The organism is Kingella sp. (in: b-proteobacteria) (assembly GCF_030527935.1).
GTDB lineage: Bacteria > Pseudomonadota > Gammaproteobacteria > Burkholderiales > Neisseriaceae > Kingella_B.
This window is the reverse complement of the sequence record NZ_JAUMZV010000006.1, coordinates 1-52,683: the sequence shown is the minus strand read 5'-3', so window position 1 is coordinate 52,683 and position 52,683 is coordinate 1. Positions and strand designations below refer to the sequence as shown.

The following is a 52,683-nucleotide window of genomic DNA, read 5'->3' as shown; positions in this document are numbered from 1 at the left end:
CGGCGTGCGCAGGCGGATATACACCGCGTTTTGCAGGTTTTTAACGGCGCGCCCTGTGTAATCGCCTGTTAAAGGGTTGAGTTCTTTATCCATGCTGGCATCATACGGCGCGGCAAACGGGGGCAGGCAGGCGCATGGCTTCGCCCCAAAAAAAGGCAGCCTGAAAACGAATAAACCGTTTCAGGCTGCCTCTGTTTGTTTCAGTCCATGCGCTATTGCGCCGCTCCCGTTGTGCCCCCACTGTCGCCCGGATGCGTGTGTTGTTGCGTGGAAATATTGCCCGCCACCACATCGCCCGTGGTTTTCAGGCTGCCGCTGATGCGTGCCGCTGTTCCGCCTTCGCCGCCCGAAATGGCTAAACCGTTTTGCCCTGTGATTTGCCCTTTTGCCAACACCTGCGCGCTCGCTTCCACCAGCGGGCTATCAATCCGCACCTTTTGGCTGGCGCGAATCACCAAATTATCGCAATCCATCTCAATCAGCCGCCCCTGCTTCAATACAATGCTGCTGCCCGATTGGTCATACACCGCCACCTCGCCGCCTTGCAGATTTTTCACCCGAAAGCTGCCATGCTCGCTGGCAATCACAATGCCATGCGTGGTATCGCCGCCCAAAGGCAACACAATCATCTCGCTGCCCGCGGGCGCATGACTGGTAAAGCCAAATTGCTGTAATTGCTCCACATCTTGCAGCGTTTCATCAGCCAAGCCCTGTACCTGCACCCGCTGAATCGGCTCGCCCGATTGAGTTGCCGCCACCTTGCCGCGAAATGCCTGCCGAATCCCATCTTGCACGCCCCGCGCCACCTGCGCGGTGCGCTTTGCCAATTTTGCCAAACTCATTTGCTTTTCAACTCCTCGCCCTTATTCTTGCCCCGCGCCGTTTTGCGTTTGCCCTTGCGTTTACGCGCCCGCTCCGCTTTTTGCGCATAGGCATCAGGTGTCCACACCCCATCTTCTTTTAGCCGCAGCTCCGTTTGCGTGCCACCCATGCGGCTGAGCATCAATCGCCGCCCCATCACAAAGAAAATCGCATCAATGCCTTCTTCCTCGTCAATCAAATGCACGCGCTGCCCAGCCGCCCACAGCACCCCCGCCGCCGTTTTGTGGTCGCCCACGGTAACCGTAATCGTCAAGCCTTCCAGCTTCCAATCGGAAAGCTGCTTCTTCGCCTGCCGTTTCAAGGCTTCCAAATTATCCGCGTCCGCCACCACCACCGTTTTGGGCTTGTGTAAAGGCATAGACGGGTCTTGCCACACCCACTTTAAATCATGCTTCGCCGCATTGCCGCTTCTGCCATGCGATTGCGCCAAAAAGGTTACTTCCGAAAAGCGGTTGTCCACATCGCGCTCAATATTGATGCGCTCCACATTGCGGCGGTTATCATTTCTGCTCCAACACAAGGTCGCCACAGGCTCAGACGAATAATCCGCCCCGCCCACCGCCAGCGTGCCATCCGCTTCCAGCCACACATGCAAGCCCACCGAGTTCGTCACATGGCTTAACGCCTGCCACGCGCTTTCGCTCGGTTCAATATCCACCTTATCCAGCGTGGGGTTGTTTTCCGCTTTTAATACCACGCGGGGCAGATATTGCCTCCACGGCGCAACCAGCTTTTGCACTGCCGCCAGCACCGTCATGCCTTTTACATTCACTTGCGGCGCAGAACAATCCACCAGCAAGCAAGCCAAATCGCGCCCTGTTAAGCGCAGGCTGCGGCTGCCCTTATCTTTCTCATCGCGCTGGTTGCCGATAATGCCTGTGAGCACCGTTTCGCCGTTAATCACCACTTCGCAGCGTTGCCCTGTTAAATCGGGGATTTGCCCCTGTGTTGCCGCCACGCCCAGCTCAAAGTCAAAACCATCGGCAGGGATTAAAAAATCGCTGTCAATATCGTAGCTTTGCCATGTGCGATGCTCCATGCCGCCAATGCGCAGCACAATTTGGTTGTCATACAAATTATTGGGCGTAGCCATTCATGATTTCTCCTGTTTGGATAAAGCAAGGATGGCGCAGCTGCGGATTAAGCCGTATCAATTCATCCGCGCGATTAATCTCGCCATACCAAGCAAACGCCAATTGATGCACCGTACCGCTTAACGGCGCAGGGCGCGCAATCAACGGCGGTTTTTGGTTCAGCACGGCAATCGCCAGCAGGTTTAAATGCGCCACCGCATCGCGCAGCGTTTCCACCACGGCATACACCGCATCATAAGCCTGCGCCTTGTCGGGCATCGCCGCCAGCGTGGCGCGCAAGCGGGCAATTTCCGCCGCCGTGCGATGCCGCACCGCGCGGTTGATGTGCCACACATCGGGCGCGCTCATGCGCTCGCCATCGTGTTCCAACAGCAACAAGGCAGCCTGAAATATCGTCTCCAGCGCCATCAAGCGCAACACTTGCCCCACTTGCGCCCGCTCTGCCCAATCGCTGCCACGGCGTGTGTTGCTGTTTGCAGCCACTGCCATGCGCTGCTCCACCGTCGCCACCGCATCCGCCGCGCGCAGCAGCGCATCAAAACGGCTTTTCGCGCTGCGCACATCCGCCGTGTACACCGCGCCATCTGCGCCAATCGCGGCAGCCTGAAACAATCTCGCCTGCACCATGCTGTGCATCTCGCGCCACAGCCTTTTACTGCCTGCGCCATCGCCCGCGCCGCCGCTCTCGTGCCCGCCTAATCCCAAGCTCCCTACATCAAACAAATCGCGCAACGCCGCCCACGCACCCCTTGCCGCGCTGGCAAAGCCAAACGCGCTGCCGATTAGCGCGCCGACGCTTTGTTTTGCCATGGTGAGCGCATCAATCCAGCCTTCCAATGCCGCGCGGTAAGCATCAATCCGCGCGATTAGGCGTTCAATCGCCATCAAAAAGGCGTTTTCAAACACAAAAATCTTTTGCGGCTCGCCGCTTTCGCGAAACGTGATGCTCAACGTGGCATAGTCCACATTGTCTGCGTCGTGGTGAAAGTGCCAGCTCGCTGCCATCATGTTTTGCAGCCGCCCCCAAACAGGATGCACCAACACCCCCGCACCGCGTTCCATCAACGCTTCCACCAGCGCATTCAAGCGGCTATGGTAGCCCTTGCCCCAAAACACCGCTTCCACTTGCACCTGCCGCCCCGTGCTGCCCATGTCTTCCAGCCACACGCCATCGGTAAATGGGCGCGCGTGTTCCACCAACGCCTTGCCGTCTTGCTCATCCAGCGCCACCACATCAAAGCGCACATCGCGAAACGACGCATCCTGCAACACCGTGTGCCACATACTCATTGCCCAGCTCCTCGGTTAAACATATTCACCTGATGGCGCGACACGTTTTCCGCAATCAAACGCCCATCCAGCTGCACATGCACATTGTTTTGAATGGTTTGGTTCAACCCGCCCAGTGTGCCGTTAATCGCATCCAGCTTGCCGCCCACCGCCGCCGTATCTGCTGCTAAGGCAGCCTGAAAGCTCGCGGTTTGCGCCTGCGTGGCGGTTTGATACGCCGCCGTTTGCTGTGTAATGATGGGGGCGAGCTTTTCCGCAGGGGCATTATGTGGAGCAGATGCGGCGGGGAGAGATGGTCCAAATGGGACAACATTCTGTCTTTGCGGGCGTCGCCACCACGCCTGCATTTTGTCTCGCTCGCGCCGATGTTCTGCCATCTTCGCCAACATTTCGCTCTCACCCTCATTCAGCTTGCCTGAATGCAACAATAAGCCCAGCCCACCCAGCGCACGTGGGTTGTTTACCATCACATTCACCACACCCCTGCCCGCATTGCCCAGCCAACTGCCTGCGCTCCGTACCGCGCCGCCGATTGCCTGTCCTGCCCTGCCTGCCGCCGATGCCGCCTGCGCCCCGCGTGTCGCAAACCAGCCACCTACACCCCGCGCCGCACCACCTATTGCCCGCCCCGCGCTGCCCACCGCGCTCGCCGCCTGCGCGCCCCGCGCCGCAAACCAACCGCCCACGCTTGCCGCCGCCCCGCGTAGCCAGCCGCCCATGCGTCCCATCGCCCCACCTGCACCGCCGCCCCCACCGCGCCCCAGCATCGCCATCGCCCCCTGCGCCAATGCTGCCGCGCTCGCTGCCGCTGCCAATGCCTTTAACGCCTCGGTGGCAACAGGAAACTGCGCCGTCAGCTGCGCCAGCTTGGTTTCGCCATCGGCAACTGTGGCAAAAAACTGCGAGCTTTGCAGGCTCAATTCTTTTTCCGCCTGCGCCTTTTCCTGCTTCGCTGCCTCGCCCAACGCCATAAATTGATTTTTGCCACCGATCACATCGGTTTTATTGCCCATCAAGCCATCAAAATATTGCCGCATCTGCTCGGCATCCAGCATGGCATTCAAGCCCGCACGCGCCTGCATATCAGGCATCAGTTTGCTCACCATAAACGCCTGCATGGTCGCCATTTGCTGCTGCGCCAGCTCGTCGCCCTTATCCGCCCGCGCTTTGACAGCCTGAAAGCCCTTGTCCTTGCTCAACAGTGTTTGGGCAAAATCCGCCAACACCTGCACCGCGTTTTTGCCCTGCTTTTGCCCTTCCAACACCATCTTTTGCCAATCCGCCTTGCTGCCCGATGTTTTCAGCAACTTGTCCATGCGTTTGGTGGTATCTGCCGATAGCGTTTTTTGCAACACGTTTTTCACGTTATTTGCCGCTTCGTCGGGCGTGCCCGCCTTATTGGATGCCGATTGCAACGCCGACAGCAAATAAGCCAGCCCCGCCTCGCCGCTAAACCCCGCCGCCTTAGCATCGGGCAGCAGCGATGGCAAATCGCGCACCATATTGGCAATCTCAAACGTACCCTGCATGCCCGATTGCGCCGCCATTTGCGAAGCGCGCGCCACATCCAGCCCGTTATCAGCAAAGGTTTTCGCCAGCTTTGCCGCTGCCGCGCCATCGTATTGCCCGTTTTCGCCTGCCGCGCGTGCCATGGCGTGCGTTGCCGCTGCGTTTTTTTGCACATCCGCCCAGTTCATGCCGTTAGCCAGCATCCCCGATAGCGTATCCAATGCCAAATCGCTGCTGCCGCCGTTTTGTTGCACCAACGCCAGCGCAAGGGCTTTGGTTTGCGCCATGCCCTGTGCTTGCAGCCAAGCCGTATCCGCGCCGCGCGTTTCGCCATGCGCTGCCCAAGTAACCTCGCGCAGGCGCATATCCAACGCCTTATAACGTTCCACCTCGGGGCGCACCGCCGCATAAGCCGCCACGCTGCCCGCCGCCGCCGATGCAGCGCCGCGCCCGATTGCCCCCATTCGGCTGCGCCAGCCGCCCGCTCCCTGCCGCAGCTCATCGTTTAACTCGCGGATGCGGTTGCGCGTAGCCGTTGCCGCGCGCGCCAAATCGTTGTGCGAAGCGCGCCCGCTGCGGGCAAGGCGGTTATAGGCGGCTTGGGTTTGGGCAATCTCGCGGCGAATCTCGCGTTCGGCGCGCACGCCCGCGATTTCATAAGGGCGATTGGCGCGGTTGCGGGCAGCTTGCGCCCTGTTAAGCCGCGCCAATTCCTCTTGCGTTTGTTGTAATAAGCGTCTTGCCCCTCCATCGCGCCCCGTCAGCGATAGCACCAAATTCATGTCGCCACTTGCCATAAAAAATAGCCTTTAAACTTAAATTAACTCATGGTTAATTATCGTTTAAAGGCTAGATAGGGATAGATGGTAAAGGCTTCGCCCCGTGTATCCAAGGGCTGGCTACGCGCTAGGTTTTGGCAGCCGCCGCGACACAATCACTTCGCCGCCTGTGGGGCTGTGAATGCCCATGCTGGCGAGCAAATCTTGCAGCCATGCGGTCAGCTCGGCGTGGCACATGGCGCGCACGTCCGCCGCACCCAGCCCCGCGCGTGCCAGCATAATCACCGCTTGGCGGTATTGCTGATGGGCGGTTTGGCTGCTGCGCGGGGTGTTCAGGCTGCCGCTGCGGGGGGCGCGGGGGCTTCCGTAGCGGCGGTGGATTTTGAGCGCAGGGTTTCCATTTCGTCCACCAATTGGCTGTAATCCGCGCCGCTCAAATGGTTGAGCAGATAATCGGCGGTGATGATGTCTTGCGGGATGCCGTCAATGGATAATTGCTGCGCCCAATAAATCAGCGTCTCTTGCACCGCGCGGCGCGATTGCTGCGCTTCGCTGGCGTGTTCAGGCAGCGCGGGTAGGGCATCAATTTCCTCCATAGCGTTCAATTCGCCGCCGATGGTCAGCGGCTTTAAGGCAGCCTGAAAATGGGTCTCGCCGTTGTATTCCAAGCCATATTGCAGGGTAAAACTGTGTTTCATGGATTATCCTTACTCTACAATTTTATGCAGCGCAATCAATTCAATATCAATGCGCGCTTCGTTGTCTGCTTCGTATTGCTCGCTGATTTCGGTGCTGAAACAATCCAAATACGACACGCGCTTGTCTTCCTTGTTGATGGGGTAAATGGTGATTTTGGCGCGGGTGATGTTGCCCCAATCAATCTCTGTGCCGTCAATCGGAATGGCGGCGGTCGCGCTCAATTTATGCTCGGTGATACCGTCGGCATAGCCCATCACGCGCCCTTGGCGGTTCATGGTTTTCACGGGCTTGCGCCCTGTGGTGGTTTGCGGTTTCAGGCTGATGATTTCCACATCGCGCCCGTTCACTTCCATAATAATCGCGCCGGCATAGATGGCATCGCTCATGGTGTTGTCCTTGTGTTGGGTGTTGATGATGGGGCGCGTTGGTCTTGCCGCGCCCTGTTTGGGTATATCAAGCGGTTTTCAGGCTGCCTTATAGGATTAAATCAATCCGCCCTGCGAATACATGCAAGCCGTTCACCACATCGGCAGGGATGGCAGCATTCACGCGGTTGGCATCTTGCAAGCTACGGCTCACCACCAGCTTGCCCTTGTTTGCTTCGGCGTTTTCAATAATCTCGGCTTGTTCCAGCTTTAACAGCACATCCAAAATCTCGCTTTTTACCTTGGGCAGCAAACGGTCGCTCAACTTGTCGCGCGGAAAGCGCAAGGCGATGCGCTCTTTAATCGCGCGGCGCGTGTAATCCAGCGTGCGGATGGTGGTGATGTCCAACAGCGCAGGGTCGTCCACATTTGCCGCCGATTTGGTGTAGGTAGATACCGCCCGCATAATCTGCACCTTGCCCGCCACCACCGTTAGCGGTGTTAAGCCGTTATACAGCGCGTTGTTGCATTCGTTAAACAGCGGCCATTGCGCATCGGGCGTAATGTCCAGTCCTTTGATTTCCAGCGTGTTCAACGGGCGGGCGGGGTCTTCCTCAAACGCCAGCACCGCCGCATAGCCCGCTGCAATAATGCCGCACGCTTCGGCTGCGCCCTTATACCAAGCGCAGGTAATGCGCCCATCATTAAGCTGGGCGGTTAAAGCTGTGCCTTGCGGCATGGTGCCGCGCTGGGCAATCACGCCAATGCAGCCGCGCTGCTCAATGGCGTTGGATACTTGGGTAATGTGTTGGCTCAACGCCTTGGCGTTCGCCGCATCGCTAAACGGCGACACGATAATGTGGTAATGCTTGCCCGCCACCTTATCCAGCGCGGCGGCAATATCGGCATTTTGTGCGCCATTTGTCATAGCCGTAATGCTGCCTGAAAAGCCGCTTGTGCCCATATCGCAGGCAAGGCTGATTTCGTTGCCGATTGCGCCCTTGCTGCGGGCGGTTAATTTCAGGCTGCCTTGCTCGGCAGTTGCCGATACAGGCAGGGCAGCAGCATTCACCGCCGCCGCCAGTTTTTCCACCGCCTCCGCCGCGCTTTGGTTGGCAGACACCGCCACCGCAACCGCCACGCCGCCGATGGTGATGCTGATGCTGGCGGCAGTTTGTGCCGTGCCGTCTATTTTCAGGCTGCCTGTTGCGGCTACGCCAGCGCTGTGGTCGGGCAAGCCGATCACGGTCAAATCCAAATACGCATTGTTTTTAAACGCTTGGCGCACCATCAACTGCGCCCACGAGCCGCGCCCAAACAAATCGCCCGCTTGCGCATCGCTAAACAATTGCACAGGGGTTAATGGCTCTTGGCTGCCGCTTGCCAACATCGGTGCCAGCAGCAGCACCGATTGCGGGTTTTGCGGCAAGCCTTGCACCGCATTGCGCGTGTTAAATTCAATATACTGCCCGGGCACGCGAATGCTGCCAGGGATGGTGTCAAAGCTAATGTGTTCTGCCATGGTTATTTGCCTTTCTTCGCGTTTTGGCTTTCGCCCAAACCTGCAAGCCCGTTTTCAGGCTGCTGATTGGACTGCTCGGCAGCGCTCGGCGCATCGTTGCTCAAAATCAGCAAATCGCCATCCACAATGGCGCGGCGGTAATACACATCGTCGCCATCCACTTCCACAGGCGTTTGCTCAATATATTCATGCGGGTTATGCGCCAGCGGCACACGCAAGCCCACTTCTGCTACTACCATGATTTTATTCATGCGTTTTCCTTCAAGGTAAACGGTTAATCTTGCCAAAATTGCGCCGTCAGCGGGATTTTGGCGTTTTCGGCTTGGGGGTCAAAAATCAAGCCATCCAAATATTCAAACGGCGGATAAGGCGCGCTCGTCTCGCCCTGATAGCGGGTAAACACATAATCAGGATGCGTGCTGTCGCTTTGCGGCTCGGGGAAACGGTCGTTTTCCAAAGCGCAGCGGTTCAAGCGCAGGGTATATTCCAGCGCATATACGCTCACCGCCGCCTGCTGCACCAGCGTGTGGTTGGCAATGGCGCGGATGGCTTTGGGGGTCAGCCCTCTGCTATCGGCAGCAGGCAGCCCCAGCCGTTGCCCATCCAGCAGGCGGCGCACCGCATCAATCAAATCATTGCTGCCAATCTCTTGCATCACCACGCCGCCTTGCCGCTGCGCCACTTCATTGCGCAAGCTGCGCGTGGCGCACATCACGGCAAAGGTCGCGGTGTCTTGATAACGGCTGCCGCCGCTGATGGTTTCCACCCTGCTGCCGCCATAAGTAACCCACACCGCAGGCAGGGTTTTGATTTGCGCAGCAAGGTCGTCCGCCTCGCCGTTGTAGCTTTTCACCGTGCGCACCATGCGCCCCAAGCCGCGTTGCAGCCGCAGGCAAATGGCTTGCTCAATCTGGGTGGTTATCATGTGGCATCTCGCGCAAAGATTCGGTTTTTGCTGTTGGCAAACACCACGCCGTTATCCGATGTCGCCACTTGCGCCCCGCCGCTATCCATCCCCAGCTGCACATCGCCGCGCGCCAAGGCTTTCAGCAAATCCAACACATCAATTTTGTAGCGATTGCGGATTTCGTCAGTAATCAACACGCCCGATGTGGCGGTTAAACGATAGCGGGCGATGTCGCACGCCAAGCGGCGCAAAATCGGCGGCGTTTCGGCAAACGGCTGTTTAAACCGCCCCAAATACGCGTCAATTTCCGCGCTGGCATCAGCAAGGGCAACCGCCACCACATCCGCATCAATCACGCCATCGGCATCTCGGTCGGCAATCTGCAACACTTCCAATTCCCCAAAGCGCGCCACCATGTCGCCCATATCGGCGTAAACAGCGTTATGCGCCATATTCATCCGCCGCTTTAATCCGCAAGCGCGGCTCGTTCACCATGCGCTGCCATGCTGCTTCGCCCACCGCGGCGCGCTCAATGCGCTGCCATTCGTGGTTAAACAACACGCCGCCGCGCCAGAATTCCACGCCGTCCGCGCTGCACGCCAAAATGGCTTGGCGTGGGTCGGCATCGGGGTTTTCGGGCTGCGTTGCGGTTGCTTGGGCGGCTGCTTGTTGCGCCGCCAATAGCGCAGCTTGCGCCGCATCGCGCTCGGCTGTTAAGGCAGCGTTTGCTTCGCGCAGCGCGGTGATTTCTGCCTGCAAGGCGGCATTTGCTGCGTCTTGCGGTTGCAGCGTCTCTTGCTGCGCCTGCTCGGGGCTGGTTGGGTTTTGTGCCAACGCTTCGGTCTCGTTTTCAGGCTGCGTTGGGGTTTGGGGTGTGTTTTTTGCCATAGCTTTTTCCTTATGGTTTAGGGGCGCGGCGGCTGCCGCTTCTCCGCTCGGTTTTCAGGCTGCCTGCGCCATCACGCCAAATGCACGCTCACATGCAGCTTTAAACGCCCTTTAAACGTGTTGGTGGTGCCGTTGATTTTGTCGGCTTCCAACAATTCGCGCGCAGCGTCTTCCAATTGCGGCGGCACAACCAGCAAGCTGGGTTTAATGTTCAGTGTGTAGCCGCCATCTGCCTTAATCGTCATCATCTGCGCGATGATTTTTGCCAAATTGGCGCGGTTAAGCGCGGTTTTTTCCGCCATGTGCGCCAGTTGCCACAAGCCAAAGCCCGCATTGCAACGGCGGCGGCTGCCGTATAAATACACATCCTCCATAAACACCTTGTCGGATTTGGATGGGTCAAACTTGGTTTCAAACTCGGGCGCGGTGCGCTCTTGGAAAATCAAAGGCTTCAAGGTTTTGGTGTCATCCACCACATACCAAGTCGGCGCATCGTTGTCTGTGCCCGTGGTGATGTTGCTGGTGGGGGTGTTTGCCCCCGTGCCATCGTTGTTGGCAAACACAGGGTGGTCGGAATCAAAAAAGTTCTGCCCGTCGTAGCACAGCGTGGTTTTGCCCTTGGGCAACAAGCCCCACACCAAATCATCCGCCAGCGTGGCAGCCGATTCGCCCATCGCCTGCATCATCGGGCGATACATGCCCACTTGGTCGTCTTCAATATCGGTGCGCTCCACGCCCACCGTGGCTTCAAATTTCTTGTTTTCCAAGCTCATCGCCTGTTTCGCCATCTTGCCGATTTGGCGGCTGCCCACCCATTCGCGCATTTTGGGAAACTTGCCCAGCCACGCATAAGTGTTGGTGGCAGTGCTGCTGGGGATGGTCATGGCAATCGCAGAAAAACTGGGCTCTACGCTTGCCAAGCCGTTTTGAAACTCTTTGCGAAACTGCGCGGTCAGCGCGGTCAAAATCGCGGCTTTATCCATGTGGATTTCCTTGTGTTAAAGGGTTAAAAATCTTGCGGCGGCATCGCGCCCGCTCCATGTTTTGTTTTTTCAGGCTGCCTTATCGCCGTTTAGCGTTTGAGCAAAATCGGCTTCGCTCATGCCCAGCATCTTGGCAGCGGCTTTTTGCTCCGCCGTTAAAGCGGCTACTTTATGCGCTTCGCCCGCGCCCGCTGCTTGCGTTTGCGTGTTGCCTGCCAGCGCGGCAATCGGCTGCGCCTGCTCAATAAAGCCAGTCAAAAACGCCAAGCCATTAGGCTGTTTCAAGCAACCCTCTGCCCATTCTTTTTGCGCGGGCAGCAATTTGCCCGCCGCGAGCGCAGCAGTAATCAGCTCCGCGCCCTTATCGGCATCGCGCTGGGCGGTCAGCGCAGCAATTTGCTGTTGCAATTCCTGCACCACGCTCACCGGCGCGTATTGGGTTAGGTCGGGCGTGTTGGCAGGCGTGTTTTGAGCCTGCGCCACTTGCGCCGATAAGGCGGCGATTTTTTCGTCCTTGTCAGCCAAGTCTTGAAACACCTGCGCGTTCAAGGCGGCGGTTTGGGGTTTGGCTGCCAAAAGCGCAGTTAAAGCGTCTTTCAATTGGTCTTCGTTTGCGTTTGGCAAGCCAAAAAGCTGTTGCAATAGCGTATTCATGGGGTTTTGCGTCTCCATTGGGGGTAAAAATTGCGCGCTGGCGGCGGCGAGCACCTCGTCCATGCCGTCCAAAGCGGGATAATTGGTTAAAGCCGCGTGCAAAAGTTTGCGCACATAGCCTTGCGTGTCGTAAGCAAACACCGCCGATATATAGCGGTATTCGCGGTTGGCAATCAGGCGTTGGGCGTTGTCGGTCCAATCCACCTCGGCAAACAAGCCGCGTGGGGTAAACTCCAGCCACGTCATCCAGCCCGCCGCTGGCGCAGGTTGCCCGTTGGCTTCCTTGTGCAAGGTTTGGTGTTCATAATCCACCACCAACTGCGTGCGCGCTTGATTGGCTAATGCCGCCACATCGTGCCCATTCTCCTCGGTTAAAAACCAAGCGGGCGCATCGGTCGGTCGTCCGTCAATCGCGCGAAACTCGCCATAAGGCAAAAGCTGGATGCGCTTGCCCATTTGCCCCAACACCTCAAAGCTGCAAGCGGCTAATGCCAAATGCTGATTTTTGCGTTTCATGGGTTGTCCTTTATGGGATGGCGGCATTATGAGCGCATCAAAACAAGACAAAGAGTGGCACGGTTGCGCCCCCGTTTTGCCTGATTGCGCCGCGCAAAAAAGGCAGCCTGAAAGATACTTTTCAGGCTGCCTTGGAATAACGGCGCAGCAATAGTGTTTAAAAGGCGTTTAAAACGCGCACAGATTGCGATAAAGGTGCAAGGATAGGGATAGATAGCCCAAGCGCAAAAAAACGCGCCAAACGCGCGTTTTTGGCATTATTGGGCATCATCGCACTAACTGCGCAAAATAATCCTGCACATCATCCATCAAATCCTGCTTGTCCTCATTGGTTAATTGCAAAAACGGACGCGCAGGGATATAGACTTTGCGATTACGCCCCGCCCAGCCACCAAATTGATGAATCGCCGCATAAACCATATTCGTGCCCACCAGCGCGGTATCGTTATCCGACAGCTCATCTATGCTTTGCCGCAGCGCGCCTGTGTCGTTTAGCGGAATGCCGCTGCGATATTTCAACGCCAGCCATTCAGGGCGACCGCCCTGTTTGAAATTTTGCGCCACCGCATAGCGCATCGCGCCCGCCAGCCGCCGCATCAGCAAATAGCGGTTATCGCCGCTGATGCCGCGCGATAAGCGTTCTATCTGATTTTGCACCACAAAAAGGTTGTCTATTTGGATTTCAATCATCTTGTTCCATGGGTTTAAATGGGGTTAAAATGCCAACAGCAAGGGGTAGTTTCCAAATGGTAACGGTTACGGCGCAACAGCTTGCGTTAGTATTATGTGGGTTCGAGTCCCAACGCCCCTTGTGGTGTAAGCAGGAGTTTCCTATGCTCAACCGTAAGGTCAGAGCGAGCCGCGCGTTGCGCGGTTGCGGCAAAAGGTTAGCGTTGCTACGGCAGGGCTATGATGTGGGTTCAAGTCCCACCACTGCTTACTTCAAAGCCCGATTAATTCGGGCTTTTTCATTTAAAATTTCTTACCGATAATATGGGTATAACTTCCCCATTGCATTCCCGACCTATCTACCTTTGTCCCTGTATCCAAAGCATTTAATATTAAATTTTCCCGCTGCCCATTGTTGGGATTTTTGCTGCGCTTAAATCCATTGTAATCCAATGTTAAAACTACTTTGTACAGCTTATTTTTATCATTTGGATCGGAGTAAAAATACAACAGCGCGCCTTTTTCATCATAGTAAACGGCTTCGGGCTCGCGCAAATGGTCGGCAATGTTTGCCCAAAAATCTTCGGGCAGCGTTTTACCTACGCCCACTTTCACATCCCGCAGCGCATGGCGCAATAAACTATCGGATGAAGCGATAAGCGCGTTTTCAGGCTGCCTTAAATTAGCCGCCGCCATCGCATCCAGTATGGTCAAAGGCAACGCGCCCACAAAAATAGGCTGATTGGTAGGGCGATTTTGGGTTCGCAACATTTGATAGGCTTGTGTCAAATAGTCTGACACCGCCTTTCTCAATCGCTCATCTTTTAACGCTTCCCCCACCGCCATGCTTGCCAGCCGCGGCGGCAAATCCACCGCCCGCTCCATCTGCAACTGCCCCAGCTGCGCCAAATGGCTTTTGCCCACATTGTGGTCAAAGCCCCTGTCGGGTGTGAAGCTCCTGCCATCATCCAGCGTGATGCGCGTGCGCGTGTGGCTTTGCCCCTTGCGGTTAGTGATGGTGATTTCGCTAAACTGCTCGGGCTGGCTGTGGGATACGGTTAGTCCCGAGCGCGCCACATCGCGCGGGGCTAACGCAATCACATGGCAGCGACAGCGAAAGCCATTGGGCGGGTAGAAATAATCCCAAAATGGGTCGTCAATCGGATACACCAAATCATCCAATGCCAAATGCGTTTTGCGCGTGCGCATGTCATTTATTGCGCTGTATTGCAAATAGGGGCGGGCATCTTTGTTCTCTTGCAGCTTTTGCCAAAGGCTCGCCATGCGGGCGTTGGTCATTTGGGTTTGAAAAATGGTTTGCAAACGGTGGCGCGTTAAGCCCGTGCCCACCACTTCGCCCGTGCTTTGTTGCACCATATCGCCTGCTTTATCCAAAGCCAGCCCACGCTCGCGCAGCATCGTCAGCATATTTTTGCGCCATGTGGCAAAGGGTGTGCCCTCCGCCGCGCTTTGGCGCAAGCTGTTCAATAAATCGCCCACAATCTCTTGTTGATAAATCCCCGCAATGCTGCGCGCCTTGGTCGCCGCTTGGGCAACGGCTTCGCTGGCGTTGGCGGGTAAGGGCAGGTTTAGGCTATCAAAATAGCGCAATGCGCCCTCGGGCGGCAGGTTTAGGGCTAGGGAAAGATTGGGTTGCATGGTTGTGTTTCATTCAAAAAAGGGTTTCAGGCTGCCTAGGAGTAAAAGATTACGGCTGCGCGCGCCCCCACAAATCCGCCACAAACAGCACCCGCGTTAAAGCCTCCTGCAAGCGGCGTGTGTCCAGCGTGGGATAGGCAGCGATTAAGCGAGTTTCCACTTCCTCATAATCCTCGCCCTCTGCCAGTGCGCGCCCCAAATCTTGCAACATCGGCTCAAGCTGGGCAGCAAACGCCGCATCGCGCAAATAATCTTCCACGCCGTTTTCAAACGCCACATCCCAAGCGGGGGCAATTTGCCCATGTGCATTCAGGGCAACATGGCGGTAGTTCAATGCAGCAGGCGGTTTGTTGTTTTCAGGCTGCTTTGGCGCGTCTTTCGCGCCTTTTTTGTCATCTGATGCCCGCCCCAGCAGCATCTCGCCATCCAGTGCATCAGGAATCGCCAGCTTGTCCCGCGCCCAGCGTTCAGGAATTTGCACGCCCACATCCACCAATTTCGGCAACGCCTCGGCAATCGCCGCCAAATCCGCCGCTTCGCGCGTGTCAAATTCAAACTGCGGCAGGCGGGTATCTTCGCCGATGGCAAAATTCACCCGCAAAAAGGGTTCTAAAATCTGCCGGTTAATCGTTTGCGCCAAACGCCGCGCATCGGCCACCAGCAAATCATGGCGCACTTCGTTGTGAATCTGCCCCAGCGCGTTGGTGCTGGCTTTGCCATCCGCCCCGCTGGTTAGGGTTTGCCCCAAAATCAGCCGCGTGGCGGATTTTTCGCACCATTCAATCATGGTCATAAACGGGTTATTGCCCGCCGTTGTGCCCGATGCCGCTTGGTGCAGCTCAATCATCATGCCCTCGGGCATAATGCCCGCCGCGTTGTGCCCGATTTCGGCAACGGCGCGCAGCAAGGTTTGTTTTTCCTTTTCGGTCGCGCCCGCGCCATATTTGCCGATGCGAATCGGCATGCCGTAAAGCTCCAAAAACTCGGCAAAATCGTGCGCCGAATAGTGCTTAAACATATACAACCAAGCTAGCGTGCGAAACAGCCCGCCCCGCGCCGCCTGCACGCTGCGGTTTTTATGCCGATGCACCACCCAGCCCATCGCCCACAACGGCTCGCCTGTTGGATGGTCGGGGGTTTTGAGCAGCAAGTTGTCGTGGTTGTCCCAGCGAAACCAGCTTTGCGGGGTGGGAGTAAACCGCGCGGGACAATTCAGGCTGCCTTGCAGCTGCCATGCAATTTCCAGCGCGGCAAAGCCATGCCCCACCGCGTCCATCAAATCCATCAGCAAATCGTCCATGTGCGCAAGGTTGTCAAAATAGCTTTGCGCCGCCTCGGCAAGCTGCTGCTCGGCAGGGTTCGCCCCGCGCGGCTCGGTAACACGCCAGTCCAGCCCCAGCACTGCCATCTTGCGCGTGGCAAGCGCGGCGGCAATCGCGCTGTCGCGCTCTTCCATGTCGGCAAACAATTCATGCTGCGCCTGAATGTCGTTGCCCTTGGCATCCTCAAACAGCGCACGCAGCTTGGCAGGCGTGATAAAGGTGGCGGGGTGCTCGCTAATCACGCGCCCATTGGCGGTAATCCGCGCTTCTTGCGTTTGCCGCTGCGCTTCTGGGGTGGGCTGTTGCGCGGGGGTTTTGGGGTTAAATTTCGCTTTTTTTGCCATGTTTTATGCCGTGTTTAAAAGGGGGTTAAACGCAAAGGGATAAGGCTGCCTTAACGCGCCCATTTGCTTTTCCATTCCCTGTCATCAAAATCATCATCCGCCGTGCTGTGCCATTCAATCGGCGCAGCGTTGCTGGTTGCGCCCGCCCAAAGCATTTGCAGCGCATCTGGTCCATCATCATGCGCCGCCTTGGGAAAATGGCGCAGCTGCTCAATCAGCGTGGCTTGCGTGTCGTGCAGCCAAATCAAGCCGTTTGCCATGTGCGGCTGCAAGGTTTCAATTCGCAGCAGCTTATCCGCAATCGGCTTCACCGCCCGCGCAGGCACAGGGTAGCCCCGCGCCGCGCTGCGTTTCACCAGCTCGTCTTTTAAAAACTCTTGAAACTGCACCGTCTCCACAAACCACAACGCGCAGCGGTATTGCTGATGCAGCCGTATCACATCTTCAATAATCAAATCGGGCAGCCGTTTTTTAATCTGCGCCGCCACCACAAACAGCTTGCCCGTGCTGCGCTGATAGCCGCCCACCAAAATCGCGCTCGGGTCGCGGCTTGCGCCCGCTTTGCCCAAGCTCGGGTCTAGCGCGCCGAAATACACCAAATCAGGCGGCAGCTCCGTCCAAAACTTCATCGCGTTGGCAAAAGGCGCGTTTTCGCTGGAAACGGGGTCGTTTTGCAATTCGCTATCAAACGCTTCATGCTCATCGCGGGCGCGGATTTTCATCAAATCCAACACCCCACGCGCCGCCCAGCTTGTTTGCGCCCCGCGCTCCATCTCTGCCTTATTGGCTTCGTAAAACGCCTGCGCCATTGCCGCGCCTGCATTGCCGTTGTTGCGCAAAATAGCTTCCCATTCGTCCCACAAATCCATGCGCTCGGGAAACGCCAACATCGCCTTAAATTTCGCGCTGTGCCACATCGGATTATGCAAAGTGCGGTTGAGCACGCTGTCGTAGTGCAAAATCGTGCCGATATACACCACATCAAACTTCTGCCCCACGCCGCCCAAATGCAGCACCGACGATTTCAGCCATATTTCCAGCTTGTCGCGCTGGGCAGGGTTGCGCACCTGCTCATCGTTCTCAATATCGTCCAGTACCACCAAATCTGGGCGAAAAGCGCCATGGCGCAAGCCGCGCAGCTTTTTGCCACTGCCAGCCACCTGCACCTTAATATCATTGGCGGTAACCACCGTTCCCGCCTGCCACACGCGCCCCTGCCCGCACACATCGGCAAAATCCATCGCCAAGCGCGGGTTAAATTCCAGCTCCGCCTTAATCGCTTCCAACATCGGATAGGCTTGGTCTATGCTGTCCATCACCAGCAAGATATAGTGTTTACGGTTGGTAACAATGCACCACAGCGTAAAAAGCTGCGTAACCAGCGTTGATTTCGCTTCGCCGCGCGGCGCAGCAATGCCGTCTTGCTCGTTTTTCGGGCTGTTTAACATTTCAGGCAGCCTGAAAAACAAATACTCATGCAGCTGCGATTTATGCGGGCTGCGCACATAGTGCGGGAAATAAGTGTTTACAAAAAATTCAAAGCCGCCCACGGTGTCAAACACACGCGCCCGCCGCTCGGCAATCGCCGCAGGGTCGTTGGCAAAGCCCATCACTTCGGCTTCAATCGTGCGCTGCAACTGCGCCGCCAGCTGTTTGAGCGACTGGGTAAATTCTTTCAACTTCATGCCAATTTATCCTGCATATACGCGCCAAAAGGCTCCAATAGCTCGCCAATGGCAGCAAGGTGGTTGGGGTATTTTTGCGCGGTAAACTCCGCCAACAGGTTGAGCACGCGCATCGCCGTTGCCAGCTCGCTGGTTTCGGGCAGGATTTTCTTATTCGCCGCCACCATCTTGTTATACGCATCCGCCAAGCTGCCCAAGGCTTGCACGCGGGCAATCGGGTCAATCTCCGCGCCACCGTTGAGCTGCTCAAACGTGGCTTGGTATTGCACCAAAAAACCCGCCATAATCAGGCGGTTCACATCTTCCAAGCCGCCGCCGGCGATAAAATGCGCGGCGCGCACCTTGTCCCAATCGTCGCCTATTTCCTTGGCGGCATATTTCCAACTGCGTGCCGTGGCAACCGGCACTTGGGCAAAAGCCGCCGCCATTTCCAGCGGGCAGTTTTCAAACACATAGCGGCGGCGCACCTCGTCGCGTTTTTCTTGCGGATGCGCCATATCACAGCCCAAATTTCGCTTTAATCAACAAAATGCCCGTGGACACCAAGCCGCCCGCCGCGCCGCCCGTAATCGCCGCCACGCGCCGCGTGTCTTGCCTAATCTCGTCCATCTCGCGCTCCATGCGGTTTTGCTGTTCCAATGCCAAATCTTGCTTGGCTTCAATCCGCGCCAGCGCGGCTAAAATCGGGTCTTTTTCCAGCGTCATGCTTTGTCTACCTTTTGGTCTAATTTGTCGTTCAATTTGTCTAGTTTGGCTTCCAAGCGCTCCAACGATTTCATCACATTGCCGCTGTTTGCCGTGGCTTCCGCCTTGGTAGCGTAATCCAGCTTCACCTTGTTCAATTCGCCCTGCACGCGCTCATGCTTGGCTTCAATCGCCTCAAATTTTTCATCCAACACGCGGATAAAATGCCACAGCAGCGCAATCAGAAAGCTGGTCAGGATGCCAAACGCCCATTCCATGGTTAAAAAATTCTGCGTGTTCATTTCAGGCTGCCTTGCTGCTGCCGATACCACGCCTGCCAGCCCGCCACCTGCGCTTCCAGCTTTTGGCAGTAGCCGCCATAGCGCACGGCGTGGTCTAGCAAATGTTGGGGTGAGCCGCTGGCGGGACGCTCTGGGCGTTCGTGTATTGCCAGCAGCTCGGTGGAAACGGGTGGGATTTCAGGCTGCCTAATCGGCGGCGTAGCCAAAGGCGCGGTTGTAGAGTTGCAGGCTGTGGTTGCCAATGCCGTTGTAAACAGTAGTGCCTTGATTGTCTTGATGCGTGGCATGGGGGATTTCCTTGTTCAGTTCGTGTTGCCGTTGTTCTAGCCGGGCGCGTGTGGCGGCAAGTTGCTCGCCTTGCTGCTGCGCCCATTGCACCGCCGCTTGCTGTTTTGCCAGCGCATCCGCCAGCGCGGCGGAATAGGTTTGCTGCGCTTGCAATTTCTCATCGGCATATTGGTTTTTCAAAACCAGCGTTGCCGCATGGCATGCGCTTTGCGCCACGGCATAGCCCGCCCACGCGGATAAGGCGCAGGCAATCACAAAACCCACGCAGGCAGCCTGAAACTTGTATTTATTCCAAATTTTCAGCATCGCTTTGCCCCTTTTTGATTTCTGCCACCTGTGGCACGGCGGCAATACCGCGCTTAATCAGCGCATAGCCGCCCACCATGCCGCCGTATGCCCACCACAGCCACTCGGGCGCATCAGGTGTTTGGATAAATTTGTAGGTCATGCAGGCAGCGGTAATGTTTGCCCACAGCTTGGTGTGGCTGATTTGCCCTGTGGCGGGGTTGGCAATTAAGCCTGATAGCCATTTCAACGCGCTCATTCGCTTGCTCCTGTTCTAAAACTGGATAGCCCATACACAATCGCAAAAAACACAAACCAGCCTGCGTGCAAGATATGCTCCCGCGCCGCCAAGTAAGCGATGTATGCCACCGCCACTTTGGATAACACCACCAGCGCAACGGCAATCAGTTCATTGGTTTGCATCATCGTTTCCCCTTGCGTTTAGCCCGCCGCACGGCGGCTACGCCGCTATGCCGATGTTTACGAATGGCAACGTTGCTGGGCAGGTGTAGGCGACGCAATTTTGTTGTAGCTATTTCAGGTTGCTGAACAATACTTAACGCCAACACAGCTCTTACCAAAGTTGCATACCGTTTCATTTCAGGCTGCCTCCTTAACGCTCATCGCGCGAAACTTGCCCATTGCTGTCCAACAGCGGCAGCGCAAAACGTTCAGGCTTGGGCGACGATTTGCGCCCATCCGCCCAATCCAGCCACACATAGCCCGCCACGCGGCTCATTGCAAACGGCTTAATGTTCACCGCATCGCCCTGATTGCCGCCCAGCACCATCAAATTCCCTTGCTTGTCCTTGCCGACTACAAAGCCCACATGCCCGCCGCCCGCGCGGTCAAACACCACCACACAGCCATAAGCAGGTTTATCCAAGCGCGTGCCTGTGTTCAGCCAGTCTTTGGCGCGATACCAATGCTGTGGCAGGGCGCGTTTCGCTTCGCGTGCACAATGGGCAACGAATGTGCCACACCACGGCGTTTCGTCATCTTGCCACCATGCGCCCAGCGCAATCAGCCAGTTGCGGATTTTGCTATTGTGTTCTTTGCCCGCGATTTCGCGCGTGCCGATTTCGCGGCGGGCGATGGCAAGCCATGCCAGTTCGGAAGGTTGTGTATTCATGCTTATTCCTTTTAGGGTTTAATGATGGTTTAATGATGGTTTCAGTAGGTTGCCATCATGCCCAAACCGCAGCCGCACCAGTCAGACGCAAGGCTTCGCCCCACGCAAAAAGGCAGCCTGAAACCCCAAGCAAGGTTTCAGGCTGCCTATTTATTTCACGCCTATTTTGTCATAGCAAAAAACCGCCCAACGCGCTGCCACGTTAAACGGTTTTTAAATACTCTTCAATCAAACAACGCCCCCTGCACCGCCACCACATCGCGCTCGGCTAAAATCTTATCCGCCGTGCGATGCGACAGCCCAAATTGCGGGCAAAGTTCTGTTAAAGCCATCGCCTTGCTGGTTTTGCCGCCATCGGTCAAAGCCATAAACGCCTCCCGAAACCGCCGATTGCGCACCTTGCGCAGCTGCACCGTGCAGCGCGGAATATACAGCTCATCCCCGCCAAACACCGCCGCCAGCTTCTCCGCATCTTCCTTGCCCAACGCCTTATGCAGCAGCTTCATCCGCGCCGTATTCTGCCGCCCCTTGCCAAACTTAAACCGCGCACCCCCAATCGCCTGCACCAATCTTTCCGCCCCATCCAACCCAATCACTTCCGCAATCCGCTGGATGCTCTCGGGCAAACAATCCCAATCATCTTTTTGCATCAAACGCTCCGTATTCTGTGTTAAAATTCAAACCGATACTGTTATTTGAATACGCCTGCGCCCAATGCGTGGGCTTTTTTTTGCCCGCCTTGTCTGTTTCAGGCTGCCTTGTGCGCCTCGCGCTTCGCCTGATAATTCAGCGCCGCCAACACCTTGCGCATCTGCTCGCCATCGCAGCGCTGCACCGTCTCCACGCCAAACATCTTGCGCGCGATGCCGTGCGCGTATGCCCAGCTTTTGCCCATTTGCGTGAGCAATGCTCCGATTTTGCGCATCATCGCCCCATGTTCGGCAAAATGCAGCGGCGTGCGCTGATAGGCTTTCGCGTCCACATCCGCGCAAAAGCCTTTTTGCTGCAACAGATTCAACACCGCCGCCAGCTCGCCATCATCCATATCCTTGCAACTGCGCTTGCCTGTCGCCTGCGCTAGCACATCGCGATAAACATCATCATCCAGTCCCAGCTGCTTTTTGCCGATATGGATTTTGCTTAACATTTTTTGGCGATAGGCAGCATGGCTCACGCGCTTTCTCCTTGAATTTCAAAGTAAAATAAGCTGAATTATACCAATAAAGCGGCGCAAGCTGAATGTGTAGCTTTACCATAAAAACAATAAGTTACCAAATAACCTATATCCATACGACAAGGCAAAAAAAACGCCCAAAAGCGGAGGGCTTTTGGGCGTATAGGATTTTTGGGTTCTTTTACTTGTATTCGGTTTCTTGGCAAAAAATACAACAAGTATTTATTGTTTAATTGGACGTATTTTGTTTTTGTAAAAACGCTTCGTACAAACATAATCCCTCACGAACAGCATTTTGATAAAGCGTATCCGCTGCCTTTGGCAATAAAGCCTGTTCAAATAAACCTTGAATTTTTATTTTAGCTTTTTCCTTGGCTGCACGAGTTTTATAATTTTCAATTTTGTTCATCAACGCTTGTATTTGCCCTAAATAAAAATGCGTTGCCAATAGCCTAAATTCATGTGCCCCTATTGGGCTATCATTGCCCATCCCTTGATGTTTTAGATAAATAAGGTGGATACGCGATTCCATGGTTTTCTCATTGTGGCTTTCCAAAACAATGCGTATAGATTCCCAAAGTATTTGTTCATCGCGGGATTGATAATTATCAAAGCATTTCTCAAATGCCATATCATAGAGAAACGCTCTTGCTTCGCTGTATCCTTGCAGCGTTTGGCATATTTTTGCCGCTTCGCGATTACGCCATGACTCACGCTCAGCCCGCTCTTGTTCTATTTTTACAGCTTTCGCACGCAATTGAGCATGAAATTTTTTGATTTCTCGCTCTTTTTGTTCATGCTCTAACAACTCTTTTGCTTCTTTATTTTTTACCCAACTGTTCTTTATTTCTTTACACACAAAAATAATCATACAGACTATGACAAATAGCCCAATTCCAATAAGCGAGCCTTCCATATAAAAACACCTCTAAAAAAGTACTGTAAAATATCACACAGTATTCATTATAGAGAATAAATCACAAACTAAAACGGGCTATCAAATTTGATAGCCCGCTTGGATTTGGGATTTAATGCTTGGTACTGATTTCACTTTCCGCAAACGCCGCCGCAAGCTCAAACTGCTGCGCCGTTTGCTTCACCCCAGCCAGCAACTCGGGCTTATCTTGGGCAGTTTCTTGCGCCGCTGCCAAAAACCGTCGCACACCGTTGCACATACGCGGCAAACTCCTACGCGGTGCGCCTTGATGGATAGCATCCACAAGGGCAGGCAAGCCCGCAATCGCCAGATTGCACACATTCAGCACATCCAGCAGGCTTAAACCATCCACCGCTATATCGTCCACCGAGCTATTGGTGTGCAGTTTGATTTCGTTGTTCATGATTGCTCCTGCTCATTCAAAATCTCCTGTATCCGTGCCCATTGGTCTGGACTGATGCGGTGGGTTTCTTCGGATTTATAACCACTATCTGCGGTCAATTTCAGATACAGGTCGGCATCTTTGCTATGCGAAAACGATGTATTGTTGCTCATCACGCCCGCCCCTCTGCGCCCAACAACGCCCATTCGCCCGTGCGCTCATCGCGCCGATAAAGGCGCACATATTCGCGCGTCGCCAGCGTGTGCAAGCTGTCGCCCAAGGCTTGCATGGCGCGTTGCCATTTCTCGTCCTCAATTTTCAGGCTGCGCAGGCTAAGCACTTTGGCAGTGCTGATGTGTCCATCCTTATCCACGTCAAACGCCTGCTGCACAATCACGCGCAATTCCGAGCGGCTGTCTTGCGTCCATTCGGTCAGGCATTCGTCTATCAACGCTTTGGCGGCGGCAAGGCGCTCGTCAAACATCATCACGTCTTTCATGGCAACGTTCACGCGCAATTTGCCGTCAAAGCTGGTGATCGTGATATTGCCCTTTTTGCTGGGCTTCACGCCGTATTTTTCTGCCGACAGCTCCACAAAGGCGCGCACATCGGCAATGGCGCGTTGCTTGGCGCTATCCAGCGCGTCCACCGCAGGCTGCACGGCGGCAAAGATTTCATGCACCAAATCATCGCGTGCCAAATCCAGCTCTTTAATGTTTGCGAGTGGGATTAAATTACCCTTGGCATCGGTTTTGTATTGGCTCAAATCAATAGTCATGGCTATTTCCTTTTGTTGGTTGGCGGCAAGAATGGCTTGCCGCAGGGTTAAAAATCAGTTTTGCTTTTCAGGCTGCCTATCGCCGTGCGCGGTGGCAGGCTTGTTGCATTTGTTGGCACAGCTTATGCGCTCGGGCTTTTTGCTCTGCGCTGGGCGGCGCGGCGGCGGGTGGCGGTTCGCTCTTGGGTACAAGACGCGTGCCTTCGGGGTAGCTGCCGGCGCTGTGGTTTGCACCTTGCGCAGCGCTTGCTGCATGCTCGCTGCCGTTGTTTTCAGGCTGCCCATCCCGCGCATGGCTTGCGGCGGCTAAATAATCTTCCAACGTCAAATGGTCGCTCAGCGGCATTTTCAGGCTGCCTGCAACCTTATCCGTCAACATCTGCCGCAAGGCTGCCTGCCATTGCGCTGCCGTGCTGTCGTTAAACATCGCTTGCACCGCGGTTAAATGCTGGTAAATCTCGCCAAAGCTCAATTTGCCGTTAGGTGGGGCAAACCAGCCGATATACTGCATCAGCAGCTTGGCACTCTCGCCGCCCATCTGCGCCACCGTCCAGATGGCGATGCGGGCGTAGCGCAGTTCGGTTTCCAGCTCTTCGGCGCTCATGGCTGCGCCCCTTTGCGCCGCAAGGCAACGGTGAGTAGGCGGATAACGATATCGCGGCGGATCACTTGCAAGCCGTTGGCGGCGGCAAACATGGCCAGCAGGCAGGCGAGAAACAAGGCGACATCGCGTTGGCTGTCAATCTTCATCCCGATAACAAGCCAGCCGTTAATTATTATCAGCAGCGCATAAAAAACCATCTGGGCGCGTTCCTCTGTGCGCGCCAGCCGCCATGTGCTTTTTAAACTTATGTTGAGCTTCATGCTGCACACTCTGCTTCTTTCAGGCAGCCTGAAAAATTGTTTTGCATTGCCAAGGCATGCAGCGCGGCATAGACGGCATCGTTTTCATGGCTGTATTCGGGGATAACGCCATACAGCAATTCGCCGTTGTAGGTGGTGATGTCGCAGCCGAATTTGTTATCCTGCCGTGTGATACGGATTTCCAAGCTGTACTCTTTAACAATGTTCATTCGCCGTCCTCCAAAAACGCGCCGGGATATTGGTTTCGCACGCTTTTCATCGCTGCCGCCACGCTGTAAAACGTTTTTTCTTTGCTACCATCCAGCCGCAACACAGCTTGGTTACTGGCGGGGCGGTGCTCAATCGTGCCAATTGGCAAAGGCTCGTGCGTATCACTAGGCAGGTAAAGGGTGTAACGTATCATGGCTGTTCCTCCCCACTCGCCGCCGCCCATCTATCCACCAACGCTTCCGCCTCATCGCATTGATAGCGCGCCTCCTGCTCTGCCGCGTTTAAATCCGCATACGGCGTGTTCCACAGCGCATCGCAGTTTTTCTCCACCGCCACGGCGGGCTGGAGCACAGGCGGTTGCGCGTGCGAAACCGCCGCCGTCATCATCGCGCCTGCGGTCATTCCCGCCGCCAGCATCGCCATATCGCGCCAAAATCCGCGCAGCAAATAATCGTTGTTCATTTTTGTATTTCCTTTTAAATCAAATAGTTACAAAATTCACAAGGCAAAAAAATTATTCGCCTTTGCTTTTAGGGGATTGCGTCTCACCGCACGCCCTCAATTTTTCAACAGCATCTTATCCAGCTGCTCCAACATATCGGCATTAATCGCATCGCCCGTCTCCTTGCTGGTGCGGTCGGCAATCGTCATCATTTTCCACAAGCGGCGCGGGCTGCCATTAGCGCGTTGCACCATCTTATTACTCAACACCTCACTCAATTCAGGCAGCGTGTGTTGGCAAATTTGCGCCAACTCCTTATCCGCCATGCTTTCAGGCAGCTCCAACACATAGCCCACGCGGCTAAACAACTGCGCCAATTCGCCATGCCGCCCCATCAGGTTTAAGCGCAAGCGCGGCATCCCCGCCAACACCAAGCCCACTTCCGCGTTGTCGTGCAGGCGGCGCAAAATTTCCAGCGATTTGGTGGAAAGGTTTTCCGCTTCGTCCACCACAATCATGCGCCCGCTGTCGCTCAATCGGCTTAAAATCGCTTCGTTCAAATCATTCAGGCTGCCTGAAACGGGCAAGCTCAACTTTTTCGCTATCGTTTTCAACACCACCGCAGGCGTATAAGTCGGCATCGCTTCAATCAACACCACATCAGGGTGCAGCTCGGCATAATGGCGCAGCGCGGTGGTTTTGCCCATGCCCGCCTGCCCGTAAAGCAATGCGTTTTCGCGGTCGCGGTGCGCGGCGGTCAGCAGCCCCAGCATGCGCTTGGCGGTGGCGGTTTCCACCCATTGTTTGGCTAATCTGCCAATCGCCAGCCGCCCTTGCTCGCGGTTTAAATAGGCGTTAATCGCTTGCTCCAAGGCTTCGTTATCGCCTGCATACTTGCCTTGCAGCCATTGGTTCACCGCCGCCGCGCTTTTCCCTATGCTTTTGGCGACTTGGTTTTGCGACACGCCGTGCGCCTGCATAAACTGTGTTAACCGTTGTTGTAATTGCATGATTTATCAACCTTTCTTTAAGCAAAATTAAAATACTGTTTTTTCGGCTCTGCGGTTTCGTCTTCATCGAATCCGCTTAATTTGTCCAACAAATCAAAATCGTATTCATTGGCGGCAGGTATCGGCTCGCTTGGCAAAATCTGCGCAAAATCAGGCGTGTTTTCAATCACATTGCCGCCGTTAATGTCCATTTGCAGCCGTTGGATTTGGTTGTTTTTGCGCGTAATCTGCTTGGCAACGCGTTTTTTGCGCTGCGTATCCGCCATGCTGTCCACGTTTTCAAACGCGGCGCGGGTGTTGCCGTTTAATTGCGCGGTGCACACAAACCGCCCATCGGGCTGATACACCTCAATATGGCTGGCATCGTCCCAATCGTAAGCAATCAGCAGCTTTTGCCCGTCATACGGCGCAAGCGCAGTGCTGAAATAGCCAGCGTGGTTAAACTGTATCCAACCGCGTTGCACCGTGCGCGCTTCCATGCTGCGCTCCAGTAGCCGCATTTCCTCTTCACTAATCTGTTCGGGGCGTTGCTCAATCGGCAGCTGCGCCATGCGCCAATCCCAATATTCGTTCGGGCTGTAATGCGTGCCGTCGGGTTTTTTCGGGTGTGCGCTGTGCGGTTTGGCGTTGTATTCGTCCAGCACCGCCAGCAAATCGGCAAAAAACTGCTGGAAACTGGGCATTTTGCTTTGGTATCGCCGTTGCTCATCGCTCAAAGCCTTGCCCTTCATCTCGGCATTCGCCCAGCTATTGGTTTTGCGATACATCAAATGCCCCGCGCTTTTGTCCATATCCTTGCCGTGATAGCTGGCATAGGTTTTGGCTTGCTTAATCAGCGTGATATCCCACAAGCCCTCAATAATCCCGCGCCCTTGCGCCCGCCCCGGCGTGCCCGTTTTATGCTCAATATCCAAGCGTGGACAAAAGCCCGTCAGTTCCCCCGTAATATCGCGCCCCGTTTCGCCCTTGCCGTTATCGCTGTATATCAACACCGGCAGCCCGCCATGCTTTAACGCCATACGCAAAGCATCGGCAACCGCTTTGCTACTTTCGCCTGTGGTGATGCTAAACCCCAAAATCTTGCGCGTGCAGCCGTCCACCACCAGCGTAATCTCCGGCACATACGGCTGCCCGTGATCGCGGTGCTTCACCCGCGCTTTAAAGCTGTGCCCGTCCACAATCCACACCTGATTCGGCTGCAACACATGCCAATCGCGCTTCACATAAGGCAGCAGCGTCAAATACGCCTGCCCTGTGCTGCGCCCCTGCTCGCGGAAGGTTTTAGGCAGCTTGTTCCACACCCGATGCACCTTGCGCAGGCTCGGCAGCTCGTTTTCAGGCAGCCCATCTGCCAGCCATTGCGCTTTAAAGCGTTCATAGCTATGCGCCAGCGCAGGCTTTTGCGGCACCTTATGCCATTGCACAAACCGCGGTAGCCAGTTTTCCGCAAAAGGCGAACGCTCCAGCTTGGTGGCGGCGGGCGATAAAGCCAGCAAACGGCGGTTGGCATCCTTATCCGCCTGCACATAAGCATCCACCCAGCTTGCCAGCGTGCGCGGGCTCACCATGCGCCGCGCATTGTTGCGGGCGTTGGCAATGCCCACCAAACGGCTTAACCGCTCAGGCAGCGTGCCCGCGTGCAGCTGCTCCAAAAAGTAGGCAACCGCGCGTTTGCGTGATAAACTAAGCGCATTACCAGTATGCAAAATGTCTTGGACAATGGCGCAACGTGCAGCAGCGCAGTTTTTTTGCTTTTGGGTAAGTGCATTCAGTGCAGAAGTGTTGTCTTCCAACAACAAGGGAAGCTGGGCTTCTTTTGGCGCGGGAAAAGTGCTTTCAGGCTGCCGGGCTTGGGAAAGAAGCTCGGCGGTTTGTTTTTGGAGAATGACTTGTTGGACTGCGGGGGGCAGGCTGGAAAATAAATATTTCTTTACTTTTCCGCCACGCCCTTTGCCTGCAACATATTCAAAAGCCCATTGCCCTGACTTAGCACGGTAATCAATTCCTTGCTTGGATTTGGGTAGCATAGACAGTTCCATTTCCAGCAATTCTTGTGAACTAAATAACGTATTCATTTGAATAACTTTCTTAAAATTCGTGTAAAGCTGCTAAATAGCAGGCTGTGCACGATGCAGTATGGGTTGAAAATTTCGTCTTGCTTCGCGTTCCGGCCAGATGTCTTGCGGTGTTAAGCCCAAAGCATCAGCAATAATTTTCTCGCCTTTGGGATAAGGGCGGATTAGCGCTGCGCTTAACGTGTCAGGATGCAGCCCATGTGCTCTTGATAAAGCACGAACCGACCACCCAACCTTTTTTAAAGCAGCGGTAACATCTGCGCGATGCCAATCTTTGGCGGTAGATGTTGCTGTATTTTTTTGCATAATGTGTTACCTTATTAAGTTACTTTATCGGGTTACTTGGTTTGGTATGGGCGCATATTACTAAACAAAAAAGGAGTTGTAAACTCTTTTGCTTAGTAAATTTCGCTCTTTCGTGGAGAAAATTCTCAAATATTTGTTTCTTTTGAGAATTTAACTAAACAAAAAAGTTCCATTTTTTGGTTAGTCTCTTGTTTAGTCGCTTTTTTACTTAACAAAAGAGTTTGCTATGGAAAATTTTAAAGAACGGCTGCTGTTTTTATGGGACGGAGCGAAGCCTGCACATATTGCAAAAGATTTGAATTTATCCATTAGTGGAATGATGCGGATTTTGGAAAAGAATACTATTCCAAAAGCTGAAACTTTGATTTTGATACAGAATTTAAAAAAATGTGATTGGCAATGGTTGATGACAGGAGAAGGCGAGCCTTTCCCCGCGCAACCCCAAGAAATGTCCCTAGCCGACAATATCGCCCGCACCGATAAGCTGGTTCAGCAGCTCGCTGCGCAAAAGCGCAAAAACAGGCAGCCTGAAAGCGCAGACGTGTGCGATACGCAAGGCAACCCCGTTGATGTAGATGAGTTTGTGTTTATCCCATACTACGATGTGCGCCTATCCGCTGGCATTGGCTTGTGGGTGGACAACGAGCAGCCCATCAACACGCTCGCCTTCCGCGCCGAATGGCTGCAAACCTTTGTTACATCGCAGTTTGACAAGCTTTCAGTCGTCAAAGTAAGCGGCGACAGCATGGACGACGTCCTAAAAAACAACGACACAATCTTGGTTGACCACGCCCAAAACGAAGTGCGCGACGGGTTGTACGCACTGCGAATCGGCAACGAAGTGTTTGTAAAGCGCATCCAGCGCCTGCCAAACAAACTGCTGGTCATCAGTGCCAATACCGCTTATCCGCCCTTTGAGCTGTCCGCCGATGACGATTTCGCCATTATCGGCAAAGTCGTCTGGCTGGGGCGCTTGCTGTAATGCCCAAAAATTAAACGCGGTTTAATCAGGTGTTAATTCCTGATTAAACCGCGTTCATTCTTGCGCGAAATCCACTAGCTTTTGCTAGGAATTTGATAGGTTTTTATCGTTTTTTTGAAAAAGGTAACGTCATCGTTGGCGTAGGCACAATCGGCTGCATCGTTGATGTAGCAAGGGTTTGCGCGAAGTTCAGCACGAATTGGAGCGGTGCAAAAACTATCAGTCCCCCACACTTGCTGCGCTTTTTGCCTTGTATTCGCGCTTTTATGTCATCAAATCTGCCTATGCAAATAATGAATACAGGTTCTTAATGATACAATCGCTCCCTTTCCATCAAACCACCCCCAGCAAAGGCAGCCTGAAACAAATGGCATCACTAGAAACATGGATTGGCTTGCGCTATCTCCGCGCCAAAAAACGCAGCGGCTTTATGTCGTTCATTTCTGCAATCTCCATCGTGGGCATCGCACTTGGCGTTATCGCCCTGATTACCGTGTTATCCGTAGTCAACGGCTTTCAAAAAGAAATTCGCGGGCAGCTGCTCAACATCGCCCCACACGCTATGGTTAGCTACTTGCCCAGCGAAGCCGAAGCCGCCAGCGCGCCCACATGGCAACAACTGCAAACCCAGCTTGCCAACAAAACCGAAATCATTGCCACCGCCCCCTTGTTATCAGGGCAAGCCCTGCTGGCAAACGCAGGCGAAGTGCGAGGCGTGCAACTAGACGGCATCCTGCCCGAGCAAGAACGCAAAGTGGTGGATTACGCCAACAACCTAGAAGCAGGCAGCCTGAACGACCTAAAACCCGACGAATTCAACATCATTCTCGGTTCCGCCCTTGCTAAAACGCTAGACGTAACCATCGGCAATAAAGTAACCGTCATCACCCCCGAAGGCAACGTAACCCCCGCAGGCGTAGCCCCACGGCTCAAACAGTTCAACGTAGTCGGCATTGTGAAAACAGGCGTAGAAGATGCCGACAACGTTAAAGCCTTGATTCACCTAGAAGATGCAAAAAAACTCTATCGCCAAGATGAAAGCAGCATCCCATTGCGCCTGCGCCTTGCCGACCCGCAAAACGCCCCCGCCGTGATGCAGCGGCTTATCCCCGAAAACCAGCGCAATACAATATGGGTGCAAGATTGGACGGACAACAACCGCAGCTATTTCTCCGCCGTAGAAATGGAAAAACGCATGCTCTCGTTGCTGCTCACCTGCATCATCATCGTTGCTGCGTTTAACCTTGTTTCTTCACTGGTGATGGCCGTAACCGAAAAACAATCCGACATCGCCATCCTGCGCACGCTCGGCTTATCCCCGCGCGGCGTGATGAAGATTTTTGTGGTGCAAGGCATGGTGGCAGGCATACTCGGCACGCTATTCGGGCTGGTTTTCGGCTTGCTGCTGGCGTGGAAAATCGGCAGCATCATCAAATGGATAGAAATGCAAACAGGCACGCACCTTATCTCCGCCAAAGTCTATTTTATTGACTACCTGCCCAGCGACATCCAAGCCCCCGATGTCATCACCGTTGTCCTGATTTCGCTGCTTTTATCCTTCCTTGCCACGCTCTACCCAAGCTGGCGCGCCGCCCGAACCCAACCCGCAGAAGCCCTACGCTATGAATAAGCCCATTATCGAAGCCCAACACATCGCCAAAACCTACCACGACGGCGCGCTCAACGTGGAAGTGCTGCGCGACCTTAATTTCAGCATCAACGAAAACGAAAGCGTCAGCATCATCGGCGCATCAGGCAGCGGCAAATCCACCCTGCTGCACATTCTCGGCGGGCTGGATAAACCCGATTCAGGCAGCCTGAAAATCATCGGGCAAGACCTGAAAACGCTCAGCCAAGCCAAACTCGGCGCGCTGCGCAATCAAAATCTCGGCTTTGTGTACCAATTCCACCATCTGCTCGCCGAGTTTACCGCGCTGGAAAACGTGATGATGCCTCTGCTGATTGGCAAACTGCCCCGCCGCGAAGCCGAAGCCCGCGCCAAAACCATGCTAGAAAAAGTGGGACTGGCGCAACGCATCCAACACCGGCCCGCCGAGCTATCAGGCGGCGAACGACAACGCGCCGCCATCGCCCGCGCCCTTGTCAACCACCCCAAATGCCTGCTCGCCGATGAGCCCACAGGCAACCTAGACCGCAAAAATGCCCGCCTTGTGCTGGATTTGATGCTGGATTTGCAAGCCGAGCTGGGCACCGCCCTGATTGTGGTTACCCACGACGACGAACTCGCCCAACGCTTCAACCGCGTGCTCACCGTGCAAGACGGCAGCGTAATCCCCTTTCAGGCAGCCTGAAAATAATTTATCAATAAAAAACAAACCCCTGTTTACAAAGCCTTAACCAACCCTTGCCAAATCCTAAAATAGCCGTATAATGCGCGTCTTTCCGTGCCGGTGTAGCTCAGTTGGTAGAGCACCTGACTTGTAATCAGGGGGTCGCGAGTTCGATTCCTGCCGCCGGCACCACAATTCACTCCTTTAACGCCGGTGTAGCTCAGTTGGTAGAGCACCTGACTTGTAATCAGGGGGTCGCGAGTTCGATTCCTGCCGCCGGCACCAAATAAAAAGCAGCTAAATTTAGCTGCTTTTTTTCATTTGTCGCATAAATAAAACGCTTTTCCCTAAAAAACTTTACATTTGCTAAGATAAAGCAACACTTAAAGCGAGATTTGGTATAATTGCCCGAGAAATTTTACAGTTTAATGCGCAAGGCAGTCCAAGATTTTCAGGCTGCCTAATCAAGCATAAAGAATAAACAGGAAGCAGTATGAGTATTGGTTTATTGCGTATTTTGGTACAGCAAAAACTTGTTCCACAAGAGAATATTGAAAAATATCAAGCAGCCGTAAAAGCAGAAAAACCCGTTATGCCCCTGCTTTTTGGCGACAAAGTTATTACGCCAGAATCGTTGGCAGAATTATGCGCCCGCTTATTTAATTACCCTGTTTTGGATTTGAATTACTATCCGCGCAGCCGCGTAATTAAAGACGTGATGACATCGGAACAAATGAAAGAATTTCGTTGCATCCCATTGTTGAAGCGCGGACGTTCTTTGTATGTGGGCGTTTCCGACCCCACGCAAATCCAAAATGTGCAAAAACTGGCGTTTGCATCAGGCTTGCAAGTTGAGCTGGTGGTGGTGCGCGATGACCAATTAACCAATGTGTTGGACTGGTTTGGTCAAAGCAACAACGAATTGTTAAAAGAAATGGACGTTGCCGCCACGCAACTGGAAAACGGTCAAGCTCCCGCCATGATTGTGGATGGTGTGGAAGAAGAAGATGGGCCTGTTGCGCGATTTATTCAAAAAATTCTGGCCGATGCGGTTCAATCAGGCGCATCCGATATTCACTTTGAATTTTACGAATTTATGGCGCGTGTTCGCTTCCGTGCGGATGGTCAGTTGCGCGAAGTGGTACAGCCCCCGCTTTCCGTGCGTAGCCAGTTAGCATCGCGTATTAAAGTGATGGCGAAAATGGATATTTCTGAAAAGCGCGTTCCGCAAGACGGACGGATTCAGTTGCAATTTTCCAAAAATGCCAAAGCCATTGACTTTCGTGTAAACACCATGCCCTGCCTGTTCGGCGAAAAAGTGGTAATGCGTATTTTGAATTCAGACGCAGCCAGCCTGAATATTGACCAACTGGGCTTTGAAGATTTTCAAAAAGAACTGATTTTGGAAGCCATCAATCGTCCATACGGCATGGTACTGGTAACAGGACCAACAGGTTCAGGTAAAACGGTGTCGCTCTATACTTGCTTAAATATTCTTAACACCGAAGACATCAATATCTCCACCGCAGAAGACCCTGCAGAGATTAACTTACCAGGGATTAACCAAGTAAACGTAAACGACAAGCAAGGCTTAACATTTGAAGCGGCACTAAAAGCGTTCTTGCGGCAAGACCCAGACGTAATTATGATTGGTGAGATTCGTGATTTAGGAACAGCGGATATTGCGATTAAAGCGGCGCAAACAGGGCATATGGTGTTTTCAACCTTGCATACCAATAATGCCCCCGCAACATTATCTCGTATGCTCAATATGGGCGTAGCACCATTTAATATTGCTAGTGCGGTAAACTTGATTATGGCGCAACGCTTAGCACGTCGCTTGTGCGTGGCTTGCAAACAACCAATGGAACGCCCTCCCAAAGAAGCATTATTGGATGTAGGCTTCACAGAAGAAGATTTGGCAAAAGAATGGACGATGTATCGCCCTGTTGGGTGTGATGCCTGTAAAGGCAAGGGCTATAAAGGGCGTGCTGGCTTGTATGAAGTGATGCCCATGACCGAAAAAATGAAAGCGGTCATCATGAAAGGTGGTACAGAAGTGGATATTGCCAATATTGCTTACGAAGAAGGATTGGTGGATTTGCGCCGTTCTGGGTTATTGAAAGTTATGCAAGGGATTACTTCGTTGGAGGAAGTAATTGCAACAACAAATGAATAATTAACTAAATTGAAGGAATCATTATGGCATCCTTAGCAAAACCTGCTAGAAAAGCAGCCCCAAAAAAAGTAGTGGCAAAAAAACCTGCTGCAAATGTTAAGAAAGTAGAAAAGGGCAATCGTTATCAATTTGAAGGCAAAAGTCTACAAAGCGATTCGATTGTGCGCGGTGAGGTTGTTGCAAAAACAGAAGATGAAGCACGCCAAAAGTTAGCACGTCGCCAAATCAAAATCATTCAACTGACGAAAATGAAAAAACAACGGCAGAAAAAGATTACTTCTGCAGATATCACGGTGTTTACACGTCAGTTGGCTACTATGATGAAAGCGGGTCTGCCGCTGATGCAAGCATTTGATATTGTGGCGAAAGGTCATTCTAATGCTGCGATGACTAACTTGTTGTTGGATGTAAAAAACAGCGTTGAACAAGGTAATTCTTTGGCTAGCTCGTTTTCACAACATCCCAAATATTTTGATAAATTTTATTGCAATTTGGTTGCTGCGGGTGAAACGGGTGGTGTGTTAGAAGGTTTGCTGGATAAATTGGCAACCTATATGGAAAAAACACAAGCCATTAAGAAAAAGGTAAAAAGTGCGCTGACTTATCCGATTGCGGTGATGGTAGTAGCTATTGTCTTAATCTTGGTCATGATGATGTTTGTATTGCCATCATTCAAGAAAATTTATGAAGGTTTGGGTGCAGAATTACCGGGGTTGACACAATGGATGATGAATTTATCTGATTTTTTTGTGGGTCAAGGATGGATAATTATTCCAATCTTTATCGGTATCATAGTTGGTTTGATTCAATTTCATAAGCGTTCACCTGCGTTCCAAAAACGAGTGGATGGATGGTTATTGAAAATGCCTATTTTTGGTGAGATTGTGCGTAAAGCAACAATTGCGCGCTGGTCTCGTACAACCGCTACACTGTTTACTGCGGGTGTACCTTTGGTTGAAGTGTTGGATTCTGTTGCAGGTGCATCAGGTAATATTATTTACGAAGAAGCGACTTATGAAATTCGCAGTAAGGTAAACCAAGGTATTTCACTTACCTCTGGTATGCAAGCAGCAGGTATCTTCCCCAATATGGTTGTGCAAATGACATCTATCGGTGAAGAATCAGGTGCGCTGGATGATATGTTGAATAAAGTAGCTGAATTCTATGAAGATGAGGTAGACACTGCTGTGGCAACGCTTTCATCCTTGATGGAGCCTATCATTATGGTTGTATTGGGTAGTATCGTTGGTGTTATTCTGGTTGCAATGTATTTGCCATTATTCAGCATGGGCGATGCAATCGGTTAAGGAATAAACCTTGGATATTATTGTTATCTTTGCCATTATTTTTGGTCTATTGATTGGCAGTTTTCTAAATGTGGTTATCTATCGCTTGCCCGTGTGGTTGAACAATTATTGGACACGGGCAGCGAGAGCACATTTGGGATTAGAAGCAATTGAGCAGCCTACTTTCAATCTCATCACGCCGCCATCGCGCTGTGGGAATTGTGGTGCGAGAGTTAAGCCTTGGCACAATATTCCTGTGATTAGCTGGTTGATGTTGCGCGGTAAATGTCATTCTTGTCATACGCCGATTAGCATCCGCTATCCGTTGGTGGAATTGTTAACAGGTGTGTTGTTCGGATTGATGGCGTGGCAATATGGTTATTCGCTAGAAACCATTGGCGCGTGTGTGTTTACGGCATACGTAGTAGCGATGACGTTTATTGATGCAGATACACAAATGCTGCCTGATGAGTTAACTTTGCCATTGATATGGTTCGGTTTATTGTTCAATTTGTACACAGGTTTTGTGCCATTGGAGCAGGCTGTTATTGGCGCGATGGTGGGCTATATGAGCCTGTGGACGCTGTTTCATGTGTTCAAATTGCTGACTGGCAAAGAAGGCATGGGTTATGGCGACTTCAAATTGCTGGCGGCGATTGGTGCGTGGTTGGGCGTTGCTGTTATACCGATTACCTTGCTTGTGGCTTCTCTTGTGGGCATCGCGGCGTTTTTAGTTAAACGTGTTGCACGAAATACGCCTATGGCATTTGGTCCATGCTTGGCAGTTGCGGGCTGGTTTGTGTTTTTATTTCATGGTTCGGTGGGCGATTTTATTCACTGGTGGCTGATAAAATCAGGCTTTTAAAATGACTGTTTGGATTGGACTAACAGGTGGAATCGGTAGTGGCAAGAGTCAAGTCGCTGCCGATTTTTCTGCTTTGGGCGTGCCGCGAATTGATGCGGATGCGATTTCGCGACAGCTTACGCAAACGGCGAGCAATGCAGCATTGCAGCAGATTCGTGAGCAATTTGGTGATGGTGCGTTGACCATTTCAGGCTGCCTAAACCGTGGTTATATGCGCGAACGGGTGTTTGCGGATAAGCGGGAAAAGGCGAAGTTGGAAGCGATTTTGCATCCGTTGATTTTTGCTGAAATTGAGCGGCAGCAAAAGGATTTTCAGGCTGCCTATGGCGTGGTGGAAATTCCTACTTTGGTAGAACATCCTATTTTTCAATCGATTGTGGCGCGGATTTTGGTGGTTACTTGCCCTGAAAGCGTCCGTGTGCAGCGTGTGATGGCGCGCAATGGTTTGACAGGAGCGGCTGTTCGCGCCATTATGGCTAGCCAAGCGAGCGATGAAGCGCGTTTGCGCGTTGCGGATGATGTGATTGCCAATACAGGCAGTTTGCAGGATTTGCAGCAAGCGGTTGAACGACAGCATCGCGCGTATTTAGCGTTGTTTCAGGCAGCTTGAAACGATGTTTTGCCAGTGAAAAATAAGGAAAATCATATAGATGTTAAGTTTTGACCACCCATTGACCGAGCGCGTTCGCAGCTTGATTCGTATTGAGCATTTGTTCAACCGCTTCAACCATGCCACCTCTGGCGATGATAAATGGTCGCACCATATTGCGTTGAGCACGCTGTTTGAGATTATGGAAAGCTCGTCGCGTGCGGAATTGAAGTTGGATATTTTGCAGGAGTTGGAACGCCAGCGGCAAAGTGAGAAATATCAAAATGATGCGCCGATGTTGGAGCGGTTGAACCAAACGGCGCAGAATTTGCAGGAAGTGCAGCAAAAATTTGGGCAGCATATTCGCGAGAATGAATGGCTGATGGCGGTGAAACAGCGGATGTTGGTGGCGGGGGGGACTACGCCTGTTGAGCTGCCGAGTTATTATTTTTGGCAAAAAGTGGATGCACAAAAGCGCAGGCAAGATTTGCAGCGTTGGAGTGAATTTATGATGCCCACGTATCACGCGGTGCATTTGCTGCTGGAAATTTTGCGGAGTAATCAAATAGTTGTGCAATGCCATGCCGAAGCGGGGCACTATGAACACAGCAAGATGGAGCAGAATATTCATTTGCTCACGATTGCCATTCCGCAAAGTTTGGGGGCGTTGCCCGAAGTGTCGGCGAATAAATATTTCACGCATATTCGCTTTGTGCAGGCGAGCCAAGAAGGGATGCGGGGCGAAGTTATCCCGCATGATATTGATTTTAAAATGATTGTGTGCAGTTTTGATGGCGATTCTGCCATACGGCAGGCAGCCTGAAAACGGCGTTGTGAACCGAGAACATCATGACACGACTTGAATACATCGCGGCTGAATTGATTGCGCGTAAACAAAAAATTACCTGTGCCGAATCGTGCACGGGCGGGCTGCTGGCGGCGGAATTAACCAGCATTGCAGGCAGCTCGGCGTTTTTTGAATGCGCATACATTACTTATTCCAACCAAGCCAAAGAGCAGTTGGTGAATGTGAACAGCGACACGTTGCGGCATTATGGCGCGGTGAGCGAAGAAGTGGTGCGTGAGATGGCGTTGAGCGCGTTGATTGCGGCAAAAAGCGATTATGCGTTGAGCATTTCGGGCATTGCTGGCCCCGATGGCGGCACAGCGGATAAACCTGTGGGCACGGTGTGGTTTGGCTTTGCCACCAAGCAGCGTATTTGGGCGAAGCAGTATCATTTTAAAGGCGAGCGCAAGGCGGTGCGAGAGCAGGCGGTGCAGTATGCGCTGGCGATTTTGGAGCATTATTTGAAAACCACGCCGAAATAATTTTCAGGCTGCAACCTTTGCAAAACCCCTAACAGCAGCCTGAAAAATTAAGAAATGCCGTAACAAACTATTGCGTAAATTTAACCAAAATTCCCGCCTATGCAGGAATGACGGCTGATTGACCATTTCTCATTTCATTTTAGGTTTTGCAAAAGTTTCAGGCTGCCTGATGCGATAGGCAGCCTGAAAACATTTTTTAAAGGAATAAACCATGTCTCAATTTTTTGCTATTCATCCCGAAAACCCGCAAGAGCGGTTGATTAAACAGGCGGTGGAGATTATTCGCAAGGGCGGGGTGATTGTGTATCCCACCGATTCGTGTTACGCGATTGGCTGCGCGCTGGGCGATAAAACGGCGATGGAGCGGATTTTGGCGATTCGCAAGATTAATTTGAAGCATCATTTAACGCTGATGTGCGCGGATTTGAGCGATTTGGGCACTTATGCCAAGGTGGACAACAGCCAGTTTCGCCAACTGAAAGCGGCGACTCCCGGTAGCTACACGTTTATTTTGCAGGCGACCAAGGAAGTACCCAATCGCACGCTGCATCCGAAGCGCAAAACGATTGGGCTGCGCGTGCCCGATAATGCGATTGCGCTGGCGTTGCTGAAAGAATTGGGCGAGCCGATGTTGAGCAGCACGCTGATGTTGCCCGAAGATGATGAGCCACTGACCGACCCGTATGAAATCCGCGACCGCTTGGAACACGCGGTGGATTTGGTGATTGATGGCGGCTGGTGTGGCACAGAGCCGACCACGGTGATTGATATGACCGATGGCGTGGAGTTGATGCGGCAGGGCAAGGGGGATGCAGGGTTGTTTGGGCTATGATGGGGGGGGTGGAATAAAGGCAGCCTGAAAGTGGATAAACCGCTTTCAGGCTGCCTTGTCATACGTGGATGCGCATTATGGCGCGGGGGTGAATTTTATTTGCACGCCGTTTTTGCCGTGCAAAATCAAGGTTTGCCCGTTTACTTCGTAGCGCGACACCCGCTTCATGGCGATGGTAAACGCATCTTCCAGTTGATTGTTTTCGCACAGCATGACGGTGGATGTCATTTCGCCCAGTTTCAGGCTGCCTGATTTGCTGGCTTGCGCGTGGAAATTCATGTGATTGCAGCCCATGTAGGCGTAGGCGGTGGGCAGCTTTGTCCAATCCATTTTGGCGTTGGCGGGGATTTCGCCTTTAAAGCCGCTCAATTCGGTTAAACGCCATGCTTGGCGGATAGGCGCAGGCGCAGCCGATTGCGGGGCGGGCGCGGATTGCGGTTGCGCGGGCTTGGGTTGCGCCACGCTGTTGCACGCGGCGAGCAGTATGGTTGCGCTGAATAGTGCGATGGATTTGTTGAACATTGTCTTTCTCCTTATTGATGCTTTCAGGCTACCTGAAAGCGGTGGTTGAAACAAACTGTTGCTTTTGTGTTGGATATTGTACGCCTGCGACTACGCTGCCAGCAAGGCGGTGGATGGTTTTTCAGGCTGCCTTGGGATTACAACCGCTCAAACGCTTCTTTAAACACCTGCGCGCGATGGGCATAGCCTTTGAACATATCGTAGCTGGCGCAGGCGGGGGAAAGCAGCACGATGTCGCCTGTGTGCGCGGCGGCGTGGGCGGCGGCAACGGCTTGCGGCAGGGTGTCGCAAAATTGGTGCGGCACGTTGTGCGCGGCAAGTTCGGCGGCGATTTTGGGCGCATCCACGCCGATTAGGAACACGGCGCGGGCTTTATTTTGCAACACGGCGGCGAGCGGGGCGAAGTCTTGCCCTTTGCCTTGCCCACCCGCAATCAGCACGATTTTTTGCGGCAGACCTGCGATGGCGGCAACGGTTGCGCCCACGTTGGTGCCTTTGCTGTCGTCAATGTAGGAAATGCCGTCTTTTTCGCCGATTTTTTCTACGCGGTGGGGCAAGCCGTGGAAGGTTTGGATGTGTTGCACCAGTTCGCTGCGCGGGATGCCGATGGCTTCGCATAGGGCGATGGCGGCGAGCGCGTTGGCGGTGTTGTGGCTGCCTTGTAATGGGATTTGGCTTTGCGCCATTAAATCGGTGTCGTGTTGTTTCAGGCAGCCTGAAACGCTGTCCAGCCAATAATCGGTGGCTTGTGTGAGCGAGAATTGGCGCGTTTGCTGCGCGGAGCGGTGCATGGCGCGGCAGAATGGGTCGTCAGCGTTGATGATTTGCACGCGGCAGCCGTTGAAGATTTGGTCTTTGCTGCGGGCGTAGTCCAGCAGGTCGTCGTAGCGGTCTAGGTGGTCTTCGGAGATGTTGAGACAGGCGGCGGCTGCGGCGGCAAGGCAGGGCGTGGTTTCCAGTTGAAAGCTGGATAATTCCAGCACCCACACATCCGTGCTTTTGCCTTGCCGTTGCAGCCATGCGTCTAGCACGGGCGTGCCGATGTTGCCCGCGATAACGGTATCCAAGCCGCTTTGTTGGCATAAATGCCCGACTAGGCTGGTGGTGGTGGTTTTGCCGTTGCTGCCGGTGATGGCGATGATTTGGTCGGGGTGATGGCGCAGCAGGTCGGCTAGGATGGCAACGTCGCCTGTTACTTTGCCGCCGCGTTGTTCAAATTCGCGGATTTCAGGCTGCCTACGGCTCACACCAGGGCTTAATATCAGCGTGGTTTTATCTGCCAACGCGGATTTCAGGCTGCCTGAAAGGATGGGGAATTGCGGGAACAGCGCGGCGAGTTCGGCTTGGCGTTCGGCGGTAAGCTGTTCATCGTAGGCGGCGACTTGGCTTGCGCCGATGTGGGCAAGATAGCGCAGGATGGAAAGCCCTGTGCTGCCCAGCCCTGCCACGAGAATGTTTTGCTGCTTCATTTATTTGGTGCCTTCTTTGTGTTCGTAGGAAATGATGCCTGTTTCGCCTGTGGGCATTTCTTCCATGCCCAGCTCTTCTTTGATGCTGCGCGGTTTTTTGCGCTTGGCGGGGGCGGGCGATTCAGTTTCTTGCGGGGTGAGTTCTTGTTCGTTGGCTTCGTTTTCAGGCTGCTGCGGGGGCGGCGCGGCGGGCGTGGGGTCTTTGGCTACGGGCGGCGGCTCGGGGCTGGCGACTTGGGTGAGCCATTTGCCTGCGCTGTTTTGCGAGTAGGCAATGTCGCTTTGGGCTTCATCGCTCACGCCTGTGATTTGGGCGAGAATTTTGCGCGTTTTGGCAGCTTGCACGGCTTCGCTGCGCCATGTTACGCCATCGGCGGGCACGCCCAGCACCACGGTGCCGCCCACTTCCAGCGGGGTGTTGAGCGTGATGGGAATGCTTTTGCTTTCGGCAACGGCTTGCTTGCTGTCGTTGATGTAGAGTGCGAGGCTGATGTAAACGGTGGAAACGGTGAAGTTGCCTTTGTTGGTGAGCGAAACGCGGATATTGGGTTCGCCTGCGGTGTAGGAAAAATCGCCCGCTTGGATGGCAACATCTTCGCCTGTGCTCACGGAGCTGGCTTCATCGCTGGCAGGCATGGGCGGCAGTGTGGCGGAGGCTTCTAGGTTGATTTCGGGCAGGGTGGCAACGGGCGAGGCGGTGTTTTGGATGCCTGCCGCGCTGTCGCTAACGGCTTGGATAAAGCGGTAGCCGCCGTAGCCCATCGCGCCAAAGAGCACGACGGCGATGCCGATAACGACTTGGGTGTAAACGGATTTTTTTGCCATGAGAAACTCGCTTTCAGGCTGCTGGGAAAAGGGGATTTTAGCAGATGCGGATAGGCTAAGGCAGCCTGAAAACCAATCTATCCAACAGAAACCGCTAGGCATCGTAATCAAACGTTTTCAGGCTGCCTAACCTCATCGCCCGCAATGTTAAAATATCCCCTTTCCACCGCAAGGCAGCCTGAAACCATGTCTGATTTATTCTCCCACCCCCCCGCCGCCCCGCTTGCCGAACGCCTGCGCCCGCAGTCGCTGGATGAAGTGCTGGGGCAGGAACATCTAACCGGCGCGGGCAAGCCGCTGGCCGTTGCGCTGGCGAGCGGCGAGCCGCATTCCATGATTTTGTGGGGCAGCGCGGGCATTGGCAAAACCACGCTGGCGCGGATTGTGGCGCAGGGTTTTGACGCGCAGTTTCTGCCCATTTCCGCCGTGTTTTCGGGCGTGAAAGACATCCGCGAAGCCATCACCCAAGCCGAAATGGCGTGGCAGCGCGGCAGGCGCACGATATTGTTTGTTGACGAAGTGCACCGTTTCAACAAAGCCCAGCAGGATGCCTTTTTGCCGCACGTTGAAAGCGGGCTGATAACCTTTATCGGCGCGACCACCGAAAACCCGTCGTTTGAAGTGAACGCCGCGCTGCTCTCCCGCGCCCAAGTCTATACGCTCAAACCGCTCAAGCCCGAAGCACTCGCCAAGCTGTGCGACAAAGTTTTCAGGCTGCCTGAAAACGAGCGCACCCGCATCACACCCGAAGCGCAGCAGCTCATCATCCAGCACGCCGACGGCGACGCGCGGCGGTTGCTCAACACGCTGGAACAAATCACCCGCGCCGCCCGCACGCAAAACATCGCCGAAATCGGCAGCGAGCTGGTGGCGCAAACGCTCGGCAGCCAGCTGCGGCGGTTTGATAAAGGCGGCGAAGCGTTTTACAACCAAATCTCCGCCCTGCACAAATCCGTGCGCGGTTCGCACCCCAACGCCGCGCTGTATTGGTTCACGCGCATGCTGGACGGCGGCGCAGACCCGCGCTATCTCGCCCGCCGCATCGTGCGCATGGCATGGGAAGACATCGGGCTTGCCGACCCCCGTGCCATGCAAATCGCCAACGACGCAGCAGCAACCTACGAGCGGCTGGGCAGCCCCGAAGGCGAGCTGGCGCTGGCGCAGGCGGTGCTGTATCTGGCGGCGGCGGCGAAGTCCAACGCAGGCTACACCGCGTTTAACCAAATGCGCCAGTTTGTGCGCGAACACGGCAGCGCAGCCGTTCCCGTACACCTGTGCAACGCGCCCACCAAGCTGATGAAAGAACTTGGCTACGGGCGCGACTACCGCTACGCCCACGACGAGCCGCACGCCTACGCCGCAGGCGAAAGCTATATGCCCGACGATATGGACGAACCCGATTTCTACCAGCCCACCGACAGGGGCTTGGAGATTAAGATTGGCGAAAAACTGGCTTGGCTGCGCGGATTGGACGAAGCGGCAGAGCAGGGCGGGGATGGAGATAAATGATTTTAGCTTCGCAGAAGCTCGTAAATTCGCTTTCAGGCTGCCTTTGGAGCGAATGAGCGAAGCAGCCTGAAATCCATCTTGCGCAAACAAATCGTTTAGAACCATGCAACACGGTTTTCAGGCTGCCTTTAACCATTCAGGCAGCCTGAAAGCGAATTTACGAGCTTCTGCGAAGCTAAAATCATTTCCTTAACCGCAGCGCATTGCCCACCACCAGCAGCGAACTCGCGCTCATGCCAATCGCGGCGAGCCACGGCGTTACCCAGCCTGCCACCGCCAGCGGCACCACAATCAGGTTATACACGCTTGCCCAGATTAGGTTTTGGCGGATGATGCGGCGCGTGCGCTGGGCTTGGTGCAGCAGGCGCGGGATAAGGGCAAGGTCGTCTTGCAGCAAAATCACGTCTGCGCCATCGCGGGCAGCGTCTGCGCTGCCAGCCACCGCCAGCGACACATTCGCCGCCGCCAGCACGGGCGCATCGTTGATGCCGTCGCCCAGCATCAATACGCGCTTGCCTTGCGCTTGCAAATCTTGCACATAAGCGAGCTTGTCTTCGGGCGTGGCTTGGGCGCGGCGGTGGGCGATGGCAAGCTGCTCGGCAAGCTGGTTCACCGCGCTGGCGTGGTCGCCGCTCAAAATATGGCAGGCGATGCCGCGCGTGCGCAGTTCGGCGAGCGTGGCGGCGGCGTTGGGCTTGGCTTCATCGCGCAGGATAAAGGCAGCCTGAAAACCGCGCTCGTTGCCCAACACAATCACGCTGCCTGCGGGCAGGTTGCTCGGCAGCTTTTCAGGCTGCCTTTGTTTGTTGATGCGGGCAACAAAATCGGCGCGTCCAATCGCCCATGTTTGCTGCAAGATGTGGGCAACAATGCCGTGCCCCACGCGGTTTTGCCGCTGCGTAACCAGCAGCTCGGTGGCAGTAGGCAGCCTGAAAAAGGCTTGCGCGATGGGGTGTTCGGATTGTTGTTCTAGGGCTTGGACGATGGCGATGAGTTCGCTGGGGCAGCCTGAAAACGTGGTTTCATCGTAAAGCTGCCGGTTGGCAAAGGCATAAATATGGCTGATGGACAGCTTGCCTTGGGTGAGCGTGCCTGTTTTGTCAAACACCGCATCGGTGATTTGCGCCAAGTTTTCAAGGGCTTGCCCGTGCGCAATCAACACGCCTTCGCTGGCGAGCTTGCCTGTGGAAGCCGCCAGCGCGGCGGGCGTGGCCAACGATAGGGCGCAGGGGCAAGTAATCACCAGCAGCGACACGGTTACCCACAAAGCGCGAGCGGCATCGGCATACCACCACCACGCCAAAAAAGTCGGCACCGCCATGATAATCAGCGACAGCGTGAAGCCCGAAGCATAGCGTTCCGCCAGCTCGGCAAGGCGCGGCTTTTGCGCTAGGGCTTTGTCCAACAGCTTCACAATATGCGCCAAGCGCGTTTGGTTGCCCACTTCGGTGGCGCGGATGATGATGGGGCTGGCAACGTTGAGTGTGCCTGCGGTTACAAGGCAGCCTGAAAACTTGGCAACGGGCAGATGTTCGCCCGTGAGCATCGCTTCGTTGATTTCGCTCTCGCCGCTTAACACCACGCCATCCACAGGCACGACTTCGCCCGCGCGCACCAGCAGCACATCGCCCACCGCCAGCGACACCACGGCGGCTTCTTCGCTGTGTTCATCGGGATAACGCGGCAAGCGGTGGCAAAACGCAGGCACCAGTTTCACCAAACGCTCCGCCGCATCGCCCGCCTTGCGCCGCGCACTGTGTTCCATAAACCGTCCCAGCAGCAAAAAGAACACAAACATGGCAATGCTTTCAAAATACAAGCCTTGCTGCGATTGCACCGCCAACGCGCCCACGCCCGCGATAAACGTGAGCGAAATTGCCAGCGCAACAGGTGTGTCCATGCCCGTGCGCCCGTTTTTCAAATCGCGCCACGCGCCTTGGTAAAACGGCAACGCCGCGTAAAACATCGCAGGCAGCACCATAAAAAACGCGCCCCAATGCAGCATGGCAAGGTAGGGCGGCTCAATGTCGCCAAACAAATAAGTGGGCAGCGCAAACATCATGGTTTGCATACTGGCAAACGCAGCAATGGCAAGGCGAATCAGCATGGTTTTGCGCTCGCGTTGGGTTTGCGCTTCCATTTTTTGCGCGTCATACGGCGCGGCGGTGTAGCCCGTTTTTTGAATCAACGACAAAATGGCAGAAAGCTGCACGCGCGTTTCATCCCAGCGCACGCGCGCGCGTTGCGTGCTGTAATTCAGCTCCACTTGGCTAATGCCCGCTTGGCGCATCAGCCGCTGCTCAATCAGCCACACGCAGGCGGCGCAAGTGATGCCACCCAGCATCAACGTGGCTTCGCGCTGGTTTTCAGGCAGCGTTTCCACAAACTCGGCTTGCACTTCGGGCAGGTCATACAATTGAAGCTGCGCCATGATTTCAGCAGGCGGCAGCTCGGCTTTTTCGGCTTGGGCGGTGCGGTTTTTGTAGTAGCTGCCCAGCCCCGCATCAATAATGCCTTGGGCAACGGCTTGGCAGCCCACGCAACAGGCGGGGTGCTCTTGGTTGTTGTAGATAATGGGCAGATGGGTGTGTTCGGGGACGGGCAGTCCGCAATGGAAGCAGGGTTGGGGCATTTTGGTGGTTGGGGGATAGGGATGGTTTAGCGATGCTGGATTTTGTTTCAGGCTGCCTTTGGTGTTGAGATGGCATCAAAGGCAGCCTGAAAGTGGGAAATAAGCAAAGGTAGCAAAGGTAGGGTGGGCAACTCGTTGCACACCGCATCTATACTCGCGTTCTGTTGTTCCTGATGCAGGCTATTGCGTTCGGTGTCGGCTGGTTTAGCTAAAAGGCAGCCTGGAAAAAGCTAAAACCCAATCCATCAATCAAAACAATGACACAACCGCCATAGCTACCTGCTCAAAAAAACAGCCGCCCACGCAGAGCGGCTGTTATCAGGATTACTGCCCAGCAGCAGGCACAATGCTGGCGCTTTGCATCAAATTGCCTACCGCTTCTTGCACGAGCTCGTTGCTCATGCTGGCGCGTAAGCCTTCTTTGATTTTGTCCAGCGGGCCAACGGTGATTTTGCGCTTGTCGTTGATGTAATACAGCGCGTGCAATTTGTCGCCCGCAATCGGTTTGCTGTATTGCCCTTTTTTCAGGCTGCCGATGGCTTGGTAGATATTGGGGCGGGCTTCTTGCAAATCGCGCAGGGAAATATAGTCGCTAAACACGCTGCCGCCTGCTTTGATGTTGGGGTCTATGCTGTATTTGCGCGCCACTTCGGCGAAACTTTTTTTCGCTTTCAAATCGCGCTCGGCGGCTTTGATTTGCTCGGCGTTGTTGCTGATGATTTCGCCAATTTGCACTTCGTCGGTGTTGTCGTAGCGTTGTTTGATTTCATTGTAACGCTGTTGCACTTGGGCATCAGTTACGGGGTTTTTGTTGATGACATCACGCGCGTAAACCTGCATCAAAAGCTGGTTTTGGTAGTCCGCCCATTGTTGTTTGAAGTCGGCTTGCTTGTCTGCGCCTTGGGCTTTGGCTTGCTTCATGCTTTCGGTTTCAACGTCTTTGTATTCTTTGCTTTTGTCCAAGCCTTGTTTTTTGGCGGCTTGGGTTACCACGGTTTCTACCACGGTTTGCTGCGCGATAAATTGGCGCAGCTCGGGGCTGTCTTGCACTTGCCCTTGGCTGCTGGCAACCACGGCTTGCACGCGGCGGTCTAGCTCGCTGCTGTCAATTTTGGTGCCGTTTACGGTTACCACGGTTTGCGCCAATAGGCTGCCTGAAAGCAGGGCGGCGGATAGGGCGGCGGCGATATGAGTGGGTTTCATGAAGTTTCCTTTCGGTGGATGGTGGAATGTTTGGTTAAGGGGTAATCAGTCTAGCAATGCCGAACTTGGTTTCAGGCTGCCTATGCGATGCCGCTTTGCTTGCTGCACAAGGCAGCCTGAAACGATTAGGCAGCCTGAAAATACTCATCAGGCGTTTGCGCGATGACGCTGAGCGCGTGGATTTGCTTGCTGCTAAATAAGTCTGCCAGCAGGCTTTGCACTTGGCGTTGGCGGGCAACGCGGTTCATGCCGTCAAATGCGTTGCTCACGACCACGATGGTGTAATGCCCGCCGCCTTTGTTGCCTGCGTGCCCGATGTGCAAATGGCTTTCGTCAGCAAACTCGTACACATCGGGGGCGAGCGGGGCGAGTCGGCTGGCTATTTGGTCGCGCATTATTTGGGGAACACTTGTTTAAAGGGGCGAATCAGCATTTCGGCATACACGCCCGCGTGCACATAAGGGTCTTCGCTTGCCCATGCTTCGGCGGCATCCAAATCGGCAAAATCGGCAACAATCAAGCTGCCAGACATCACGTTGGGATTATCGGGCAGCGGGTTGGGACCCGCGCAAAGCAGGCGGTTTTCTTGGTGCAACGCTTCTAGGCGTTCCAAATGGGCGGGGCGGGCGGCGGCACGCGCTTCGCTGGTGTTTTCGGCATCGGTGGCTAGGAACATAAACAGCATGGTTATTCGCTTTCTTTGGGAAGGTGTTTAACAAGGTAAATGCCTTGCGCAATGGAAAAGGCAATGGAAATGGGCAGATAGCCCCATAGTTTAAAGTTCATCCACACAGGCTCGCGCTCGGCGGTAAACGGGTAGGCGATGGCAAGATTGAGCGCGCCAAGAAACAGGAAAAAGCCTATCCATGCGTAGCCCAGCTTGTGCCAAACGTGGTCGGGCAGGGTGAGCTCTTTGCCCAACAAAAGCCGCAGGCTGTTTTGCCCGCGCAGTTGCATGGCAACCATAATGATGGCGAGCAGCCACGGCAAAATGGTGGTTTTGAGCATGATGAAGGTGCGGTCGTTCAGCGCGATGGTTAAGCCGCCAAACACAACAACCAAAATAAAGCTGAGCCATTGGGTCGGTTCTAGCTTGCGGTGTTTCCAATAGGTGTAGCCTGCTTGGGCAACGCCTGTTACCACGGCAACGGCGGTGGCGAGAATGATGTTTTTGGTGGCGGTGTAGGTGGCAAAAAATAGGATGATGGCGATGAAATCGCTGAGTGCTTTCATGTGGCAGGGGGTGGGTTAAAAGGTGGCTATCATAACCGAAAATAGCGGATTTGGGCGTAAAAGGTTGGGTTTGGGGCGGGATGAAACCTATTTTCAGGCTGTCTATTCTTGCTCACTCGGTAAGCAAGAAAAATTCCACCAATATGTTTTTAAACAAAAAGCCCATCACGCCCAAGCCGAGCACGAAAAACAGGATAAACATCCCCCATTTGCCCGCTTTGGATTCTTTGCCCAGTTGCCATACGATGAAGCCGAGCATAATCACCAAGCCGCCAATGCCGAGCCGCATGCCCCATAGGGCGAATTGTTCTTCTGACATGATTGTTCCTTTGTGTGTAGTGTGGATGGCAAAGGCAGCCTGAAACCTTTGCAAAACGCCTAAATCATTTAATTAACGGCATTTCTTGTTTTTAACTTTGCCCCTATTTGGCTACGCAGGCTGTTGCTAGGGGTTACAAAGGCAGCCTGAAAACCGTATTACCCATTTTCAGGCTGCCTTTAAGCCTTGTTATGCCGCCAATGCCTGCGCCAAATCATCAATCAAATCATCCGCATATTCCAAGCCAATGGACAAGCGCAGCAAGCCTTCGGTGATGCCTGCGGCTAATTTATCTTCGGGCGACATTCTGCCGTGCGTGGTTGTCCACGGATGCGCGATGGTGGAGCGCACATCGCCAAAGTTTGCCGTTTTGGAAAAAATGTTTACCTTATCAACCACTTTCCAAGCCGCCGCCGTGTCGCCTTTCACTTCAAACGCCAGCACCGTGCCGCCTGTGCTTTGCTGTTTTTTCACCAACGCCGCTTGCGGGTTTTCAGGCAGCCCCGAGTAATACACCTTGCCCACTTGCGGTTGCTGTTGCAGCCATTGCGCGATTTTCAGCGCAGAAGCTGCCGCCGCATCGGTGCGCAAAATCAGCGTTTCCATGCCGCTCAGCAGCATCCAAGCGTTAAACGGCGACAGGCTCAGTCCCATCGTGTTCACATACATCCCCACTTGCGTAATCAAATCCTGCTTGCCGCACACAATGCCGCCCAACACGCGCCCTTGCCCGTCAATGGATTTGGTGCCTGATTGCACGCTCAAATCCGCGCCCAAGCGCAACGGCTGTTGCACGGCGGGCGAACAAAAGCAGTTATCCACCACCAGCAACGCATTGATTTCATGCGCGATTTGCGACAAGGCTTCAATATCCGCCACTTCGCCCAAGGGGTTAGACGGCGTTTCCAAGAAAAATATTTTGGTATTCGGGCGGATGGCTTTACGCCATTCGTTCACATCGGTTTGCGAAACCAGCGTAACTTCAATGCCAAAGCGCGGCAGCATGGCAATCAGCCCTGCCGTTGTGCCAAACAGGCTGCGGCTGCTGATTAAATGGTCGCCCGCGCTCAAAAAAGTGAGCAAGGCAGCCTGAATCGCGCTCATGCCCGTTGCCGTGGCGATGCCTGCTTCCGCGCCTTCCATAATCGCCACGCGCTGCTGAAACGCGGCAATGGTGGGGTTGTTGGTGCGCGAATAGGTGTAGCCCGCTTGGCGTTTGGCAAACACATCGGCGCATTGCTCCGCGCTGTCAAACATAAAACTGCTGGTTAAAAACAGAGCTTGATGATGCTCTTTGAACTGGGTTTGCTCTTTGCTGCCGCGAATCGCCAGCGTTTGCGGATGAAGTTGTTTGGCGTTACTCATGTTTGCATTCTTTTACAAAAACAGGAAAGTCGCTATTTTGCGCCTTTTCAGGCTGCCTTTCAATGCTTATAATTTGCGCTCTTAACACTCGTTTACAAGGACACACATCATGAAATGGACCGACATCCAACGCATCGCCGAAGAGCTATACGACACCCACGGCGATAGCATCAACCCCGCCACCGTGCGCTTCACCCAACTGCGCGATTTGATTCTCGCCCTGCCCGATTTTGACGACGACACCAACCGCTGCGGCGAGAAAATCCTAGAAGCCGTGCAACAGGCTTGGATAAGCGAAGCGGAATAAGCGATGGCGACACCGTTTTCAGGCTGCCTAACTGGGATGCATATAGGCAGCCTGAAAATTTGTTTAGCCCATACTGCACAATCAACACGCCCAGTTTGCTGACCACATAGGCAGCCTGAAACCCACCCAACACCACCACACCATGCTCCCATTTTCCACCCGCCTAATCCAATGGCAACGCCAACACGGGCGCAACAACCTGCCGTGGCAAACGCGCGACCCCTACCGCGTTTGGCTCTCCGAAATCATGCTGCAACAAACCCAAGTTGCCACCGTGTTGGATTACTACCCGCGCTTTCTTGCCGCTTTTCCCACCGTGCAAGCCCTTGCCGCCGCCAGCCAAGACCAAGTGTTAAGCCTGTGGGCAGGGCTGGGCTATTACAGCCGCGCCCGCAATCTACACGCCGCCGCGCAGCAAATCGTGCAACAACACGGCGGCGCATTCCCGCCCAATCGCGCCCAATTGGAAACGCTAAAAGGCGTAGGGCGCAGCACCGCCGCCGCCATCGCCGCCTTTGCCTACCACCAGCGCGAAGCCATATTAGACGGCAACGTCAAGCGCGTGCTCTGCCGCGTGTTTGCCCAAGACGGCGACCCCGCCAATAAAGCCTTTGAACGCCAGCTGTGGGCACTCGCCGAAAGCCTGCTGCCCGCCCGCCCCAGCGATATGCCTGCCTACACCCAAGGCTTGATGGATTTGGGCGCAACCCTGTGCACGCGCAGCAAACCCCGCTGCACCGAATGCCCAATGCAAAACCTTTGCCAAGCCCACGCCCAAAACCGCACCGCCGAGTTGCCGCGCAAAAAATCCCCCGCCGCCGTGCAACAGCAAACGCTCTATTGGCTGCTGATTGAGCACAACCGCGCCATCTGGCTGCACAAACGCCCGCAAAACGGCATCTGGGCAGGCTTATGGTGCGCCCCCACATTCAACAGCCTCGCCGAATTACAACACTTTGCCGCGCAACACCGCATCCCATTGCAGCACGTCAGCGAGCTGCCCACCATCCACCACCGCTTGACCCACCGCCAGCTAGAAATCATCCCCTACCGCATCACAGCCAATATAGGCAGCCTGAAAACCGAAAGCTGCAACGAAGCCAATGGGGAAGCAGGCGAGTGGGTAAACCCACAAGCCTACGCGCAATACGGCATGCCCAAGCCGTTGGCAAAATTGTTAGCAACGCAATGGGGGTAAACGTTTTCAGGCTGCCTATTGGTTATCCCATTAGGCAGCCTGAAAACGTTTAAACACAACGCAACCATCCAACCAACACCCCAAAATTATCCACAAAACCTGTGCATAAATCCCCCGCCCATTCCATCGCAACAGCCAAAAAACCTTGTGAAATCATGGCTTCTGTTAAGATTGCTGAAAAAATAAGCAGAACAGCAAAAACGCATAACAATCAAAAAGATAAAATAAAAAATCAACTGTCAAGCTGTGGGCAAAAATATTTTCTTTACAAAAAACACGCAATATTGTGCCAAAAATAACCCCAAAACGAACTTGTAAAAATTCACCTATCGTTGTGCCCATATTGCCCCATCACAAGGCAGCCTGAAAATCCAACAATCCCACAAAATCATCAAAATGTCCGCGCACATGGTTATACACCTTGGGGAAAATCTCTTCGCATTCCATAAAATACCACTCATCCAGTGTGGCAAATTGCGGAAACGACTCGCGCACCGTCGCCGCATCGCCATGCAGCAAAATTGCCGCCCCCAGCTCGTGATACAAACCACGCGCCTGCAACACCATCTCGGGCAGCATCGGAATGTCCCACGCCGCAAGCTGTTCCGCCAAATTGCCACACAACAATTCTTCGCCCAGCCCCAGCGCAATCAGCGTGGCAAAGCCATCATCTTCCGCAATTTTGTCCAAACGCAAATACGCCAACAACGCATTTTGCGCGTCCGATAAACGCGGCGAAGTGGTCGCATGATGCTGCTCCAACTGCTCCAAACAATGCGTAAACAAACGATTTACCTGCGCCGCTGCAATTTCATGTTCCATGGCTAATCCTATTAAAAAACAAAGATTTTACTTTTTAGGCAGCCTGAAAACAATAAAAGAATGCAGCACAGATAGGCAGACTGAAAACGCTTTTTCAAATATTGCCGTGTTTATTTTCAGGCTGAAACCTTTGCAAAACCTAAAACGCCATAAAAAATAGTCAATTCTTCGTCATTCCCGCGTAGGCGCGAATCTTGGTTGATTTTATGCAATAAATTGTTTTTAAGGTGATTTTTTAAGGGGCTGTCCTAGATAACTCAGGAAATTCACATTAAGTTAGAATTTCCCCT

General features: G+C 53.9%; 69 protein-coding genes and 2 tRNA genes (1 of these 71 only partly in view). 18 read left to right on the top strand and 53 right to left on the bottom strand.

The window, feature by feature from the left end; genetic code table 11:
- The 16 genes from Q4A85_RS03255 to Q4A85_RS03180 all read right to left on the bottom strand — a co-directional run.
- Positions 1–93, bottom strand: the beginning of a protein-coding gene (locus Q4A85_RS03255; RefSeq protein ID WP_303107728.1) for a phage GP46 family protein. It extends 255 nt beyond the left edge of the window; the window shows 93 of its 348 coding nt (coding positions 1–93); it begins with the start codon at positions 91–93; its stop codon lies beyond the left edge, outside the window.
- Between the two features lie 7 nt (positions 94–100).
- Positions 101–241: a hypothetical protein gene (locus Q4A85_RS03250; protein ID WP_303107727.1), complete on the bottom strand. Its 141-nt coding sequence runs from the start codon at positions 239–241 to the stop codon at positions 101–103.
- A complete protein-coding gene (locus Q4A85_RS03245) occupies positions 213–842 on the bottom strand; it encodes a phage baseplate assembly protein V (RefSeq protein WP_303107726.1) in 630 nt (209 codons plus the stop codon). The genes Q4A85_RS03250 and Q4A85_RS03245 overlap by 29 nt, the downstream gene beginning before the upstream one ends.
- On the bottom strand, positions 839–1,975 hold the full coding sequence (locus Q4A85_RS03240) for a phage baseplate assembly protein (protein ID WP_303107725.1): 1,137 nt from the start codon (positions 1,973–1,975) through the stop codon (positions 839–841). The genes Q4A85_RS03245 and Q4A85_RS03240 overlap by 4 nt, the downstream gene beginning before the upstream one ends.
- The gene (locus Q4A85_RS03235) at positions 1,959–3,266 is read right to left on the bottom strand and encodes a DNA circularization protein (RefSeq protein WP_303107724.1); all 1,308 of its coding nucleotides are present in this window, start codon (positions 3,264–3,266) and stop codon (positions 1,959–1,961) included. Before Q4A85_RS03235 ends, Q4A85_RS03240 begins: the two co-directional genes overlap by 17 nt.
- Positions 3,263–5,572: a phage tail tape measure protein gene (locus Q4A85_RS03230; protein WP_303107723.1), complete on the bottom strand. Its 2,310-nt coding sequence runs from the start codon at positions 5,570–5,572 to the stop codon at positions 3,263–3,265. Before Q4A85_RS03230 ends, Q4A85_RS03235 begins: the two co-directional genes overlap by 4 nt.
- A gap of 102 nt (positions 5,573–5,674) precedes the next feature.
- A complete protein-coding gene (locus tag Q4A85_RS03225; protein ID WP_003797407.1) occupies positions 5,675–5,833 on the bottom strand; it encodes a hypothetical protein in 159 nt (52 codons plus the stop codon).
- A 53-nt stretch (positions 5,834–5,886) separates the two neighbouring features.
- Complete coding sequence (locus tag Q4A85_RS03220) at positions 5,887–6,252, bottom strand: hypothetical protein (RefSeq protein WP_303107722.1); 366 nt, start codon at positions 6,250–6,252, stop codon at positions 5,887–5,889.
- Positions 6,253–6,261: 9 nt separating this feature from the next.
- Positions 6,262–6,639 (bottom strand): phage tail protein, encoded by a 378-nt coding sequence (locus tag Q4A85_RS03215; protein WP_303107721.1) that lies wholly within the window; start codon positions 6,637–6,639, stop codon positions 6,262–6,264.
- Positions 6,640–6,727: 88 nt separating this feature from the next.
- Positions 6,728–8,140 (bottom strand): phage tail sheath subtilisin-like domain-containing protein, encoded by a 1,413-nt coding sequence (locus Q4A85_RS03210; RefSeq protein ID WP_303107720.1) that lies wholly within the window; start codon positions 8,138–8,140, stop codon positions 6,728–6,730.
- Between the two features lie 2 nt (positions 8,141–8,142).
- Positions 8,143–8,391 (bottom strand): DUF2635 domain-containing protein, encoded by a 249-nt coding sequence (locus tag Q4A85_RS03205; RefSeq protein ID WP_303107719.1) that lies wholly within the window; start codon positions 8,389–8,391, stop codon positions 8,143–8,145.
- Positions 8,392–8,414: 23 nt separating this feature from the next.
- Positions 8,415–9,062, bottom strand: coding sequence for a phage protein Gp37 (locus Q4A85_RS03200; protein WP_200523468.1), 648 nt, complete (start codon positions 9,060–9,062; stop codon positions 8,415–8,417).
- Positions 9,062–9,499, bottom strand: coding sequence for a gp436 family protein (locus Q4A85_RS03195; protein WP_303107718.1), 438 nt, complete (start codon positions 9,497–9,499; stop codon positions 9,062–9,064). The genes Q4A85_RS03200 and Q4A85_RS03195 overlap by 1 nt, the downstream gene beginning before the upstream one ends.
- Entirely contained in the window at positions 9,489–9,935 is a 447-nt protein-coding gene (locus tag Q4A85_RS03190; protein ID WP_303107717.1) for a hypothetical protein, read from the bottom strand. Before Q4A85_RS03190 ends, Q4A85_RS03195 begins: the two co-directional genes overlap by 11 nt.
- Before the next feature lie 71 nt (positions 9,936–10,006).
- On the bottom strand, positions 10,007–10,918 hold the full coding sequence (locus Q4A85_RS03185; protein ID WP_303107716.1) for a Mu-like prophage major head subunit gpT family protein: 912 nt from the start codon (positions 10,916–10,918) through the stop codon (positions 10,007–10,009).
- A gap of 69 nt (positions 10,919–10,987) precedes the next feature.
- Entirely contained in the window at positions 10,988–12,088 is a 1,101-nt protein-coding gene (locus Q4A85_RS03180) for a phage protease (RefSeq protein WP_303107715.1), read from the bottom strand.
- Positions 12,089–12,116: 28 nt separating this feature from the next.
- Here Q4A85_RS03180 and Q4A85_RS03175 point away from each other — a divergent pair, with 28 nt between their 5' ends.
- Positions 12,117–12,242 (top strand): hypothetical protein, encoded by a 126-nt coding sequence (locus Q4A85_RS03175; RefSeq protein WP_303107714.1) that lies wholly within the window; start codon positions 12,117–12,119, stop codon positions 12,240–12,242.
- Positions 12,243–12,355: 113 nt separating this feature from the next.
- Here the strand turns inward: Q4A85_RS03175 and Q4A85_RS03170 are convergent, their stop codons facing one another.
- From Q4A85_RS03170 to Q4A85_RS03045, 26 genes are all read right to left on the bottom strand, one after another.
- Positions 12,356–12,778 (bottom strand): phage virion morphogenesis protein, encoded by a 423-nt coding sequence (locus Q4A85_RS03170; protein WP_303107713.1) that lies wholly within the window; start codon positions 12,776–12,778, stop codon positions 12,356–12,358.
- Positions 12,779–13,060: 282 nt separating this feature from the next.
- A complete protein-coding gene (locus Q4A85_RS03165; protein ID WP_303107712.1) occupies positions 13,061–14,416 on the bottom strand; it encodes a phage minor head protein in 1,356 nt (451 codons plus the stop codon).
- Positions 14,417–14,465: 49 nt separating this feature from the next.
- Positions 14,466–16,082 (bottom strand): DUF935 domain-containing protein, encoded by a 1,617-nt coding sequence (locus tag Q4A85_RS03160; RefSeq protein WP_303107711.1) that lies wholly within the window; start codon positions 16,080–16,082, stop codon positions 14,466–14,468.
- A gap of 50 nt (positions 16,083–16,132) precedes the next feature.
- Complete coding sequence (gene terL / locus Q4A85_RS03155) at positions 16,133–17,767, bottom strand: phage terminase large subunit (protein ID WP_303107710.1); 1,635 nt, start codon at positions 17,765–17,767, stop codon at positions 16,133–16,135.
- Positions 17,764–18,264 (bottom strand): DUF1804 family protein, encoded by a 501-nt coding sequence (locus Q4A85_RS03150; RefSeq protein ID WP_303107709.1) that lies wholly within the window; start codon positions 18,262–18,264, stop codon positions 17,764–17,766. Before Q4A85_RS03150 ends, terL begins: the two co-directional genes overlap by 4 nt.
- Before the next feature lies 1 nt (position 18,265).
- Positions 18,266–18,472 (bottom strand): hypothetical protein, encoded by a 207-nt coding sequence (locus Q4A85_RS03145; protein ID WP_003797423.1) that lies wholly within the window; start codon positions 18,470–18,472, stop codon positions 18,266–18,268.
- Complete coding sequence (locus Q4A85_RS03140) at positions 18,469–18,753, bottom strand: hypothetical protein (RefSeq protein WP_303107708.1); 285 nt, start codon at positions 18,751–18,753, stop codon at positions 18,469–18,471. Before Q4A85_RS03140 ends, Q4A85_RS03145 begins: the two co-directional genes overlap by 4 nt.
- Positions 18,750–18,959: a hypothetical protein gene (locus Q4A85_RS03135; RefSeq protein WP_303107707.1), complete on the bottom strand. Its 210-nt coding sequence runs from the start codon at positions 18,957–18,959 to the stop codon at positions 18,750–18,752. The genes Q4A85_RS03140 and Q4A85_RS03135 overlap by 4 nt, the downstream gene beginning before the upstream one ends.
- The gene (locus tag Q4A85_RS03130) at positions 18,940–19,347 is read right to left on the bottom strand and encodes a hypothetical protein (RefSeq protein WP_303107706.1); all 408 of its coding nucleotides are present in this window, start codon (positions 19,345–19,347) and stop codon (positions 18,940–18,942) included. Before Q4A85_RS03130 ends, Q4A85_RS03135 begins: the two co-directional genes overlap by 20 nt.
- Complete coding sequence (locus Q4A85_RS03125) at positions 19,328–19,585, bottom strand: hypothetical protein (RefSeq protein ID WP_303107705.1); 258 nt, start codon at positions 19,583–19,585, stop codon at positions 19,328–19,330. The genes Q4A85_RS03130 and Q4A85_RS03125 overlap by 20 nt, the downstream gene beginning before the upstream one ends.
- A complete protein-coding gene (locus tag Q4A85_RS03120) occupies positions 19,582–19,749 on the bottom strand; it encodes a BioY family protein (RefSeq protein ID WP_303107704.1) in 168 nt (55 codons plus the stop codon). Before Q4A85_RS03120 ends, Q4A85_RS03125 begins: the two co-directional genes overlap by 4 nt.
- A gap of 190 nt (positions 19,750–19,939) precedes the next feature.
- Entirely contained in the window at positions 19,940–20,458 is a 519-nt protein-coding gene (locus Q4A85_RS03115) for a TIGR02594 family protein (protein ID WP_303107703.1), read from the bottom strand.
- 224 nt (positions 20,459–20,682) lie between these two features.
- A complete protein-coding gene (locus tag Q4A85_RS03110) occupies positions 20,683–21,108 on the bottom strand; it encodes a Mor transcription activator family protein (RefSeq protein WP_303107702.1) in 426 nt (141 codons plus the stop codon).
- A 98-nt stretch (positions 21,109–21,206) separates the two neighbouring features.
- Positions 21,207–21,632 carry a gp16 family protein gene (locus Q4A85_RS03105; RefSeq protein ID WP_303107701.1) on the bottom strand — a complete coding sequence of 142 codons (426 nt, stop codon included), beginning with the start codon at positions 21,630–21,632 and terminating at the stop codon, positions 21,207–21,209.
- 229 nt (positions 21,633–21,861) lie between these two features.
- Positions 21,862–22,548: a hypothetical protein gene (locus Q4A85_RS03100; protein ID WP_303107700.1), complete on the bottom strand. Its 687-nt coding sequence runs from the start codon at positions 22,546–22,548 to the stop codon at positions 21,862–21,864.
- Between the two features lie 112 nt (positions 22,549–22,660).
- Complete coding sequence (locus Q4A85_RS03095; protein ID WP_303107699.1) at positions 22,661–22,972, bottom strand: hypothetical protein; 312 nt, start codon at positions 22,970–22,972, stop codon at positions 22,661–22,663.
- Complete coding sequence (locus tag Q4A85_RS03090; protein WP_303107698.1) at positions 22,969–23,127, bottom strand: hypothetical protein; 159 nt, start codon at positions 23,125–23,127, stop codon at positions 22,969–22,971. The genes Q4A85_RS03095 and Q4A85_RS03090 overlap by 4 nt, the downstream gene beginning before the upstream one ends.
- Positions 23,124–23,729, bottom strand: a complete 606-nt coding sequence (locus Q4A85_RS03085) for a DUF3164 family protein (RefSeq protein ID WP_303107697.1) — start codon at positions 23,727–23,729, stop codon at positions 23,124–23,126. Before Q4A85_RS03085 ends, Q4A85_RS03090 begins: the two co-directional genes overlap by 4 nt.
- Before the next feature lie 76 nt (positions 23,730–23,805).
- A complete protein-coding gene (locus Q4A85_RS03080) occupies positions 23,806–24,333 on the bottom strand; it encodes a hypothetical protein (protein WP_303107696.1) in 528 nt (175 codons plus the stop codon).
- Positions 24,330–24,593 carry a hypothetical protein gene (locus Q4A85_RS03075; protein ID WP_303107695.1) on the bottom strand — a complete coding sequence of 88 codons (264 nt, stop codon included), beginning with the start codon at positions 24,591–24,593 and terminating at the stop codon, positions 24,330–24,332. The genes Q4A85_RS03080 and Q4A85_RS03075 overlap by 4 nt, the downstream gene beginning before the upstream one ends.
- The gene (locus Q4A85_RS03070) at positions 24,590–24,802 is read right to left on the bottom strand and encodes a hypothetical protein (protein WP_303107694.1); all 213 of its coding nucleotides are present in this window, start codon (positions 24,800–24,802) and stop codon (positions 24,590–24,592) included. The genes Q4A85_RS03075 and Q4A85_RS03070 overlap by 4 nt, the downstream gene beginning before the upstream one ends.
- Complete coding sequence (locus Q4A85_RS03065) at positions 24,799–24,996, bottom strand: hypothetical protein (protein WP_303107693.1); 198 nt, start codon at positions 24,994–24,996, stop codon at positions 24,799–24,801. Before Q4A85_RS03065 ends, Q4A85_RS03070 begins: the two co-directional genes overlap by 4 nt.
- Entirely contained in the window at positions 24,993–25,265 is a 273-nt protein-coding gene (locus Q4A85_RS03060) for a hypothetical protein (RefSeq protein ID WP_303107692.1), read from the bottom strand. The genes Q4A85_RS03065 and Q4A85_RS03060 overlap by 4 nt, the downstream gene beginning before the upstream one ends.
- A 96-nt stretch (positions 25,266–25,361) precedes the next feature.
- Positions 25,362–26,255 (bottom strand): AAA family ATPase, encoded by an 894-nt coding sequence (locus Q4A85_RS03055; RefSeq protein WP_303107691.1) that lies wholly within the window; start codon positions 26,253–26,255, stop codon positions 25,362–25,364.
- 17 nt (positions 26,256–26,272) lie between these two features.
- Complete coding sequence (locus Q4A85_RS03050; protein ID WP_303107690.1) at positions 26,273–28,330, bottom strand: transposase family protein; 2,058 nt, start codon at positions 28,328–28,330, stop codon at positions 26,273–26,275.
- Positions 28,331–28,363: 33 nt separating this feature from the next.
- Positions 28,364–28,636 (bottom strand): helix-turn-helix domain-containing protein, encoded by a 273-nt coding sequence (locus Q4A85_RS03045; RefSeq protein WP_289006551.1) that lies wholly within the window; start codon positions 28,634–28,636, stop codon positions 28,364–28,366.
- 226 nt (positions 28,637–28,862) lie between these two features.
- Between Q4A85_RS03045 and Q4A85_RS03040 the strand changes: the two genes are divergently transcribed.
- The 12 genes from Q4A85_RS03040 (at position 28,863) to Q4A85_RS02985 (ending at position 38,989) form a co-directional block, all read left to right on the top strand.
- Positions 28,863–29,618: a helix-turn-helix transcriptional regulator gene (locus Q4A85_RS03040; RefSeq protein WP_303107689.1), complete on the top strand. Its 756-nt coding sequence runs from the start codon at positions 28,863–28,865 to the stop codon at positions 29,616–29,618.
- Positions 29,619–29,985: 367 nt separating this feature from the next.
- Positions 29,986–31,248 (top strand): lipoprotein-releasing ABC transporter permease subunit, encoded by a 1,263-nt coding sequence (locus Q4A85_RS03035; protein WP_303107754.1) that lies wholly within the window; start codon positions 29,986–29,988, stop codon positions 31,246–31,248.
- Complete coding sequence (gene lolD, locus Q4A85_RS03030; RefSeq protein ID WP_303107688.1) at positions 31,241–31,930, top strand: lipoprotein-releasing ABC transporter ATP-binding protein LolD; 690 nt, start codon at positions 31,241–31,243, stop codon at positions 31,928–31,930. The genes Q4A85_RS03035 and lolD overlap by 8 nt, the downstream gene beginning before the upstream one ends.
- Before the next feature lie 95 nt (positions 31,931–32,025).
- Positions 32,026–32,101: transfer RNA gene (locus Q4A85_RS03025), tRNA-Thr, on the top strand.
- A gap of 17 nt (positions 32,102–32,118) precedes the next feature.
- A tRNA-Thr gene (locus Q4A85_RS03020) sits at positions 32,119–32,194 on the top strand.
- A gap of 208 nt (positions 32,195–32,402) precedes the next feature.
- Positions 32,403–34,088, top strand: coding sequence for a type IV-A pilus assembly ATPase PilB (gene pilB, locus Q4A85_RS03015; protein ID WP_303107687.1), 1,686 nt, complete (start codon positions 32,403–32,405; stop codon positions 34,086–34,088).
- 23 nt (positions 34,089–34,111) lie between these two features.
- Complete coding sequence (locus Q4A85_RS03010; protein WP_303107686.1) at positions 34,112–35,395, top strand: type II secretion system F family protein; 1,284 nt, start codon at positions 34,112–34,114, stop codon at positions 35,393–35,395.
- A gap of 10 nt (positions 35,396–35,405) precedes the next feature.
- Complete coding sequence (locus tag Q4A85_RS03005) at positions 35,406–36,239, top strand: A24 family peptidase (RefSeq protein WP_303107685.1); 834 nt, start codon at positions 35,406–35,408, stop codon at positions 36,237–36,239.
- Between the two features lies 1 nt (position 36,240).
- Positions 36,241–36,849 (top strand): dephospho-CoA kinase, encoded by a 609-nt coding sequence (gene coaE, locus Q4A85_RS03000; RefSeq protein WP_303107684.1) that lies wholly within the window; start codon positions 36,241–36,243, stop codon positions 36,847–36,849.
- Between the two features lie 40 nt (positions 36,850–36,889).
- Positions 36,890–37,651, top strand: a complete 762-nt coding sequence (gene zapD / locus Q4A85_RS02995; protein ID WP_303107683.1) for a cell division protein ZapD — start codon at positions 36,890–36,892, stop codon at positions 37,649–37,651.
- Between the two features lie 26 nt (positions 37,652–37,677).
- Positions 37,678–38,157, top strand: coding sequence for a nicotinamide-nucleotide amidase (gene pncC, locus Q4A85_RS02990; RefSeq protein ID WP_303107682.1), 480 nt, complete (start codon positions 37,678–37,680; stop codon positions 38,155–38,157).
- A 211-nt stretch (positions 38,158–38,368) separates the two neighbouring features.
- The gene (locus tag Q4A85_RS02985; RefSeq protein ID WP_303107681.1) at positions 38,369–38,989 is read left to right on the top strand and encodes an L-threonylcarbamoyladenylate synthase; all 621 of its coding nucleotides are present in this window, start codon (positions 38,369–38,371) and stop codon (positions 38,987–38,989) included.
- A 75-nt stretch (positions 38,990–39,064) separates the two neighbouring features.
- On the opposite strand, the gene Q4A85_RS02980 is transcribed toward Q4A85_RS02985, so the two are convergent.
- The 3 genes from Q4A85_RS02980 to Q4A85_RS02970 form a co-directional block, all read right to left on the bottom strand.
- The gene (locus tag Q4A85_RS02980; RefSeq protein WP_303107680.1) at positions 39,065–39,511 is read right to left on the bottom strand and encodes an META domain-containing protein; all 447 of its coding nucleotides are present in this window, start codon (positions 39,509–39,511) and stop codon (positions 39,065–39,067) included.
- 137 nt (positions 39,512–39,648) lie between these two features.
- Positions 39,649–40,980 carry a UDP-N-acetylmuramoyl-L-alanine--D-glutamate ligase gene (gene murD / locus Q4A85_RS02975; protein WP_303107679.1) on the bottom strand — a complete coding sequence of 444 codons (1,332 nt, stop codon included), beginning with the start codon at positions 40,978–40,980 and terminating at the stop codon, positions 39,649–39,651.
- Positions 40,981–41,805: a hypothetical protein gene (locus Q4A85_RS02970; protein ID WP_303107678.1), complete on the bottom strand. Its 825-nt coding sequence runs from the start codon at positions 41,803–41,805 to the stop codon at positions 40,981–40,983.
- On the opposite strand from Q4A85_RS02970, the gene Q4A85_RS02965 reads away from it, so the two are divergent.
- Both Q4A85_RS02965 and Q4A85_RS02960 read left to right on the top strand, forming a co-directional pair.
- Entirely contained in the window at positions 41,804–41,935 is a 132-nt protein-coding gene (locus Q4A85_RS02965; protein ID WP_303107677.1) for a hypothetical protein, read from the top strand. The two genes, Q4A85_RS02970 and Q4A85_RS02965, sit on opposite strands and share 2 nt — an antisense overlap.
- Positions 41,936–41,991: 56 nt before the next feature.
- Positions 41,992–43,314: a replication-associated recombination protein A gene (locus tag Q4A85_RS02960; protein ID WP_303107753.1), complete on the top strand. Its 1,323-nt coding sequence runs from the start codon at positions 41,992–41,994 to the stop codon at positions 43,312–43,314.
- Positions 43,315–43,495: 181 nt separating this feature from the next.
- Here Q4A85_RS02960 and Q4A85_RS02955 read toward each other — a convergent pair whose 3' ends face one another.
- The 7 genes from Q4A85_RS02955 to metZ all read right to left on the bottom strand — a co-directional run bounded on the left by Q4A85_RS02955 (position 43,496) and on the right by metZ (position 50,066).
- Entirely contained in the window at positions 43,496–45,946 is a 2,451-nt protein-coding gene (locus Q4A85_RS02955; RefSeq protein WP_303107676.1) for a heavy metal translocating P-type ATPase, read from the bottom strand.
- Between the two features lie 324 nt (positions 45,947–46,270).
- On the bottom strand, positions 46,271–47,149 hold the full coding sequence (locus Q4A85_RS02950; RefSeq protein ID WP_303107675.1) for a peptidyl-prolyl cis-trans isomerase: 879 nt from the start codon (positions 47,147–47,149) through the stop codon (positions 46,271–46,273).
- 125 nt (positions 47,150–47,274) lie between these two features.
- Positions 47,275–47,544, bottom strand: coding sequence for a BolA family transcriptional regulator (locus Q4A85_RS02945; protein WP_303107674.1), 270 nt, complete (start codon positions 47,542–47,544; stop codon positions 47,275–47,277).
- Positions 47,544–47,834, bottom strand: a complete 291-nt coding sequence (locus Q4A85_RS02940; protein WP_303107673.1) for a YciI family protein — start codon at positions 47,832–47,834, stop codon at positions 47,544–47,546. Before Q4A85_RS02940 ends, Q4A85_RS02945 begins: the two co-directional genes overlap by 1 nt.
- Before the next feature lie 2 nt (positions 47,835–47,836).
- The gene (locus Q4A85_RS02935) at positions 47,837–48,382 is read right to left on the bottom strand and encodes a septation protein A (protein WP_200521757.1); all 546 of its coding nucleotides are present in this window, start codon (positions 48,380–48,382) and stop codon (positions 47,837–47,839) included.
- 112 nt (positions 48,383–48,494) lie between these two features.
- Positions 48,495–48,701: a DUF2788 domain-containing protein gene (locus Q4A85_RS02930; protein ID WP_003794544.1), complete on the bottom strand. Its 207-nt coding sequence runs from the start codon at positions 48,699–48,701 to the stop codon at positions 48,495–48,497.
- Positions 48,702–48,890: 189 nt separating this feature from the next.
- Complete coding sequence (gene metZ, locus Q4A85_RS02925; protein WP_303107672.1) at positions 48,891–50,066, bottom strand: O-succinylhomoserine sulfhydrylase; 1,176 nt, start codon at positions 50,064–50,066, stop codon at positions 48,891–48,893.
- A gap of 109 nt (positions 50,067–50,175) precedes the next feature.
- Between metZ and iscX the strand changes: the two genes are divergently transcribed.
- From iscX to mutY, 3 genes are read left to right on the top strand one after another with little or no spacing between them, the layout of a single operon-like run.
- Complete coding sequence (iscX, locus tag Q4A85_RS02920; protein WP_303107671.1) at positions 50,176–50,373, top strand: Fe-S cluster assembly protein IscX; 198 nt, start codon at positions 50,176–50,178, stop codon at positions 50,371–50,373.
- Complete coding sequence (locus Q4A85_RS02915; protein ID WP_303107670.1) at positions 50,352–50,483, top strand: hypothetical protein; 132 nt, start codon at positions 50,352–50,354, stop codon at positions 50,481–50,483. Before iscX ends, Q4A85_RS02915 begins: the two co-directional genes overlap by 22 nt.
- A 32-nt stretch (positions 50,484–50,515) precedes the next feature.
- Complete coding sequence (mutY, locus tag Q4A85_RS02910; RefSeq protein ID WP_303107669.1) at positions 50,516–51,571, top strand: A/G-specific adenine glycosylase; 1,056 nt, start codon at positions 50,516–50,518, stop codon at positions 51,569–51,571.
- Between the two features lie 351 nt (positions 51,572–51,922).
- Here mutY and Q4A85_RS02905 read toward each other — a convergent pair whose 3' ends face one another.
- Positions 51,923–52,393, bottom strand: coding sequence for a DUF4375 domain-containing protein (locus Q4A85_RS02905; RefSeq protein WP_303107668.1), 471 nt, complete (start codon positions 52,391–52,393; stop codon positions 51,923–51,925).
- Between the last annotated feature and the right edge of the window lie 290 nt (positions 52,394–52,683).

Bases quoted from the DNA above. Each gene is read 5' to 3' on its own strand.
- Q4A85_RS03245 (WP_303107726.1), bottom strand. From the start codon at position 842: ATGAGTTTGGCAAAATTGGCAAAGCGCACCGCGCAGGTGGCGCGGGGC.
- Q4A85_RS03240 (WP_303107725.1), bottom strand. From the start codon at position 1,975: ATGGCTACGCCCAATAATTTGTATGACAACCAAATTGTGCTGCGCATT.
- Q4A85_RS03235 (WP_303107724.1), bottom strand. From the start codon at position 3,266: ATGAGTATGTGGCACACGGTGTTGCAGGATGCGTCGTTTCGCGATGTG.
- Q4A85_RS03230 (WP_303107723.1), bottom strand. From the start codon at position 5,572: ATGGCAAGTGGCGACATGAATTTGGTGCTATCGCTGACGGGGCGCGAT.
- Q4A85_RS03225 (WP_003797407.1), bottom strand. From the start codon at position 5,833: ATGCTGGCACGCGCGGGGCTGGGTGCGGCGGACGTGCGCGCCATGTGC.
- Q4A85_RS03220 (WP_303107722.1), bottom strand. From the start codon at position 6,252: ATGAAACACAGTTTTACCCTGCAATATGGCTTGGAATACAACGGCGAG.
- Q4A85_RS03215 (WP_303107721.1), bottom strand. From the start codon at position 6,639: ATGAGCGATGCCATCTATGCCGGCGCGATTATTATGGAAGTGAACGGG.
- Q4A85_RS03210 (WP_303107720.1), bottom strand. From the start codon at position 8,140: ATGGCAGAACACATTAGCTTTGACACCATCCCTGGCAGCATTCGCGTG.
- Q4A85_RS03205 (WP_303107719.1), bottom strand. From the start codon at position 8,391: ATGAATAAAATCATGGTAGTAGCAGAAGTGGGCTTGCGTGTGCCGCTG.
- Q4A85_RS03195 (WP_303107718.1), bottom strand. From the start codon at position 9,499: ATGGCGCATAACGCTGTTTACGCCGATATGGGCGACATGGTGGCGCGC.
- Q4A85_RS03190 (WP_303107717.1), bottom strand. From the start codon at position 9,935: ATGGCAAAAAACACACCCCAAACCCCAACGCAGCCTGAAAACGAGACC.
- Q4A85_RS03185 (WP_303107716.1), bottom strand. From the start codon at position 10,918: ATGGATAAAGCCGCGATTTTGACCGCGCTGACCGCGCAGTTTCGCAAA.
- Q4A85_RS03180 (WP_303107715.1), bottom strand. From the start codon at position 12,088: ATGAAACGCAAAAATCAGCATTTGGCATTAGCCGCTTGCAGCTTTGAG.
- Q4A85_RS03175 (WP_303107714.1), top strand. From the start codon at position 12,117: ATGAGCGCATCAAAACAAGACAAAGAGTGGCACGGTTGCGCCCCCGTT.
- Q4A85_RS03170 (WP_303107713.1), bottom strand. From the start codon at position 12,778: ATGATTGAAATCCAAATAGACAACCTTTTTGTGGTGCAAAATCAGATA.
- Q4A85_RS03165 (WP_303107712.1), bottom strand. From the start codon at position 14,416: ATGCAACCCAATCTTTCCCTAGCCCTAAACCTGCCGCCCGAGGGCGCA.
- Q4A85_RS03160 (WP_303107711.1), bottom strand. From the start codon at position 16,082: ATGGCAAAAAAAGCGAAATTTAACCCCAAAACCCCCGCGCAACAGCCC.
- terL (WP_303107710.1), bottom strand. From the start codon at position 17,767: ATGAAGTTGAAAGAATTTACCCAGTCGCTCAAACAGCTGGCGGCGCAG.
- Q4A85_RS03150 (WP_303107709.1), bottom strand. From the start codon at position 18,264: ATGGCGCATCCGCAAGAAAAACGCGACGAGGTGCGCCGCCGCTATGTG.
- Q4A85_RS03145 (WP_003797423.1), bottom strand. From the start codon at position 18,472: ATGACGCTGGAAAAAGACCCGATTTTAGCCGCGCTGGCGCGGATTGAA.
- Q4A85_RS03140 (WP_303107708.1), bottom strand. From the start codon at position 18,753: ATGAACACGCAGAATTTTTTAACCATGGAATGGGCGTTTGGCATCCTG.
- Q4A85_RS03130 (WP_303107706.1), bottom strand. From the start codon at position 19,347: ATGCTGAAAATTTGGAATAAATACAAGTTTCAGGCTGCCTGCGTGGGT.
- Q4A85_RS03125 (WP_303107705.1), bottom strand. From the start codon at position 19,585: ATGAGCGCGTTGAAATGGCTATCAGGCTTAATTGCCAACCCCGCCACA.
- Q4A85_RS03120 (WP_303107704.1), bottom strand. From the start codon at position 19,749: ATGCAAACCAATGAACTGATTGCCGTTGCGCTGGTGGTGTTATCCAAA.
- Q4A85_RS03115 (WP_303107703.1), bottom strand. From the start codon at position 20,458: ATGAATACACAACCTTCCGAACTGGCATGGCTTGCCATCGCCCGCCGC.
- Q4A85_RS03110 (WP_303107702.1), bottom strand. From the start codon at position 21,108: ATGCAAAAAGATGATTGGGATTGTTTGCCCGAGAGCATCCAGCGGATT.
- Q4A85_RS03100 (WP_303107700.1), bottom strand. From the start codon at position 22,548: ATGGAAGGCTCGCTTATTGGAATTGGGCTATTTGTCATAGTCTGTATG.
- Q4A85_RS03095 (WP_303107699.1), bottom strand. From the start codon at position 22,972: ATGAACAACGAAATCAAACTGCACACCAATAGCTCGGTGGACGATATA.
- Q4A85_RS03085 (WP_303107697.1), bottom strand. From the start codon at position 23,729: ATGACTATTGATTTGAGCCAATACAAAACCGATGCCAAGGGTAATTTA.
- Q4A85_RS03080 (WP_303107696.1), bottom strand. From the start codon at position 24,333: ATGAGCGCCGAAGAGCTGGAAACCGAACTGCGCTACGCCCGCATCGCC.
- Q4A85_RS03075 (WP_303107695.1), bottom strand. From the start codon at position 24,593: ATGAAGCTCAACATAAGTTTAAAAAGCACATGGCGGCTGGCGCGCACA.
- Q4A85_RS03070 (WP_303107694.1), bottom strand. From the start codon at position 24,802: ATGAACATTGTTAAAGAGTACAGCTTGGAAATCCGTATCACACGGCAG.
- Q4A85_RS03065 (WP_303107693.1), bottom strand. From the start codon at position 24,996: ATGATACGTTACACCCTTTACCTGCCTAGTGATACGCACGAGCCTTTG.
- Q4A85_RS03060 (WP_303107692.1), bottom strand. From the start codon at position 25,265: ATGAACAACGATTATTTGCTGCGCGGATTTTGGCGCGATATGGCGATG.
- Q4A85_RS03055 (WP_303107691.1), bottom strand. From the start codon at position 26,255: ATGCAATTACAACAACGGTTAACACAGTTTATGCAGGCGCACGGCGTG.
- Q4A85_RS03050 (WP_303107690.1), bottom strand. From the start codon at position 28,330: ATGAATACGTTATTTAGTTCACAAGAATTGCTGGAAATGGAACTGTCT.
- Q4A85_RS03045 (WP_289006551.1), bottom strand. From the start codon at position 28,636: ATGCAAAAAAATACAGCAACATCTACCGCCAAAGATTGGCATCGCGCA.
- Q4A85_RS03040 (WP_303107689.1), top strand. From the start codon at position 28,863: ATGGAAAATTTTAAAGAACGGCTGCTGTTTTTATGGGACGGAGCGAAG.
- Q4A85_RS03035 (WP_303107754.1), top strand. From the start codon at position 29,986: ATGGCATCACTAGAAACATGGATTGGCTTGCGCTATCTCCGCGCCAAA.
- lolD (WP_303107688.1), top strand. From the start codon at position 31,241: ATGAATAAGCCCATTATCGAAGCCCAACACATCGCCAAAACCTACCAC.
- pilB (WP_303107687.1), top strand. From the start codon at position 32,403: ATGAGTATTGGTTTATTGCGTATTTTGGTACAGCAAAAACTTGTTCCA.
- Q4A85_RS03010 (WP_303107686.1), top strand. From the start codon at position 34,112: ATGGCATCCTTAGCAAAACCTGCTAGAAAAGCAGCCCCAAAAAAAGTA.
- coaE (WP_303107684.1), top strand. From the start codon at position 36,241: ATGACTGTTTGGATTGGACTAACAGGTGGAATCGGTAGTGGCAAGAGT.
- zapD (WP_303107683.1), top strand. From the start codon at position 36,890: ATGTTAAGTTTTGACCACCCATTGACCGAGCGCGTTCGCAGCTTGATT.
- pncC (WP_303107682.1), top strand. From the start codon at position 37,678: ATGACACGACTTGAATACATCGCGGCTGAATTGATTGCGCGTAAACAA.
- Q4A85_RS02985 (WP_303107681.1), top strand. From the start codon at position 38,369: ATGTCTCAATTTTTTGCTATTCATCCCGAAAACCCGCAAGAGCGGTTG.
- Q4A85_RS02980 (WP_303107680.1), bottom strand. From the start codon at position 39,511: ATGTTCAACAAATCCATCGCACTATTCAGCGCAACCATACTGCTCGCC.
- murD (WP_303107679.1), bottom strand. From the start codon at position 40,980: ATGAAGCAGCAAAACATTCTCGTGGCAGGGCTGGGCAGCACAGGGCTT.
- Q4A85_RS02965 (WP_303107677.1), top strand. From the start codon at position 41,804: ATGAGAAACTCGCTTTCAGGCTGCTGGGAAAAGGGGATTTTAGCAGAT.
- Q4A85_RS02970 (WP_303107678.1), bottom strand. From the start codon at position 41,805: ATGGCAAAAAAATCCGTTTACACCCAAGTCGTTATCGGCATCGCCGTC.
- Q4A85_RS02960 (WP_303107753.1), top strand. From the start codon at position 41,992: ATGTCTGATTTATTCTCCCACCCCCCCGCCGCCCCGCTTGCCGAACGC.
- Q4A85_RS02955 (WP_303107676.1), bottom strand. From the start codon at position 45,946: ATGCCCCAACCCTGCTTCCATTGCGGACTGCCCGTCCCCGAACACACC.
- Q4A85_RS02950 (WP_303107675.1), bottom strand. From the start codon at position 47,149: ATGAAACCCACTCATATCGCCGCCGCCCTATCCGCCGCCCTGCTTTCA.
- Q4A85_RS02945 (WP_303107674.1), bottom strand. From the start codon at position 47,544: ATGCGCGACCAAATAGCCAGCCGACTCGCCCCGCTCGCCCCCGATGTG.
- Q4A85_RS02940 (WP_303107673.1), bottom strand. From the start codon at position 47,834: ATGCTGTTTATGTTCCTAGCCACCGATGCCGAAAACACCAGCGAAGCG.
- Q4A85_RS02935 (WP_200521757.1), bottom strand. From the start codon at position 48,382: ATGAAAGCACTCAGCGATTTCATCGCCATCATCCTATTTTTTGCCACC.
- Q4A85_RS02930 (WP_003794544.1), bottom strand. From the start codon at position 48,701: ATGTCAGAAGAACAATTCGCCCTATGGGGCATGCGGCTCGGCATTGGC.
- metZ (WP_303107672.1), bottom strand. From the start codon at position 50,066: ATGAGTAACGCCAAACAACTTCATCCGCAAACGCTGGCGATTCGCGGC.
- iscX (WP_303107671.1), top strand. From the start codon at position 50,176: ATGAAATGGACCGACATCCAACGCATCGCCGAAGAGCTATACGACACC.
- mutY (WP_303107669.1), top strand. From the start codon at position 50,516: ATGCTCCCATTTTCCACCCGCCTAATCCAATGGCAACGCCAACACGGG.
- Q4A85_RS02905 (WP_303107668.1), bottom strand. From the start codon at position 52,393: ATGGAACATGAAATTGCAGCGGCGCAGGTAAATCGTTTGTTTACGCAT.